At 60.3% G+C, this 56858-nt stretch carries 54 protein-coding genes and 1 riboswitch (1 of these 55 running past the window's edge); of the genes, 27 read left to right on the top strand and 27 right to left on the bottom strand.

The genetic code is table 11. The annotated features are described in order from the left end of the window. The 5 genes from BMY54_RS02695 to BMY54_RS02715 all read right to left on the bottom strand — a co-directional run. Window positions 1-879, bottom strand: partial view of a homoserine O-succinyltransferase MetX gene (locus BMY54_RS02695; RefSeq protein ID WP_093429832.1) — the 5' portion only. 261 nt of this gene lie to the left of the window's left edge; only the first 879 of its 1140 coding nucleotides appear in the window; its start codon is at window positions 877-879; its stop codon lies off the left edge, out of view. Window positions 880-1209: 330 nt separating this feature from the next. Further along, entirely contained in the window at window positions 1210-1506 is a 297-nt protein-coding gene (locus BMY54_RS02700) for a DUF167 domain-containing protein (protein ID WP_093429833.1), read from the bottom strand. Then, window positions 1503-2093 (bottom strand): YggT family protein, encoded by a 591-nt coding sequence (locus BMY54_RS02705; RefSeq protein WP_093429834.1) that lies wholly within the window; start codon window positions 2091-2093, stop codon window positions 1503-1505. Before BMY54_RS02705 ends, BMY54_RS02700 begins: the two co-directional genes overlap by 4 nt. A 10-nt stretch (window positions 2094-2103) precedes the next feature. Continuing rightward, complete coding sequence (proC, locus tag BMY54_RS02710) at window positions 2104-2922, bottom strand: pyrroline-5-carboxylate reductase (protein ID WP_093429835.1); 819 nt, start codon at window positions 2920-2922, stop codon at window positions 2104-2106. A 23-nt stretch (window positions 2923-2945) separates the two neighbouring features. Continuing rightward, window positions 2946-3632, bottom strand: coding sequence for a YggS family pyridoxal phosphate-dependent enzyme (locus tag BMY54_RS02715; RefSeq protein ID WP_093429836.1), 687 nt, complete (start codon window positions 3630-3632; stop codon window positions 2946-2948). Between the two features lie 56 nt (window positions 3633-3688). On the opposite strand from BMY54_RS02715, the gene BMY54_RS02720 reads away from it, so the two are divergent. Beyond that, on the top strand, window positions 3689-4723 hold the full coding sequence (locus BMY54_RS02720) for a type IV pilus twitching motility protein PilT (RefSeq protein ID WP_093429837.1): 1035 nt from the start codon (window positions 3689-3691) through the stop codon (window positions 4721-4723). A 151-nt stretch (window positions 4724-4874) separates the two neighbouring features. On the opposite strand, the gene BMY54_RS02725 is transcribed toward BMY54_RS02720, so the two are convergent. Next, a complete protein-coding gene (locus BMY54_RS02725) occupies window positions 4875-5498 on the bottom strand; it encodes a C40 family peptidase (protein WP_093429838.1) in 624 nt (207 codons plus the stop codon). Window positions 5499-5746: 248 nt separating this feature from the next. Here BMY54_RS02725 and BMY54_RS02730 point away from each other — a divergent pair, with 248 nt between their 5' ends. After that, window positions 5747-6178 carry an NINE protein gene (locus BMY54_RS02730; RefSeq protein WP_007913651.1) on the top strand — a complete coding sequence of 144 codons (432 nt, stop codon included), beginning with the start codon at window positions 5747-5749 and terminating at the stop codon, window positions 6176-6178. 93 nt (window positions 6179-6271) lie between these two features. On the opposite strand, the gene BMY54_RS02735 is transcribed toward BMY54_RS02730, so the two are convergent. The 7 genes from BMY54_RS02735 to gshB form a co-directional block, all read right to left on the bottom strand. Further along, window positions 6272-7543 (bottom strand): dihydroorotase, encoded by a 1272-nt coding sequence (locus tag BMY54_RS02735; RefSeq protein WP_093429839.1) that lies wholly within the window; start codon window positions 7541-7543, stop codon window positions 6272-6274. Further along, window positions 7540-8544: an aspartate carbamoyltransferase catalytic subunit gene (locus tag BMY54_RS02740; RefSeq protein ID WP_007913665.1), complete on the bottom strand. Its 1005-nt coding sequence runs from the start codon at window positions 8542-8544 to the stop codon at window positions 7540-7542. Before BMY54_RS02740 ends, BMY54_RS02735 begins: the two co-directional genes overlap by 4 nt. 27 nt (window positions 8545-8571) lie before the next feature. Next, a complete protein-coding gene (gene pyrR, locus BMY54_RS02745; RefSeq protein WP_034153653.1) occupies window positions 8572-9078 on the bottom strand; it encodes a bifunctional pyr operon transcriptional regulator/uracil phosphoribosyltransferase PyrR in 507 nt (168 codons plus the stop codon). Between the two features lie 80 nt (window positions 9079-9158). Then, window positions 9159-9596: a Holliday junction resolvase RuvX gene (ruvX, locus tag BMY54_RS02750; RefSeq protein WP_064589634.1), complete on the bottom strand. Its 438-nt coding sequence runs from the start codon at window positions 9594-9596 to the stop codon at window positions 9159-9161. Next, a complete protein-coding gene (locus BMY54_RS02755) occupies window positions 9596-10168 on the bottom strand; it encodes a YqgE/AlgH family protein (protein WP_016985971.1) in 573 nt (190 codons plus the stop codon). Before BMY54_RS02755 ends, ruvX begins: the two co-directional genes overlap by 1 nt. 172 nt (window positions 10169-10340) lie before the next feature. Next, window positions 10341-11240 (bottom strand): energy transducer TonB, encoded by a 900-nt coding sequence (locus tag BMY54_RS02760; protein ID WP_093429840.1) that lies wholly within the window; start codon window positions 11238-11240, stop codon window positions 10341-10343. A 107-nt stretch (window positions 11241-11347) separates the two neighbouring features. Next, window positions 11348-12319, bottom strand: a complete 972-nt coding sequence (gene gshB, locus BMY54_RS02765) for a glutathione synthase (RefSeq protein ID WP_093429841.1) — start codon at window positions 12317-12319, stop codon at window positions 11348-11350. 225 nt (window positions 12320-12544) lie between these two features. Here gshB and pilG point away from each other — a divergent pair, with 225 nt between their 5' ends. The 16 genes from pilG to madM all read left to right on the top strand — a co-directional run bounded on the left by pilG (window position 12545) and on the right by madM (window position 30952). Then, window positions 12545-12949, top strand: a complete 405-nt coding sequence (pilG, locus tag BMY54_RS02770) for a twitching motility response regulator PilG (protein WP_007913673.1) — start codon at window positions 12545-12547, stop codon at window positions 12947-12949. A gap of 60 nt (window positions 12950-13009) precedes the next feature. Further along, entirely contained in the window at window positions 13010-13375 is a 366-nt protein-coding gene (pilH, locus tag BMY54_RS02775; protein WP_026000666.1) for a twitching motility response regulator PilH, read from the top strand. A gap of 10 nt (window positions 13376-13385) precedes the next feature. After that, the gene (locus tag BMY54_RS02780; RefSeq protein WP_007913675.1) at window positions 13386-13925 is read left to right on the top strand and encodes a chemotaxis protein CheW; all 540 of its coding nucleotides are present in this window, start codon (window positions 13386-13388) and stop codon (window positions 13923-13925) included. Between the two features lie 154 nt (window positions 13926-14079). Beyond that, entirely contained in the window at window positions 14080-16128 is a 2049-nt protein-coding gene (locus tag BMY54_RS02785; RefSeq protein WP_093429842.1) for a methyl-accepting chemotaxis protein, read from the top strand. A gap of 11 nt (window positions 16129-16139) precedes the next feature. Next, complete coding sequence (locus BMY54_RS02790; protein ID WP_093429843.1) at window positions 16140-22037, top strand: hybrid sensor histidine kinase/response regulator; 5898 nt, start codon at window positions 16140-16142, stop codon at window positions 22035-22037. Further along, entirely contained in the window at window positions 22030-22500 is a 471-nt protein-coding gene (locus BMY54_RS02795) for a chemotaxis protein CheW (RefSeq protein ID WP_093429844.1), read from the top strand. The genes BMY54_RS02790 and BMY54_RS02795 overlap by 8 nt, the downstream gene beginning before the upstream one ends. Window positions 22501-23037: 537 nt before the next feature. Then, a complete protein-coding gene (locus tag BMY54_RS02800; protein ID WP_093429845.1) occupies window positions 23038-23403 on the top strand; it encodes a DUF6124 family protein in 366 nt (121 codons plus the stop codon). 322 nt (window positions 23404-23725) lie between these two features. Then, window positions 23726-25396, top strand: a complete 1671-nt coding sequence (gene mdcA / locus BMY54_RS02805; RefSeq protein ID WP_093429846.1) for a malonate decarboxylase subunit alpha — start codon at window positions 23726-23728, stop codon at window positions 25394-25396. Continuing rightward, window positions 25396-26268: a triphosphoribosyl-dephospho-CoA synthase gene (locus BMY54_RS02810; RefSeq protein ID WP_093429847.1), complete on the top strand. Its 873-nt coding sequence runs from the start codon at window positions 25396-25398 to the stop codon at window positions 26266-26268. Before mdcA ends, BMY54_RS02810 begins: the two co-directional genes overlap by 1 nt. Then, the gene (locus BMY54_RS02815; protein WP_007913697.1) at window positions 26268-26567 is read left to right on the top strand and encodes a malonate decarboxylase subunit delta; all 300 of its coding nucleotides are present in this window, start codon (window positions 26268-26270) and stop codon (window positions 26565-26567) included. The genes BMY54_RS02810 and BMY54_RS02815 overlap by 1 nt, the downstream gene beginning before the upstream one ends. Further along, the gene (locus BMY54_RS02820; protein ID WP_093429848.1) at window positions 26560-27411 is read left to right on the top strand and encodes a biotin-independent malonate decarboxylase subunit beta; all 852 of its coding nucleotides are present in this window, start codon (window positions 26560-26562) and stop codon (window positions 27409-27411) included. Before BMY54_RS02815 ends, BMY54_RS02820 begins: the two co-directional genes overlap by 8 nt. Continuing rightward, window positions 27408-28193: a biotin-independent malonate decarboxylase subunit gamma gene (gene mdcE, locus BMY54_RS02825; RefSeq protein ID WP_093429849.1), complete on the top strand. Its 786-nt coding sequence runs from the start codon at window positions 27408-27410 to the stop codon at window positions 28191-28193. Before BMY54_RS02820 ends, mdcE begins: the two co-directional genes overlap by 4 nt. Next, window positions 28187-28807, top strand: coding sequence for a malonate decarboxylase holo-ACP synthase (locus BMY54_RS02830; protein ID WP_016984758.1), 621 nt, complete (start codon window positions 28187-28189; stop codon window positions 28805-28807). Before mdcE ends, BMY54_RS02830 begins: the two co-directional genes overlap by 7 nt. Continuing rightward, the gene (gene mdcH, locus BMY54_RS02835; protein WP_093429850.1) at window positions 28804-29724 is read left to right on the top strand and encodes a malonate decarboxylase subunit epsilon; all 921 of its coding nucleotides are present in this window, start codon (window positions 28804-28806) and stop codon (window positions 29722-29724) included. The genes BMY54_RS02830 and mdcH overlap by 4 nt, the downstream gene beginning before the upstream one ends. Window positions 29725-29789: 65 nt before the next feature. Then, on the top strand, window positions 29790-30182 hold the full coding sequence (gene madL, locus BMY54_RS02840) for a malonate transporter subunit MadL (RefSeq protein ID WP_016984760.1): 393 nt from the start codon (window positions 29790-29792) through the stop codon (window positions 30180-30182). Between the two features lie 5 nt (window positions 30183-30187). Continuing rightward, entirely contained in the window at window positions 30188-30952 is a 765-nt protein-coding gene (madM, locus tag BMY54_RS02845) for a malonate transporter subunit MadM (RefSeq protein WP_016984761.1), read from the top strand. A 211-nt stretch (window positions 30953-31163) separates the two neighbouring features. Here the strand turns inward: madM and BMY54_RS02850 are convergent, their stop codons facing one another. Continuing rightward, window positions 31164-32084 (bottom strand): LysR family transcriptional regulator, encoded by a 921-nt coding sequence (locus tag BMY54_RS02850; protein WP_093429851.1) that lies wholly within the window; start codon window positions 32082-32084, stop codon window positions 31164-31166. Window positions 32085-32226: 142 nt separating this feature from the next. On the opposite strand from BMY54_RS02850, the gene BMY54_RS02855 reads away from it, so the two are divergent. Then, the gene (locus BMY54_RS02855) at window positions 32227-32844 is read left to right on the top strand and encodes a PAQR family membrane homeostasis protein TrhA (protein WP_007964065.1); all 618 of its coding nucleotides are present in this window, start codon (window positions 32227-32229) and stop codon (window positions 32842-32844) included. Window positions 32845-32992: 148 nt separating this feature from the next. On the opposite strand, the gene BMY54_RS02860 is transcribed toward BMY54_RS02855, so the two are convergent. Together BMY54_RS02860 and BMY54_RS02865 are read right to left on the bottom strand one after the other, a co-directional pair. Then, complete coding sequence (locus BMY54_RS02860) at window positions 32993-33712, bottom strand: 16S rRNA (uracil(1498)-N(3))-methyltransferase (RefSeq protein ID WP_093429852.1); 720 nt, start codon at window positions 33710-33712, stop codon at window positions 32993-32995. A 145-nt stretch (window positions 33713-33857) separates the two neighbouring features. Continuing rightward, window positions 33858-35264, bottom strand: a complete 1407-nt coding sequence (locus BMY54_RS02865; RefSeq protein ID WP_093429853.1) for an adenosylmethionine--8-amino-7-oxononanoate transaminase — start codon at window positions 35262-35264, stop codon at window positions 33858-33860. Between the two features lie 223 nt (window positions 35265-35487). Between BMY54_RS02865 and BMY54_RS02870 the strand changes: the two genes are divergently transcribed. Beyond that, window positions 35488-37257 carry a flavin monoamine oxidase family protein gene (locus BMY54_RS02870; RefSeq protein WP_093429854.1) on the top strand — a complete coding sequence of 590 codons (1770 nt, stop codon included), beginning with the start codon at window positions 35488-35490 and terminating at the stop codon, window positions 37255-37257. A 373-nt stretch (window positions 37258-37630) separates the two neighbouring features. Here BMY54_RS02870 and BMY54_RS02875 read toward each other — a convergent pair whose 3' ends face one another. Then, complete coding sequence (locus BMY54_RS02875) at window positions 37631-38128, bottom strand: hypothetical protein (RefSeq protein ID WP_093429976.1); 498 nt, start codon at window positions 38126-38128, stop codon at window positions 37631-37633. A gap of 321 nt (window positions 38129-38449) precedes the next feature. On the opposite strand from BMY54_RS02875, the gene BMY54_RS02880 reads away from it, so the two are divergent. Continuing rightward, entirely contained in the window at window positions 38450-39001 is a 552-nt protein-coding gene (locus BMY54_RS02880) for a cytochrome b (RefSeq protein ID WP_077574882.1), read from the top strand. Window positions 39002-39032: 31 nt separating this feature from the next. Beyond that, window positions 39033-39611 carry a YceI family protein gene (locus BMY54_RS02885; RefSeq protein ID WP_038358767.1) on the top strand — a complete coding sequence of 193 codons (579 nt, stop codon included), beginning with the start codon at window positions 39033-39035 and terminating at the stop codon, window positions 39609-39611. A gap of 259 nt (window positions 39612-39870) precedes the next feature. Here BMY54_RS02885 and BMY54_RS02890 read toward each other — a convergent pair whose 3' ends face one another. From BMY54_RS02890 to ahcY, 4 genes are all read right to left on the bottom strand, one after another. Further along, window positions 39871-41754, bottom strand: a complete 1884-nt coding sequence (locus tag BMY54_RS02890) for an RNA helicase RhlE2 (protein ID WP_093429855.1) — start codon at window positions 41752-41754, stop codon at window positions 39871-39873. A 222-nt stretch (window positions 41755-41976) separates the two neighbouring features. Next, window positions 41977-42789: a substrate-binding periplasmic protein gene (locus BMY54_RS02895; protein ID WP_093429856.1), complete on the bottom strand. Its 813-nt coding sequence runs from the start codon at window positions 42787-42789 to the stop codon at window positions 41977-41979. Window positions 42790-42934: 145 nt separating this feature from the next. Then, complete coding sequence (gene metF, locus BMY54_RS02900) at window positions 42935-43780, bottom strand: methylenetetrahydrofolate reductase [NAD(P)H] (RefSeq protein WP_093429977.1); 846 nt, start codon at window positions 43778-43780, stop codon at window positions 42935-42937. Window positions 43781-43936: 156 nt separating this feature from the next. After that, a complete protein-coding gene (gene ahcY, locus BMY54_RS02905; RefSeq protein WP_064388105.1) occupies window positions 43937-45346 on the bottom strand; it encodes an adenosylhomocysteinase in 1410 nt (469 codons plus the stop codon). 23 nt (window positions 45347-45369) lie between these two features. After that, a riboswitch (S-adenosyl-L-homocysteine riboswitch) is annotated at window positions 45370-45468 on the bottom strand. 198 nt (window positions 45469-45666) lie between these two features. Here ahcY and BMY54_RS02910 point away from each other — a divergent pair. Both BMY54_RS02910 and BMY54_RS02915 read left to right on the top strand, forming a co-directional pair. Next, window positions 45667-46074, top strand: coding sequence for an acyl-CoA thioesterase (locus tag BMY54_RS02910; protein WP_016984776.1), 408 nt, complete (start codon window positions 45667-45669; stop codon window positions 46072-46074). Window positions 46075-46248: 174 nt separating this feature from the next. Then, on the top strand, window positions 46249-47136 hold the full coding sequence (locus BMY54_RS02915; RefSeq protein WP_093429857.1) for a formate/nitrite transporter family protein: 888 nt from the start codon (window positions 46249-46251) through the stop codon (window positions 47134-47136). On the opposite strand, the gene BMY54_RS02920 is transcribed toward BMY54_RS02915, so the two are convergent. Continuing rightward, complete coding sequence (locus BMY54_RS02920) at window positions 47137-48402, bottom strand: cation:proton antiporter (protein WP_093429858.1); 1266 nt, start codon at window positions 48400-48402, stop codon at window positions 47137-47139. 267 nt (window positions 48403-48669) lie between these two features. Continuing rightward, the gene (locus BMY54_RS02925) at window positions 48670-49839 is read right to left on the bottom strand and encodes an MFS transporter (RefSeq protein ID WP_093429859.1); all 1170 of its coding nucleotides are present in this window, start codon (window positions 49837-49839) and stop codon (window positions 48670-48672) included. Between the two features lie 211 nt (window positions 49840-50050). Between BMY54_RS02925 and BMY54_RS02930 the strand changes: the two genes are divergently transcribed. Continuing rightward, a complete protein-coding gene (locus BMY54_RS02930; protein WP_093429860.1) occupies window positions 50051-50884 on the top strand; it encodes an EamA family transporter in 834 nt (277 codons plus the stop codon). A 38-nt stretch (window positions 50885-50922) separates the two neighbouring features. Beyond that, window positions 50923-51306 carry an MAPEG family protein gene (locus tag BMY54_RS02935; RefSeq protein WP_008081053.1) on the top strand — a complete coding sequence of 128 codons (384 nt, stop codon included), beginning with the start codon at window positions 50923-50925 and terminating at the stop codon, window positions 51304-51306. Window positions 51307-51427: 121 nt separating this feature from the next. Here BMY54_RS02935 and BMY54_RS02940 read toward each other — a convergent pair whose 3' ends face one another. Further along, window positions 51428-52606, bottom strand: coding sequence for a murein transglycosylase A (locus BMY54_RS02940; RefSeq protein WP_093429861.1), 1179 nt, complete (start codon window positions 52604-52606; stop codon window positions 51428-51430). Window positions 52607-52734: 128 nt separating this feature from the next. On the opposite strand from BMY54_RS02940, the gene BMY54_RS02945 reads away from it, so the two are divergent. Then, a complete protein-coding gene (locus BMY54_RS02945; protein ID WP_093429862.1) occupies window positions 52735-53184 on the top strand; it encodes a c-type cytochrome in 450 nt (149 codons plus the stop codon). Between the two features lie 78 nt (window positions 53185-53262). On the opposite strand, the gene BMY54_RS02950 is transcribed toward BMY54_RS02945, so the two are convergent. The 3 genes from BMY54_RS02950 to metK form a co-directional block, all read right to left on the bottom strand. Next, the gene (locus BMY54_RS02950; RefSeq protein WP_093429863.1) at window positions 53263-53658 is read right to left on the bottom strand and encodes a DUF1090 domain-containing protein; all 396 of its coding nucleotides are present in this window, start codon (window positions 53656-53658) and stop codon (window positions 53263-53265) included. Between the two features lie 97 nt (window positions 53659-53755). Then, a complete protein-coding gene (gene ligB / locus BMY54_RS02955; RefSeq protein ID WP_093429864.1) occupies window positions 53756-55432 on the bottom strand; it encodes an NAD-dependent DNA ligase LigB in 1677 nt (558 codons plus the stop codon). Window positions 55433-55667: 235 nt separating this feature from the next. Next, window positions 55668-56858, bottom strand: a complete 1191-nt coding sequence (gene metK, locus BMY54_RS02960; RefSeq protein WP_093429865.1) for a methionine adenosyltransferase — start codon at window positions 56856-56858, stop codon at window positions 55668-55670.

Raw genomic sequence — 56858 nt, forward strand, 5'->3', positions numbered from 1 at the left:
GTAATCCAGTGCCTTGGTCATCAACAGATAGGTGTTGGCGTCGAAACGGCCGGAGAACTCCTCACCTTGATAACGCAGGTAGCTTTCGACCTGAAACTCGACGCTGTGGAAGTCGTAGTTGAGCTTTTCGCTCTTCAGGCCACGGCCGAATTTCTCGCCCATCGAATCGTCGGACAGGTAGGTGATGTGCCCGACCATCCGCGCCAGCATTAGCCCGCGCTTGGGGATCACACCCGCTTCCTGGAATGAACCGCCGTGGAATTCCGGGTCGGTGAGGATCGCCTGACGCGCCACTTCGTTGAAGGCGATGTTCTGTGCCGACAGCTTCGGTGCCGAGGCGATGGCCAAGCAGTGACGCACACGATCCGGGTAAGTGATGGTCCATTGCAGCGCCTGCATGCCGCCGAGGCTGCCGCCAATCACCGCCGCCCACTGGCCGATGCCGAGCAGGTCGGCCAGCCGCGCCTGGCTGTGCACCCAGTCTTCCACGGTGAGCACCGGGAAATCGGCACCGAACGGTTTGCCGGTCTCCGGGTTGATGCTGCTCGGGCCGGTGGAGCCGTTGCAGCCGCCGAGGTTGTTCAGGCTGACCACGAAGAACTTGTTGGTGTCGATCGGTTTACCCGGGCCGATGCAGCTGTCCCACCAACCGGGTTTGCGGTCGTCGACGCTGTGATAGCCGGCAGCGTGGTGATGGCCGGACAAGGCATGGCAAATCAGCACGGCGTTGCTCGCCTGCGCGTTCAGCGTGCCGTAGGTTTCGTAGATCAGGTCATAGGCGGCCAGCGAGCGGCCACAGGCCAGCGCCAGCGGATCGCTGAAGTGCGCGGTTTGCGGCGTCACCAGACCAACAGAATCGGGGGGAAAGGCAGTTGGCATCGACCCTGCTCTCGTTGAAATGAGGCGTAAGTCTAAAGACCGGGGGGGTTAGCGGCAAGCGGCCCTCACCCTAGCCCTCTCCCAGAGGTAGAGGGGACTGACCGAGGTGTTCTTTTGAGCTACACCGACCTGATCTATCGAGTCGAACTCAGGCCTTGAAAACCACCAAAATCGGCTCCCTCTCCTGGAGGTAGAGGGGACTGACCGAGGTGTTCTTTTGAACTACGCCGACCTGAGCTATGGAGTCGAACTCAAGTTTTGAAAACACCATAGATCGGCTCCCTCTCCAGGGGGAGAGGGCTGGGGTGAGGGGCACAGACGCCGCCAAACTCAAGACAAGCGCCCAACCAGCCCAGGCAAATCCGGCAACTTCTTCGGCGAGCAGATCTTCACCCGCTTCTGCCGGTTCAACTCGCCGCTGAGCAAGCTGACCTGGCTCTTGGAAACCCCGAACACCTTGGCCAGAAAGCCCATCAGATAAGCATTGGCCTTACCCTCGACCGGCGGCGCAGTCAGGCGAATCTTCAAACGATCACCGTGCAGCCCGGCGAAGTCATCGCTGCGGGCTGCCGGTTGCAGGTGACACTCGAGGATCAAGTCGTCACCGTCCCAACGGAACCAGCTCACATCAGCAAGCGCAGGATTTCCGGCATCATCGTCATTGCCGCCAGATTGTTGATTACCAGCATGTCGATCAGTTTCAGCGCGAGGAAGGCGAAGATCGGCGACAGGTCCAGACCGCCAAGATTCGGCAGGAACTTGCGGAACGGCGCCAGCGCCGGCTCGCAGATCTGGTTGACCAGCTCAGCGCCGGGATTGTGGCTGCCCGGCGCAACCCACGACAGAATCACGCTGATGATCAGGGCGAAGAAGAAGATCTTCAGGAACAGTGCGGTCAGGCCGATGATCGACCAGATAAACAGTTGCAGCGGGTTGCCGGTGGTGCCGTAAGTCAGCAGCAGGGTCAACGCCATCAGCGCCAGTTGCACCAGAATCGCCAGGACCAGCGACGACATGTCGAGGCCGAACAGGCTCGGGATGATCCGGCGCAGTGGCTTGAGCAGCGGCTGGGTCGCCTTGACCACGAACTGGCACAGCGGGTTGTAGAAGTTCGCCCGCACCAGTTGCAGGACGAAGCGCAGCAGCACGATCAGCAGGTACAGACTGCCGAGGGTTTGCAGCACGTAAACCGCTGCGGTGTTCAATCCAATCATGTAAGGCTCCTTATTTGCCCAGTTGTTCGGCCATTTCGGCCGAGCGGTGCGCGGCGGCGCCGAGTGCGGTTTCGACCAGTGCTTCGAAGCCATTGGCCTGGAATGATTTGATTGCAGCTTCCGTGGTGCCGTTTGGCGAGGTCACGCGACGGCGCAGTTCAGCAGCGTCAACGTCGCTGGAGACGGCCATGTGTGCGGCGCCGAGTGCGGTCTGCAGAGTCAGTTGTTCAGCGATGTCCTTCGGCAAGCCGAGTTTGACGCCAGCAGCAGTCATGGCTTCGATCAGCAGGAAGAAGTACGCCGGGCCGGAGCCGGAGACGGCGGTGACCGCATCGAGTTGCTGCTCTTCGTTCAGCCACAGGGCAATGCCGACGGCGGACAGCAGCTCTTCGGCTTGCTGACGCTGCTCGGCGGTCACTTCGCTGGTCGCGTACAAACCGCTGACGCCCTGTCGCAGCAGTGCCGGGGTGTTGGGCATGCAGCGCACGATTGGCTGCTCGCCAAGCCAGGCGGTCATGCTGGCGCAAGTGATGCCAGCGGCAATGGAGACCACCAGTTGATTCGGTTTCAGGCTTGGGCGAATCGCCTCGCACACGGCTTTCATCGCCTGTGGCTTGACTGCCAGCACAATCACATCGACGCCGTCGATGGCCTGGGCGTTGTCGGCGAAAGTTTCGATGCCGTGTTCGGCACTGACTTTGGCGCGGGTTTCTTCACCCGGGTCGCTGGCGCGGATCTGTGCGGCTTCCAGGCCCTTGGCGCGCAGGCCGCCGATCAGGCTGGCCGCCATGTTGCCCGCACCGATAAACGCAATACGTGTGTTGCTCATGTGTGGTCCTTATCTGGAATCGTTCAAGACTGGGAATAATCTCTGGCACCAAACAGGGCCGTACCGATACGCACCCAAGTGGCGCCTTGGGCAATGGCCGACTCGAGGTCGTGGCTCATGCCCATGGACAGTGTGTCGAGCGGCAGATCGAGGCTGGCCTGCAATTTCTGCACGGCGGCGAAGGCCGCGTCTTGCTCGGCGCGATCTTCGGTCGGCTCGGGAATTGCCATCAAGCCGCGCAGTTTCAAGCGTGGCAAGGCGTTGATGGCCTCTGCCAATGCCGGCAGATCGGTCGGAGTGCAGCCGGACTTGCTGGCCTCGCCGCTGACGTTGACCTGTATGCAGATGTTCAGCGGCGGAAGTTCGGCCGGGCGCTGTTCGGACAGGCGTTGAGCGATTTTCAGGCGATCCACGGAGTGCACCCAGTCGAAATGCTCGGCGATGGCGCGAGTCTTGTTCGATTGAATGGGGCCGATGAAGTGCCAGATCAAGGGCAGGTCGGCCAGTTCGAGCTGTTTGCCCAGGGCTTCCTGCAGGTAGTTCTCGCCAAAGTCGCGCAGGCCGGCGGCATATGCTTCGCGCAGGGCCTGGGCGGGTTTGGTCTTGCTGACCGCGAGCAGCTGGACGCTGTTTTCAGCGCGGTTTGCAGCTGTTACCGCTGCCTGGATGCGCGAACTAACCAGTTGGATGTTGTCTGCTATCGTGGACATCAAGAGGCGCCAGCGGTCGGAAGGTTCGCGGCATTCTACTGGAATTGAGGAGCGCTATGGATATCACTGAACTGCTGGCCTTCAGCGCCAAACAGGGAGCTTCCGACCTGCACCTGTCGGCCGGTCTGCCGCCGATGATCCGCGTCGATGGCGACGTGCGGCGGATCAATCTGCCGGCGCTGGATCACAAGCAAGTGCACGAACTGATCTACGACATCATGAACGACACCCAGCGGGTCGACTTCGAGAAACATCTGGAAACCGACTTTTCTTTCGAAGTGCCGGGTGTGGCGCGTTTCCGCGTCAACGCTTTCAACCAGAACCGTGGCGCCGGCGCCGTATTCCGTACGATTCCGTCGAAAGTGCTGAGCATGGAAGACCTCGCCATGGGCGACGTCTTCCGCAAGATCACCGATGCGCCGCGCGGTCTGGTGTTGGTCACCGGGCCTACCGGTTCCGGCAAATCGACCACGCTGGCGGCGATGATCGATTACCTCAATACCCACCGGCATCACCACATCCTGACTATCGAAGATCCGATCGAGTTTGTTCACGAATCGCGCAAATGCCTGATCAATCAGCGTGAAGTCCACCGTGATACCCGCAGTTTCGCCACTGCGTTGCGCTCGGCACTGCGTGAAGACCCGGATGTAATTTTGGTCGGTGAGATGCGTGACCTGGAAACCATTCGCCTGGCGCTGACCGCAGCCGAAACCGGGCACTTGGTATTCGGCACGCTGCACACCACCTCGGCGGCGAAAACCATCGACCGCGTGGTCGACGTGTTCCCCGGTGACGAGAAGTCGATGGTGCGCTCGATGCTATCGGAGTCGTTGCTGGCGGTGGTTTCGCAGGCGCTGATCAAGAAGATCGGCGGCGGGCGGGTGGCGGCGCACGAGATCATGTTGGGGACGTCGGCGATCCGTAACCTGATCCGCGAGGACAAGGTCGCGCAAATGTATTCGGCGATTCAGACGGGTGGGTCGTTGGGCATGCAGACACTGGACATGTGCCTGAAGGAACTGGTGACCAAGGGCTTGATCAGTCGCGAGCATGCGCGGGAGAAGGCGCGCACGCCGGATAATTTCTGAGGGAGATTTTCGGTGTTCTAGCCGGCCCTTTCGCGAGCAAGCTCGCTCCCACAATTGATTGCATTCCTTCAATTGGAATGCTTTCACCTGTGGGAGCGAGCTTGCTCGCGAAGAGGTCAGTGCTGGCGATACCCGTTGCGGGTCAGTCAGCTCAGCGTTGAACGACGCGCATCTGCTTGCTTGCAGGCTCTTTCGGCAATACTCGCTTGGCAACTACGTAATGCTGTTCCCAATACGGCTTGTTCAACGTATCGATGCTCACCGCTTTGCCACGACGCGGAGCGTGGATGAAGCGATCGTTGCCCAGGTAGATGGCAACATGGTTGACCCGACGGCTCTTGATGTTGAAGAAAATCAGGTCGCCCGGCTTCAGATCCTTGCGCTCGACTTTCTCGCCGTGACCGCTGGCCATGGCGTTGGAGGTGCGTGGCAGGTCGAACGTGGCGTCGTTAAAAGCGTATTTCACCAGACCGCTGCAATCGAAGCCTTTACTTGGGCTGCTGCCGCCCCAACGATAAGGGGTACCGAGGACGTTCACCGCACGGCTCAGCACATTGCTGCTTTCCTTGCTCGCCATCGGTGGCACCAGCTTGCTGTGGTTTTTGCTGCTCAGCGTGGTGGTTTTGCTTTTGCTGCTTTTGCTCGAGGGAGCCGAAGCATGGGATTTAGGGGTAAAGCCGTTAACGTTAGGAAGACGTTGCTCACGATTGGTGGCGTGGGCGGCCAGTGGCATTAATAGGCAGATGGTTAGCCATGTCTTGAAAAATGGTCGCATTAGGCGTGGCTCTTTAGTGATAGCGCGCAACTTTATAACAGAGTTTTTTTTCATTCCGAGTCCGTTGGTCGATTCAGTTGGAGGCCAACGGAACCAAATAAGCGGCAAATGGACGCAATTGTCGGACAGAAGTCAGGTGCTATAAGGCTTTGACGGTAGCAACGGTAACATTTGCCGTACGTCGGCTACCTGTAAAAAAGTCACAAAGAATTCAAGAATATTTATCTATCGTGTGAATCGAGGTCTTCATGAACCCCTATCAACAATTTGTTCAGCAGCAAGATACGCACAGCAAAATCATCGGTTATCTGCTGTGGATTTTCGGTTTTACTGGTGCTCACCGCTTCTATTACGGCAAACCGGTGACCGGGACGATCTGGTTCTTCACCTTCGGTTTGCTGGGTATTGGCTGGCTGATCGACCTTTTTCTGATCCCGGCGATGGATCGCGAGGCGGATCTACGTTTTACCGCAGGGCCGATCGAGTACAACGTGGCGTGGATTCTGCTGACATTCCTTGGCGCACTCGGCGTGCACCGGATGTACCAAGGCAAGTGGATCAGCGGACTGATCTATCTGCTGACAGGCGGGTTGTTCTTTCTAGGGGTGCTGTATGACTTCTGGACGCTGAATGATCAGGTCTCGGTGCGTAACGCCGAAGGCAGAGGCGCCTTCCAGTAAGTCTTCGCGAGCAGGCTCGCTCCCACAGGGGATTTGTGTCGTTCACAGATCCAATGTGGGAGCGAGCCTGCTCGCGAATGGGGCGACGCGGTATCAAGCCTGGTGACTGATCCGCCCATCCACCAGCGTATAGCGAACCACACCCGGCAAAGTGTGCCCAATGAACGGGCAGTTCTCACCCTTCGACAACCAGCCTTCACCGGCCACCGTCGAAGCCTGCGGATCGAACAGCACGATATCCGCCGCACCACCCACCGCCAGTTTGCCCGCCGGCAGACGCAGCGCTTCAGCCGGGCCAGCGCTCAAACGCGCCAGCAAGGTAGGCAGATCCAGCAACCCATCCTCAACCAACGTCATCGCCAGCGGCAACAGCAACTCAACACTGCTGATGCCCGGCTCGGTCGCGCCGAATGGCGCCAGTTTGGCGTCGCGTTCGTGCGGCTGGTGATGGCTGGAAATCGCCGTGACCACACCGGATTTCACTGCCTCACGCAGACCATCGCGATCCGCACGGGTGCGCAGCGGCGGTTGCACGTGGTACAGGCTGCTGAAGTCGATCAGCGCTTCGTCGGTCAGAATCAGCTGATACAACGCCACGTCCGCCGTCACCTTCAGGCCACGGGCCTGAGCCTGAGCAATCAGGGCAACACCGCGAGCGCTGGTCAACTGGCTGAAGTGCGCACGTACGCCGGTCTGCTCGACCAGCAGCAGGTCACGGGCAAGGGCCACGGTTTCAGCGGTTTCCGGAATTCCCGGCAGACCAAGGAAACTGGCCACCGCGCCTTCGTGAGCCAAGCCACCTTCAGCCAAGTCGTGATCCTGCGAGTTGAATATCACCGTCAGGTCGAAGGTCGCCGCGTATTCCAGCGCCCGGCACAGGGTGCGGGTGTTGCGGAAGCTCTCCAGACCGTTGCCGAACGCCACACAACCGGCGTCGCGCAGCGCCACCAGTTCGGCCAGTTGCTCGCCGTCCAGACCTTTGCTCAAGGCGCCAATCGGGAAGACTTTGGTGTTGCCGGCCTCGCGGGCACGATCGAGGATCAGCTCGGCCACGGCGGAGGTGTCGAGCACCGGTTTGGTTTTCGGCGGGCAGCACAGGCTGGTCACGCCACCGGCGGCGGCCGCGCGGGTTTCGCTGATGATCGAGCCTTTACGGCTGTAACCCGGCTCGCGCAGGGCAACGTTGAGGTCGACGAGGCCCGGAGCAGCGACAAGGCCTTGGGCGTCGATGGTTTCTACTGCCGTGAAACCCGCTGGAGCGGCGCCGAGGGCGACGATCTTGCAGGCTTCAACGTGAATGTCGGTGACTTGATCCAGGCCGCTGCTTGGGTCGATGACGCGTGCGCCGAGAATGCTGAGCTTCACTGGGCGTTCTCCTGCTCGAATTGACGCTGCGCGGTTTGCCCGCTCATGGCCATGGACAACACGGCCATACGAATGGCGATGCCGTAGGTGACCTGGTTGAGGATCACCGAGTGCGGGCCGTCGGCCACTGCGGACTCGATCTCCACCCCCCGGTTGATCGGCCCCGGGTGCATGACGATGCAATCCGGTTTGGCCCCGGCTAGGCGCGCGGTGGTCAGGCCGAACAGGCGGTAGAACTCGCCTTCGCTCGGCAGCAGGCCGCCGGTCATGCGTTCACGCTGCAGGCGCAGCATGATCACCACGTCGACGTCTTTCAGGCCTTCGGTCATGTCGGTGTAAACCTTCACGCCGTATTGCTCGATGCCGATCGGCAGCAGGGTTTTCGGCGCGATCACGCGGATATCCGGGCAGCCGAGGGTTTTCAGCGCGAGCATGTTCGAACGTGCAACCCGCGAGTGCAGGATGTCGCCAACGATGGCCACCGAGAGGTTTTCGAAGCCGCCCTTGTGCCGACGGATGGTGAGCATGTCGAGCATGCCCTGCGTCGGGTGCGCGTGACGGCCGTCGCCGCCGTTGATGATCGCCACTTGCGGGCAAACATGCTCGGCGATGAAGTGCGCGGCGCCGGAATCACCGTGGCGCACGACAAACATGTCGGCGGCCATGGCTTCGAGGTTGCGCAGGGTGTCGAGCAGCGTTTCGCCCTTGCTTGCCGACGAGGTCGACACGTTCAGGGTGATCACGTCCGCCGACAGCCGCTGGGCCGCCAGTTCGAAGGTGGTGCGGGTGCGCGTGGAGTTTTCGAAGAACACGTTGCACACGGTCTTGCCGCGCAGCAACGGGACTTTCTTCACCGCCCGGGCACCGACTTCGAGGAACGAGTCGGCAGTGTCGAGGATTTCCGTCAGCAACTCGCGGCGCAGGCCGTCGAGCGAGAGGAAGTGGCGCAGCTGGCCCTGATCATTGAGCTGCAGCGGGCGCTTGGTATCTAGAGGCGTCATCGCGAAGGGGACTCTCAATAGGGCGGATTAAAGGTTGAAGTCTTGCAGTTCGAGCGTCAGCGGCTCGGGGCCGGACAGCTTCACCCGTTCATGTGCGGCCAGCGACAGCGTCGCGCCAACCACGTTCGGGCGGATCGGCAGCTCGCCGGCGTCGAGGTCCAGCAGGCAGACCAGGGTCACGCTGGCCGGGCGGCCGTAGTCGAACAATTCGTTCATGGCGGCGCGGATGGTACGGCCGCTCATCAATACGTCGTCGATCAGCACCAGATGCTGGCCTTCGATCTCGAAGGGCAGGGCGGACGGGCGCACTTGCGGGTGCAGGCCGTTCTGGCTGAAGTCGTCGCGGTAAAAGGACACATCCAGCGTGCCCAGTGGTGCATCGCTGCCCAGTTCCTTGAGCAAGGCCTGCGCGACCCAGATGCCGCCGGTGCGGATGCCGATGTAACGCGGTTCAGTGATTTCACGCTGGGCAAGGTGCGCCTTGAGGCGGGTCGCCATCTGGCTGATCAGATCGGCGGGATTTGGCAGGCTCATGGTTGCTCCTTGTTGGGGGCGAGTCGGATCCTTGGACGCGACTCGGTTTTTCACTCAAAAGAAAAGCGCCGAAGCGCTTGTCAGGACTCAAACAATGCAGTGTTTTCATCGAGCCAGCCCTGCAACAGCAGAGCGGCGGCGATGGCGTCCACCGGGTTGTCGCGGTAACTGCCTTTTTGACCGCCACGGGCCAGTCGCTCGCCTTTGGCTTCAAACGTGGTCAGGCGTTCGTCGTGGGTATAGAAGGGCAGATTGAAGCGGCCATTGAGGCGGCGGGCAAACTTTTCCGCGCGTACGCACATGTCGCTCGGGGTGCCGTCCATGTTCAGCGGCAGTCCGACAACAACGGCATCGGGTTTCCATTCTTTTATAAGGGCTTCGACCTGGTTCCAGTCCGGCACGCCGTTCTGTGCCTTCAAGGTGCACAGCTCACGGGCCTGGCCGGTAATCACCTGGCCGACCGCGACGCCGATCTGTTTGGTGCCGTAGTCGAAGCCGAGAATCAGGCGCAGGGCCATCAGGCGTGACCTGCCTGGCTGGTCAGCAGGCTGAGGTTGATCCCCAAGTGCCGGGCCGCCGCTTCCAGACGCAGTTCGCTGCTGGTGTTGAACAGGATGTCGGCGTCGTACGGGCAGTTCAGCCAGGCGTTGTCGGCGAGTTCGGCTTCCAGTTGCCCGGCTTCCCAACCGGCGTAACCGAGGGCAATCAGGCTTTTTGCCGGGCCGACGCCGTCAGCGATGGCGAACAGCACGTCCTGCGAGGTCGAGAGGGCCAGATCACCGTCCAATTGCGCGGTGGCCTGGAAGGTCTTGCCCGCCGGGTGCAGAACAAAACCGCGATCGGTCTGCACCGGGCCGCCAATGAAGATCGGCACATGCTGGCAGAGTGCTGGCGGGTCGATGTCCGGACGTAATTGCTCAAGGATGTCGGCCAGATTCAGCTCTTGCGGCCGGTTGACCACAATCCCCATAGCGCCATTGGCCGTGTGCTCGACGATGTAGGTCAAGGTGTGGGCAAAGTTCGGGTCGGCCATGTGTGGCATGGCGATCAGGAATTGATGCTTGAGGTAGCTGGGGCTGACGTTTTTCATGTGCGCTAGTGTGGCGTCGAAGGGGCAAACTGACAAGCTGAGGATCAGAGAACAACGCAGATCAAATGTGGGAGCGAGCTTGCTCGCGAAGGCGCCAGGTCAGGCAATATCAATGGTGCATGTGCCGGCCTCTTCGCGAGCAAGCTCGCTCCCACAAGGTTTCTGTGGTGTGTCAGTTGCTCGAGAGCTTGTCGCCCCGAGCAAATTTCCAGGTACGAATGATTTCCAGCCGATCGATATCCGACAAATCGCCGGTAAACGGCGCAAACGGTGCTGCCAACCGGACGATGCGCTGCGCCGCCTGATCCAGCAGCGGCTGGCCGGACGATTCCAGCACCAGCACTTCATACAGCGAGCCGTCGCGGTTGATCGAGACCATCAGGCGCAAATTGCCGTAGATCTGCTTGCGCCGTGCTTCTTCGGGATAATTGAGGTTGCCGATGCGCTCGACCTTCTTGCGCCAGTCGTCTTTGTACCAGGCACCCTTGTCGCGCATGGTCGACGCCGCGCTCAAACGGTGGATGCGTGGGCGTTTGGCGTACAACTGCTGTTCCTTGGCCAGTTCGGCTTCGAGGCTGGCGATGTCGCTGGACAGCTGTGAGCTGTCGAATTCTGGCGCGTCGACTGTCGGTTTGACTTCGGTTTTGGCTTCTTCTTTCTTGGTCGGCGCTTTTTTAGGTTTCGGCGCGACGGTGGTCACCGCAGCTTTGGGCGCGGCTTCCTGCACTTGCGGTTTGGCGGCCGGTGGCGGGGTGACTTTTTTGACCTGATTGTCCTGGAACGGCGCCACCTCAGTGGTCTTCGGAATCGCCTTCTTGTCCAGCGTGCCGCTGCCTTCCTGATGCTGTTGAGCGAGAAAGTCAGCCTTCTCCGGCTTCTTTTCGCTCTTGAAGGTGGCGAGGGTGATTTCCAGGGTTTTGCTGATTTGCTTGGGCTCGACCATCGTGAAGCCGACGCCGAGCAGCAGCGCCAAATGGATCAGCGCCGCAAGAAACAGGGTAAATCCGAGGCGATCGGCCGGGCGCACGCCACGGTGGGCGAGTTCTGCGGGCAGATCGGACGGGAGGGTCATGACAAGAAAACCAACATCGCGTTTTTCAGAGGCTGCGCATGATAACGCAATGTTGGTTTCACGCCTTGGGCTTCACGCTTCAAGCGACAGACTGCATGTGACGTGCATCAAGCTTGTGGCATTTTGCCGGCGGCTTGCAGCTTCTTGGCGATGGCATCCATCAACATGCCGCCGATATCGGTGCCGAAAGCATTGTCGATTTCACGGATGCAGGTCGGGCTGGTGACGTTGATTTCGGTGAGGTTTTCGCCGATCACATCGAGGCCAACGAACAGCAGGCCTTTCTCACGCAGGGTCGGGCCGACTTGGGCGGCGATCCAGCGATCCTTTTCAGTCAGCGGGCGCGCCTCACCACGACCACCGGCCGCGAGGTTGCCACGGGTTTCGCCCTGCGCTGGAATCCGGGCCAGGCAGTAATCCACCGGCTCGCCGTCGATCATCAGAATGCGTTTGTCGCCGTCCTTGATCGCCGGCAGGTAAGCCTGGCCCATGATCTGCTGGCCACCGAGGGCGGTCAGGGTTTCGAGAATCACCGACAGGTTCGGATCACCGGCACGGTGGCGGAAGATCGAAGTACCGCCCATGCCGTCCAGCGGCTTGAGGATCACGTCGCCGTGTTTCGCGGCGAACTCACGCAGCACGTCGGCGCGGCGGCTGACGATGGTTGGCGGCGTGCACTGCGGGAACAGCGTGGCGAACAGTTTTTCATTGCAGTCGCGCAGGCTCTGCGGTTTGTTCACCACCAGCACGCCAGCGGTTTCAGCCTGTTCGAGCAGGTAGGTGGAGTAAACGAACTCCATGTCGAACGGTGGATCCTTGCGCATCAGGATCACGTCGAGATCGCTCAGCAGGTTGTCCTGCTCGGCGTCCAGTTCGAACCATTTTTCCGGGTTGGCGAAGACTTTCAGCGGCTTCATGCGCGCCCGGGCCTGACCTTCACCCTGATACAGGTCGCGCTGTTCCATATAGAACAGTTCCCAGCCACGCTTCTGCGCGGCCAGCAGCATGGCCAGCGAGCTATCCTTTTTATAGGAGATGCTGGCGATAGGGTCCATGACAATCCCGACGCGAACGCTCATTGGGTTTTCCTCGAAAATTGGCTACCGGATCGGTATTGAAAAAGTGCCGCCAGAGTGGCGCCGGGCGGGTTTTCGGTCAAGGAAAAACCCGTCGATAGATTGCATCTGGAGACTGTGCTAAAAAGGCTGCCAAGCAGTGCTGGCCCTTGAACATCAAGGGTTTCCGGCCATCAGTCATCGCAAAACGGACAAATTGATTCGCAAAGGCGACGGTAGAGCCCTCTTATGGAACAGCAGTCCAGCGCCTTGAAGGTCATGGTGATCGACGACTCGAAAACGATTCGTCGCACCGCCGAAACATTGTTGAAGAATGTCGGTTGCGAAGTGATCACGGCGATCGACGGTTTCGACGCTCTGGCGAAGATCGCCGACAACCATCCTGGGATCATTTTTGTCGACATCATGATGCCGCGTCTGGATGGTTATCAGACCTGCGCTTTAATCAAGAACAACAGCGCGTTCAAGGCGACGCCGGTGATCATGCTGTCATCGCGCGACGGGCTGTTCGACAAGGCCAAGGGGCGGATTGTCGGTTCTGATCAATTTTTGACCAAGCCTTTCAGCAAGGAAGAACTGCTCAACGCGATTCAGGCCCATGTTCCGGGCTTCGCCGCCGTTTTGCCGCAGTAAGACACGTACAGTGACGCTCGGCCAGCGGGCCGCGCGTCGACAAGAAAAATGGGGAAAACCATGGCACGCATCCTGATCGTTGATGATTCGCCGACTGAAATGTACAAACTCACCGGCATGCTCGAAAAGCACGGCCATGAAGTGCTGAAGGCCGAAAACGGCGCCGACGGCGTGGCCCTTGCCCGTCAGGAAAAACCTGACGCGGTATTGATGGACATCGTCATGCCCGGCCTCAATGGTTTTCAGGCAACCCGTCAGTTGACCAAAGACCCGGAAACCGGACATATCCCGGTGATCATCATCACCACCAAGGATCAGGAAACCGACAAGGTCTGGGGCACCCGTCAGGGCGCCAAGGACTACCTGACCAAACCGGTCGACGAAGACACCCTGATCAAAACCCTGAACAACGTGCTCAAAGGCTGATCGCGCAACCATGAGCGAATCGCTGACCGCGTTCGAACTGCTCTGGCAAATCGACCAGCGCTGCCGCTTGCTGGCGGCGGATCTGCCGTCGCAACCGGCGCGTCAGGATCGCTGGAGCGGCATCGGCTTTCGCCTCGGCGAGCATTGGTATGTGGCGCCGATGGGCGAAGTCAGCGAAGTGCTGCACGAACCGCGCTTCACTCAATTGCCCGGGGTCAAGCCGTGGGTCAAAGGTGTGGCTAACCTGCGCGGGCGGCTGTTGCCGATCATGGATTTGTGCGGATTTTTCGGTCATGAACTGTCGCCGCTGCGTAAACAGCGGCGGGTCCTGGTGGTCGAGCATGGCGATGTGTTTGCCGGGTTGATGGTCGATGAGGTGATTGGTCTGCAGCATTTCGAGCAGGACAGCTTCGAACCGATCTCGATCAGCAAACGCCAGGGCTCCAAGGCCGAGTTCGTCAAAGGCTATTTCCGCCGTGAGCAGAACTGGCGGGTGTTCAGCCTGTTTGCGCTGGCCAAATCCCCGGTGTTCATGAGTGTCGCGATATAACAGATTCAACACCGTCCCCTGTGGGAGCGAGCCTGCTCGCGAAGAGGGCGTGTCAGGCAAGATAAATATTGGCTGACCCAGCGCTTTCGCGAGCAAGCTCGCTCCCACAGGGATTGCAGCAGGCCTCAAAGGTGTGGGTTAAGGGCGAGGACCGATGACAAAAGCAAAAACAGGCAAGCCGGCGGAAGGCTCGCGCAGTCGCTCGCAGATCATCGTGCTGTTCATCGCACTGATCGTATTCATCATGCTGCTGTTCGCCAACTTCGCTTACCTCAACACCCAGGCGAACTACGACAAACAGTACATCGGCCACGCCGGTGAACTGCGCGTGCTCTCGCAACGCATCGCCAAGAACGCCACCGAAGCCGCCGCCGGCAAGGCTGCCGCGTTCAAGTTGCTCAGCGATGCGCGCAACGATTTCGCCCAGCGCTGGGGTTACCTGAAGAAGGGCGATCCGGCCACCGGCCTGCCTCCCGCCCCGGCTACTGTGCGCCCGGAAATGCGCGCCGTGCAGCTCGACTGGGAACGCCTGCTGAAAAACACCGACGCGATTCTTTCCAGCGAACAGACCGTGCTGTCGCTGCATCAGGTCGCCGCAACGCTGGCCGAAACCGTGCCGCAGTTGCAGATTGAATACGAAAAAGTCGTCGAAATCCTCCTCCAGCGCGGTGCCCCGGCCGCGCAAGTGGCGATGGCCCAACGTCAATCGCTGCTCGCCGAACGCATCCTCGGCGCGGTCAACACGGTGCTCGCTGGCGACGAAAACTCGCAGCAAGCCGCCGACGCCTTTGGCCGCGATGCCACGCGCTTCGGCCAAGTGCTCAACGGCATGCTGCAAGGCAACCCGACGCTGAAAATCAGCCAGGTCGAAGATCGCGACGCCCGTGCTCGTTTGAGCGAAATCTCCGAGCTGTTCCAGTTTGTCTCCGGCTCCGTCGATGAAATCCTCGAAACCTCGCCGGAGCTGTTCAAGGTTCGTGAATCGGCGAGCAATATCTTCAGCCTCTCGCAAACCCTGCTCGACGAAGCCTCGCACTTGGCCACTCGCTTCGAGAACCTTGCCGGTGGGCGCAACACTGACACCATCGGCGGCTACGTCCTCGGTTTGCTGGCGCTGGCCTCGATCATCCTCATCGGCATGGTCATGGTCCGCGAAACCAATCGCCAGTTGCGTGAAACCGCCGAGAAGAACGAGCGCAACCAGAACGCGATCATGCGCCTGCTCGACGAAATCGAAGACCTCGCCGACGGCGACCTCACCGTGACCGCTTCGGTGACCGAAGACTTCACCGGCACCATCGCCGACTCGATCAACTACTCCGTCGACCAATTGCGCGATCTGGTCGCGACGATCAACCTCACCGCCGGCCAGGTTGCCGCCGCCGTGCAGGAAACCCAGGCCACCGCCATGCACCTGGCCCAGGCCTCGGAGCATCAGGCTCAGCAGATTTCCGAAGCCTCGACGGCGATCAGCGACATGGCCGAATCCATCGACCAGGTTTCGGCCAACGCCGCTGAGTCTTCAGCGGTAGCCGAGCGGTCCGTGGAGATCGCCAACAAGGGCAACGAGGTGGTGCACAACACCATCCACGGCATGGACAACATCCGCGAGCAGATTCAGGACACCGCCAAACGCATCAAGCGTCTGGGCGAGTCGTCGCAGGAAATCGGCGACATCGTCAGCCTGATCGACGACATTGCCGACCAGACCAACATCCTCGCCCTCAATGCGGCGATTCAGGCGTCGATGGCTGGTGATGCCGGGCGCGGGTTTGCCGTGGTCGCCGATGAAGTGCAGCGACTGGCTGAACGCTCGTCCGCCGCGACCCGGCAGATCGAAACCCTGGTGCGGGCGATTCAGACCGACACCAACGAAGCGGTCATCTCGATGGAGCAAACCACCACCGAAGTGGTGCGCGGCGCGCGACTGGCGCAGGATGCCGGTGTGGCCCTGGAAGAAATCGAAGGCGTGTCGAAGACCCTTGCGGCGCTGATTCAAAGCATCTCCAACGCAGCGCAGCAGCAGACGACTTCGGCCGGGCAGATCTCGCTGACGATGAACGTGATCCAGCAGATCACCTCGCAGACCTCGTCCGGCTCCACGGCCACCGCCGAGAGCATCGGCAACCTGACGAAAATGGCCAGTCAGCTACGGCGTTCGGTGTCCGGCTTCACCTTGCCGGCGGCGACAGATAAAGCGTGAGTGGAGTGGTTATGGGTGATCGGCACGACTACGTGGCCCTCGAATGGGTCAAAGGCGAAATTGCCGAAACGCTGAAACAGGCGCATCAAGCAATTGAAGCCGTGCTCGACGACCCGCAAGCGTTTCCCGGACTGGAGGAGTGCCTGGATTACATCCATCAGGTCCACGGCAGTCTGCAGATGGTCGAGTTCTACGGCGCAGCCTTGCTCGCTGAAGAAATGGAACATCTGGTCGAAGCCTTGCAACACGAGCGCGTCAGCCATCGCGACGAAGCCCTGCACCTGTTGCTGCAGGCCCTTGGGCAATTGCCGATTTACCTCGACCGCGTGCAGAGCGCCCGGAGAGATTTGCCGTTGGTGGTGCTGCCGCTGATCAACGATCTGCGCAGCGCCCGTGGCGAAAGCCTGTTGTCTGAAACCAGCCTGTTCAGCCCGCAATTGCCCGAACTGGCACCGCTAAACGCAGAAGCGTTGGCACTGCTGGAGCCGGCAGAACTGCCGAACGTGCTGCGCAAATTGCGCCAGATGCTGCAAATGGCTTTGGTCGGTTTGCTGCGCGAGCAGGATGACCAGACCCACCTCGGTTATCTGGCCAAAGTATTCACTCGCCTCGAAGCGCTGAGCGGTGATTCGCCGCTGAGCCCGCTGTGGCAAGTCGCCTCGGCGCTGGTCGAGGGCATGCGCGCAGGCGTCATCGCCAACAGCCCGGCGCTGCGCAGCCTGTTCAAGGATGCCGACAAAGAGCTCAAGCGTCTGCTCGAGCAAGGTATGTCCGGCCTCAATCAGCCGCCTCCGGCTGAGCTGCTGAAAAGCCTGTTGTTCTATATTGCCAAAGCCGAACATCCCACCGGGCAGATGCTGACCATGAAAGATCGCTACTCCCTGGACGACGCGTTGCCCGACAGCGCGATGGTCGACGAAGAACGCGCGCGCCTGGCCGGCCCCGATCGCGATGCGATGCGCTCGGTGCTGGCGGCGTTGTGTGAAGAACTGGTGCGGGTCAAGGAGCGCCTCGACCTGTTCGTGCGCAGCGACCGCCAGCACACCTCGGATCTGGAAAACCTGCTCGCACCCCTGCGGCAGATTGCCGACACCCTCGCGGTGCTCGGTTTCGGCCAGCCGCGCAAAGTGATCATTGATCAATTGGCCGTGGTGCTCAGCCTCGCTCAGGGCCAGCGCGAACCGAACGACGCGATCCTGATGGACGTTGCCGGCGCGCTGCTCTACGTCGAAGCGACGCTGGCCGGAATGGTCGGTACCGTCGAGCCGGAAAGCCCGGAAGATACGCGCCTGCCGACCACCGACCTGACGCAGATCCATCAGATCGTCATCAAGGAAGCGCGCATCTGCCTGCAACAGGCCAAGGACATGATCGTCGACTACATCGACGCCGATTGGGATCGCCAGCACCTGCAACCGTTGCCGGCGCTGCTGACTCAGGTGCGCGGGGCACTGGCGATGATTCCGTTGAACCGCGCGGCAAGTCTGGTCGAGGCGTGCAACGGGTTTATCCGCGAACATCTGTTGCTTGATCCGCACGAGCCGGGTTGGGAAGAGCTGGATCATCTGGCCGATGTCATCAGCAGCCTCGAGTATTACCTCGAACGTCTGAGCGACGACCCGCAGGCGCCGAGCGAGCAGTTGCTGGATGTCGCGCAGAAGTCCCTTGCGAGTCTGGGGTTCTTTCCAAATGAGCCGCATGTGCCCGTGCTCGACGACGTGCTCAGCCCCAGCGAAGCGCTGGTGATGCAGGACATGCAAGCGCTTGATGACCCGGAAACCGTGCAGTCGCTGGCCGACGTTCTGGCCAGCCCGGTTTCAGCGCTCAACCCGCCGGCATTGATCACGCCGGGCAGCTTGATGCCGCCGCCAGCCGATGAAGAACCGGTCGACGATGAACTGCGCGAAGTGTTCCTCGAAGAGACCGACGAGGTCCTCGAAGTCCTCCACGAATACCTGCCGCGCTGGATTGCCAATCCGCAGGACCGCGATGCGCTGACCGAACTGCGTCGCGCCTTCCACACGCTCAAGGGCAGCGGGCGCATGGTCCGCGCGCTGATTCTCGGTGAGCTGGCGTGGTCGGTGGAAAACCTGCTCAACCGCGTGCTCGAACAAAGTGTCGAACCGGGCTCGGTGGTGCAGCAAGTGCTGACCGACACCGTGCTGTTGCTGCCCGAGTTGATCAGCGAATTCGCCACTAGTAACCAGCGCCAGCGCGGCGATGTCGATCAGCTCGCGGCCCGTGCTCACGCCTTGGCCAAAGGTGACGAGCCATTGGCCGCCGAAGACGTCGACGATGTCGCGGCGCTCGATCCGCTGTTGCTGGAAATCTTCCGCAAAGAGGCCGAGACCCACCTCGCCAGCCTCAACCGCTTTCTCGATCAAGCCGCCGAGCATGTGCCGCTACAGGCCAGCGATGAATTGCAGCGCGCCCTGCACACGCTCAAGGGCAGTGCTTCGATGGCCGGTGTGCTGCCGATTGCCGAACTCGCTGCGCCGCTCGATCAACTGGCCCGCGAGTTCAAGGCGCATCAGTTGCCGCTGGACCTCGACGAAGTGGAGTTGCTGCTGGAAGCCGAGGGCCTGTTCCGCGTCGGCCTGCGTCAACTCAAGCATGATCCGCTGGCGCCGATTGTGGGTGCACAGTCGCTGATCAAACGCTCGGAAACCCTGCTCGCCGAGCGCTTGGAATCGATCCTCGATGCGCCGCACACCGGCCTGCGGATCAAGCGTGATCCGCAACTGATCAACAACTTCCTCGCTCAGGGCATGGACATCCTGCTCGACGCCGAAAGCCTGTTGCAGCGCTGGCAACAACACCCCGGCGAGCGTCAGGAACTCAGCGCCTTGCTGGATGAGCTGACCACCCTCGGCGAAGGCGCACATCTGGCGGATCTGCTGCCGGTGGATGTGCTGTGCGAAGCCTTGCTCGACCTGTATGGCGCGGTGGAAGAAAGCAGTCTGGCGGTCAGCGAACAGTTTTTCCGCGAAGCGCAGAACGCTCACGAAGCGCTGATCAACATGCTCGACGAACTGGCCGCCGGGCAGGAAGTCACGCCACAACCGGCGCGGATCCGGGCGTTGCATGATCTGCTCGATCAGAGCCTCGACCCATCGTCCATGGGCCTGATTCGCAGCGATGGCAGCCGTACCCTGAGCATCCGTGAACTGGGCAGCGCCACCGCCGAGTTGCAGCAAAAGGCAACGGCGCTTGAACCCGATGACGAGATCGTCGAGATTTTCCTTGAAGAAGCGGTCGACATTCTCGATAGCTCAGGCCAAGCCTTGCAGCGCTGGTTGAGCGACCCGGACAACGCTGCACCACTGTCCTCGCTGCAACGCGATCTGCACACCCTCAAGGGTGGCGCGCGGATGGCCGAAGTCGAGGCCATTGGCGATCTGGCTCAGGAGCTGGAAAGCTTTTACGAAGGCTTGGTGGATCGTCGCTACCACTACAGCGAAAGCCTGGGGCGCTTGCTGCTCAAGAGTCATGAGCGTTTGGCATTGTTGCTTGATCAACTGCAAAGCCATCAGCCGCTGATCCCGGCGCAGGATCTGATCGACACGATTCGTCAGGTACGTCAGGGCCACAGCGTCGCCGAAGCGCCGTCAGCAACAACCGAGCACGACAGCGCTGGCCACGATCCCGAACTGCTGGAAATCTTCCTCGAAGAAGGTTTCGACATCATCGAAAACTCCGGCGCCGCGCTGCTGCGCTGGCAAGCCGAGCCGGGCAATCGCCAGGAAGTGGAAACCCTGCTGCGCGATCTGCACACCCTCAAGGGTGGCGCGCGGATGGTCGAGATCGGGCCGATCGGCGACCTCGCCCATGAGCTGGAATACCTTTACGAAAGTCTTTCCAGCGGCGCTTTGCAGCCGTCGGCGGAGCTGTTTGCGCTGGTGCAGCGCGGGCATGATCGCTTGGCGCAAATGCTCGATGGCGTGCGCGCCGGGCAACCGTGTCCACCGGCCGATCGGCTGATCAACGCGATCCAGAATTTCAGCCATCCGGTGACGATAGAAACGCCGCCAGTGCTACCCGCTCCGGTCAAGACTGACGCGGCGCCGCCGGCTGCTGACGCTGGCGCGGACATGGTCAAAGTCTCCGCCGAACTGCTCGATGAGCTGGTCAATCTGGCCGGGGAAACCTCGATCTTCCGTGGTCGCATCGAGCAGCAGGTCAACGACGCACAGATCGCCCTGAACGAGATGGAAACCACCATCGAACGCATGCGCGATCAGTTGCGTCGTCTCGATACCGAAACCCAGGGGCGGATTCTCAGCCGCCAGCAGGTCGATGCCGAACGTCTCGGCTACGAAGAATTCGATCCGCTGGAAATGGACCGCCATTCGCAGTTGCAGCAACTGTCTCGCGCGCTGTTCGAATCGGCTTCCGACTTGCTCGACCTCAAGGAAACCCTCGACCGCCGTAATCACGACGCCGAGAACCTGTTGCAGCAACAGGGCCGCATCAACACCGAATTGCAGGAAGGCTTGATGCGTACGCGCATGGTGCCGTTCGAACGGATGTTGCCGCGCCTGAAACGCATCGTCCGCCAGGTCGCCGAAGAGCTGAACAAAGACGTCGCCTTCGTCGTCGGCAACGCTGAAGGCGAGATGGATCGCAATGTGCTGGAGCGCATGGCTGCGCCGCTGGAGCACATGCTGCGCAACGCCGTCGACCATGGTCTGGAGTCCGCCGAGGTGCGGCTGGCAGCGGGTAAACCGGCGCAAGGGCAGATCAGCCTGGACCTGTCCCGCGAGGGCGGCGACATCGTTTTCGACATTCGCGATGACGGCGCCGGCGTGCCGCTAGAAGCCGTGCGGCGCAAGGCGATCAAGCGCGGCATGCTCGCGCCGGAGGCCGAAATCAGCGACCGCGACGTGTTGCAGTTCATCCTCCAGCCGGGGTTTTCCACGGCGGAAAAGATCACGCAGATTTCCGGACGCGGCGTCGGCATGGACGTGGTGCACGAAGAAGTGCGGCAACTCGGCGGCAGCATGAGCATCGACTCGGTGCCGGGGCAGGGCGTGCATTTCCGTATTCGTTTGCCATTCACCGTGTCGGTCAACCGCGCATTGATGGTGCAGTGTGGCGAGGATCAATATGCGATTCCGCTGAACACCATCGAAGGCATCGTCCGCGTGTTGCCGAATGATCTGGAAGGGCACTTCCGCCAGGATCCACCGCGCTACCACTACGGCGGCCAGACCTATGAACTGTGCTACCTCGGCGAACTGCTGAAAACCGCACCACGGCCGAAACTGCTCGGCCAGAACCTGCCGTTACCGGTGCTGCTGGTGCACTACAACGACCGGCGCATCGCGGTGCTGGTCGATACCATGGCCGGCACCCGCGAGATTGTGGTGAAGAGTCTTGGCGCGCAGTTTGCGGCGGTGCAGGGCGTGTCTGGCGCGACGATTCTTGGCGATGGTCGAGTGGTGCTGATTCTCGATCTGCTTGCTCCGATCCGCGCGATGCAAGCACGGGTTGTGCAGCCGCCAACGCTGCCGGAGATCGACAGCGAACCGCAGAAACCACTGCTGGTGATGGTGGTCGACGACTCGGTCACCGTACGCAAGGTCACCAGCCGCTTGCTCGAACGCCACGGCATGAACGTGCTGACCGCCAAGGACGGTGTCGACGCCATGCTACTGCTCGAAGAACACATGCCCGACCTGATGCTGCTCGACATCGAAATGCCGCGCATGGACGGCTTCGAAGTCGCCACGCAAGTGCGCAACGACGAACGCCTGCAACACCTGCCGATCATCATGATCACCTCACGTACCGGGCAGAAACACCGCGACCGTGCCATGGCGATTGGCGTCAACGACTACCTCGGCAAGCCGTATCAAGAGTCGGTGCTGCTTGAAAGCATTGCCCAATGGAGCAAGAAACATGCATGAGCGCCGGCATAATCAGCGCAGCAGCCAACTCACCGGGTTGCTGCTGCCGTTGGCGGATCGCAATTTGATCCTGCCTAACGTCGCTGTCGCAGAGCTGATCGATTACCAGGCCAGCGCCTTCGATCTGGATACGCCGCCGTGGTATCTCGGCAAGGTTACGTGGCGTGAGCGGCAGATTCCGTTGCTGAGTTTTGAATCGGCGTGCGGGCAGAAAATCGTCATTGGCGAGCGCGCGCGGATCGTGATTTTGAATGCGCTGGGCGGGTTGCCGGAGTTGAAATTCATTGCGCTGCTGGTGCAGGGGATTCCGCGCTCTTACAAGCTCGACAGTCAGTTGAGCTATGTCGATGTGCCGTTGTGTGCGCTGGAGCAGGCGGCGGTGCAGGTCGGGGAGCAGGTGGCGAAGGTGCCTGACTTGCTTGGGCTGGAGAAGTTGTTGGTGGATGCGGGTCTCGTCCACTGATCCTGAGTTTGCGGTGATCTTGCTGGCCTCTTCGCGAGCAAGCTCGCTCCCACAGTGGGCTTATGTCGTCCACAAAATCTGCATTCACTGAAGATCCCCTGTGGGAGCGAGCTTGCTCGCGAAAGCGTCGTTCGCCACACCTTAAATCCGACAGACAAATCCTCAATCTTTGTGCGCAATAAACACCCTTTATCTCAGCTGTTTAAATACACCCGATGTTACGGCTCCCTAGCCTACAAATCCTTGCGCCGCTGCCTACGCATGCACCAGAATCCGCCGGCTTGTGCGCCGTGGGCTGGCTGCGTAACGTGGATTGGGTCACTGATTTCCAGTGATCGGGTTTAGCAGCCCGGCTTTGTCCTTACCTCGGTTGTACAAGTCTCATCCAGTCAGGCATTCGCCTGCGCTTGATGGTGGCTGTGCGCATGGCACCTTCGGGTGCGCCGGGTTGGGGTTTGACCGGTCTGCTAACTTGCGCATAGCCGCCACCCTACCGTTTAGCAGCGAGATGGTGAGGCCTAATAGAGGTTCATCCCCATGTTCAAAGTAACGCCAAACCCGCCGGTCACCGACCCGGCATCCCCCTACGAATCCCCCGATTCGAAGAAATTCCACGAAGCCGCCGAGCGCGCCCTCGATCATTACCTTGGCCCGACCAACGCCGACCTGATGGCCACGCCCTACACCCCGAACACGCTGTACATGGCCAACCCGAATGCCGACACCGAATCCCTGCTGGCGGACGCCAGTGAAACCCTCGGGTCGGCCACGGTGATGCTCAACAACCATGCGGCAATGGTGGAAGGTACGCACCGCAAGACTGTGCAAGGTATTGCGCAGGTGGTGATGGTGGCGGAGATGGCCGTCAACCGTTTGTTGGATAGGTTGGTGCCGACGGAGTAGCGAAAAAGCTGACCCTCACCCCAGCCCTCTCCCGGAGGGAGAGGGGGCCGACCGAGGTGTCTTGCGCTATACATCGACCTGAAAAGCCAAGTCGATTATGGGTTTGGTAAAGCGAGTCGATTATGGATTCGGTAAAGCACGATCAGGTCGGCGCAATTCCCGAATATCCCCCAATCAGTCCCCTCTCCCTCCGGGAGAGGGCTAGGGTGAGGGCGGCTCTTGATCGTTACCCTGAGCGTAATGATTCACCACCGCGCTTGATTGATGCCCCCACCCCACACGCCTACCTTAGCTCCACGACAGCGAACCCCGTGGAGTGAGCATGACAACAACAATTTCCCCCGACTCGCGCTGGACGCGGCGGCGCGATGAGAAGCAGCGCCGGCTCGACAAGGTGCGCGGGCTGGCCGACGGTGTGGTGTTGCCCACCGACAAGATCGTCGCCGCGCTCGAAGCGCTGATCCACCCCGGTGACCGTGTGGTGCTGGAGGGTAACAACCAGAAGCAGGCGGATTTCCTTTCGCGCTCGCTGGCCAAAGCCGACCCGGAAAAGCTCCACGACCTGCACATGATCATGCCCAGCGTCGGCCGCTCCGAGCACCTCGACCTGTTCGAACGCGGCATCGCCCGCAAGCTTGATTTCTCCTTCGCCGGAACCCAGAGCCTGCGCATCAGCCAGTTGCTGGAAGACGGCCTGCTGGAAATCGGCGCGATTCACACCTACATCGAACTCTACGCCCGGCTGGTGGTGGACCTGATCCCCAACGTCGTGCTCTCGGCCGGGTTCATGGCCGACCGCGCCGGCAACATCTACACCGGCCCGAGCACCGAAGACACTCCGGCACTGATCGAACCGGCCGCCTTCAGCGACGGCATCGTCATCGTCCAGGTCAACCAATTGGTCGACGACGTCAGCGAACTGCCGCGCGTGGACATCCCCGCCTCATGGGTCGACTTCGTGGTGGTGGCCGACAAGCCGTTCTACATCGAACCGCTGTTCACCCGCGACCCACGCCATATCAAGCCTGTGCACGTGCTGATGGCGATGATGGCGATCCGTGGCATCTACGAAAAACACAACGTGCAGTCGCTCAACCACGGCATCGGTTTCAACACCGCCGCCATCGAATTGATCCTGCCGACCTACGGTGAATCCCTCGGCCTCAAAGGCAAGATCTGTCGCAACTGGACGCTCAACCCGCACCCAACTTTGATCCCGGCAATCGAGAGCGGTTGGGTCGAAAGCGTGCATTGCTTCGGCACCGAACTGGGCATGGAAAACTACATCGCCGCGCGCCCCGACGTGTTCTTCACCGGCCGCGACGGCTCGCTGCGTTCCAACCGGATGTTCTGCCAACTGGCCGGGCAATACGCGGTGGATCTATTTATCGGCGCGACGTTGCAGGTCGATGGCGATGGCCATTCCTCGACCGTGACCCGTGGTCGCCTCGCCGGTTTCGGTGGCGCGCCGAACATGGGCCACGACCCGCGCGGCCGCCGTCACGGCACCCCGGCGTGGCTGGACATGCGCCACGACGACTCGCAGCAACCGATGCTCGAACGCGGCAAGAAACTCGTGGTGCAAATGGTCGAGACGTTCCAGGAGGGCGGCAAACCGACCTTCGTCGAAACCCTCGATGCGGTGGAAGTGGCGAAGAAAAGCGGCATGCCGCTGGCGCCGATCATGATCTACGGCGACGACGTCACCCACCTGCTCACCGAAGAAGGCATCGCCTACCTGTACAAGGCGCGCTCGCTGGAAGAGCGCCAGGCGATGATCGCTGCGGTCGCCGGCGTCACCGCCATCGGCCTGCGCCACAACCCGAAAGACACCGAACGCATGCGCCGCGAAGGCCTGATCGCCTTGCCCGAAGACCTCGGCATCCGTCGCACCGACGCCACCCGCGAATTGCTCGCGGCGAAAAGTGTGGCCGATCTGGTCGAGTGGTCCGGCGGCCTGTACAACCCGCCCGCGAAATTCAGGAGCTGGTAATGCACGCATTTAACCTGCAAGCGAAACCGCTTTCTCTGGCTGATCGATTGGCCGATCTGGCGGTGGACGCGCTGATCGACGAAGCCGATCTGTCGCCGAAACCGGCACTGGTCGACCGTCGCGGCAATGGCGCGCACACCGATCTGCACCTGGGCTTGATGCACGCTTCGGCGCTGTCGTTGTGGCCGGCGTTCAAGGAGATGGCTGAAGCGGCGGTTGCAATCGGTGAAGTCGATTCAACGTTACGCGAAGCGATTGGCCGGATCGGTCGTGAAGGCGAGCAAGCGATGCTCACGACCACCAACGGCGTGAACACGCATCGCGGCGCCATTTGGGCGCTGGGATTATTGGTGACCGCCGCTGCGCTGGAACCGCAATCCTCCAGCGCCAATGCCGTGACCCTGCGCGCCGCACGTCTCGCCCTGCTGGATGACCGCTACGCACCAAAACCTTTGAGCCACGGCGCCCAAGTCGCCCTGCGTTACGGCGCACGCGGCGCTCGTGAAGAAGCGCAACTCGGCTTCCCCTCGGTGTTGCAACGTGGCCTGCCGCAACTCAAACGCAGCCGCGCCAATGGCCACGGCGAACAGAACGCCCGGCTCGACGCCTTGCTCGCAATCATGACCAACCTCGCCGACACCTGCGTGCTCTACCGCGCCGGCGAAGAGGGTCTGCACGCCATGCAGTCCGGCGCGCAAGCGGTGCTCGACGCCGGTGGCAGCGCCAGCCTCAGCGGTCGCCGTCGCCTGCACGATCTCGATCAACAACTCATCGCATTGAATGCCTCGCCCGGTGGCGCCGCCGACTTGCTCGCCGCCACACTGCTGCTCGATCGCATCGAGCGCGACGGCATCCTTCAGGGAGCGTTTTGATGGAAACCCTATCGTTTGAATTCCCCGCCGGGCAGCCGCCACGCGGCCGTGCGCTGGTCGGTTGTGTCGGCTCGGGTGATCTGGAAGTGCTGATCGAACCGGGTCTGGCCGGCAAACTGACAATCAATGTGCAGACCTCGGTCAACGGCGCGCAGTTGCGTTGGCAGCACCTGTTTGCGCGGATGTTCGACGGCACCACGCCGCCGGCGATGGCCATCGATATCCACGATTTCGGCGCGACGCCGGGGGTGGTGCGCTTGCGTCTGGAACAAGGTTTCGAGGAGATCGGCCATGACTGACAGCGCAGCGTTGCTCAACAAACACAGCTTCGTCGAGCTCGGCGCGCGGCAACGGGCGAAAGCCTTGCTCGATGCCGGCAGCTTTCGTGAATTGCTCGACCCGTTTCAACGGGTGATGTCGCCGTGGCTTGAACGTCAGGGCGTGGTGCCGCAGGCCGATGACGGCGTGGTGATCGCCAAGGGCAGCCTCGACGGTTTGCCAGTGGTCATTGCCGCAATTGAAGGCGCGTTTCAGGGCGGCAGCCTTGGCGAAGTCGGCGGGGCGAAGATTGCCGGCGCGCTGGAACTGGCGGCTGAAGACAACCGCAAAGGCATTCCGACCCGCGCGGTGTTGCTGCTGGAAACCGGTGGCGTGCGCTTGCAGGAAGCCAATCTCGGGCTGGCGGCGATTGCCGATATTCATGCGGCGATTGTCGATTTGCAGCAGTACCAACCGGTGGTCGGTGTGGTCGCGGGCAGCGTCGGGTGTTTCGGCGGCATGTCGATTGCGGCGGCGCTGTGCAGCTATCTATTGGTGACTCAGGAAGCGCGCCTTGGTTTGAACGGCCCGCAGGTCATCGAACAGGAAGCGGGCATCGAAGAATACGACTCCCGCGACCGACCCTTCATTTGGAGCCTGACCGGTGGCGAGCAGCGTTTCGACACTGGTCTGGTGGATCGTTATGTCGCCGATGATGTGGCGAAGATTCGTCAGCAGGTCGGCGAATTGCTGCAGCAAGGTTTGCCAAAACAACCACGCAGGCAACGCGCCGAATGGTTTCTGCAACGCCTGAGCAGTCTGAACACTGACCCGCAAATCGAACCGTCGGTGGTTCGCGATCTGTATCAAGGAGAGCGCTCATGAGCGGTTATTCACTGCGCGGTTTGAACTGGTTCGACGCCTTGAGCGCCGGGGCGAAAGCCGTTGAGGGTTTGCCGCCATCGCTGCGGGTTGCCGATGGTGAACTTGGGCGTTTTATCGCCGTGGTCGCTGATCCGGACAATCGTTTTCCGCGTGCGCGCAACGGCGAAGTCGGTTTGCTTGAAGGCTGGGGTTTGGCCAAGACTGTGGATGACGCGATCACTGCTGATCGTGACAAAGCGCAGAAACGCCCGATCATCGCCATCGTCGATGTGCCGAGCCAGGCTTATGGTCGGCGCGAAGAAGCCCTCGGCATTCATCAGGCGCTGGCCGGTGCGGCGGACAGTTATGCCCGTGCGCGGTTGGCCGGGCATCCGGTGATTGCATTACTGGTCGGTAAGGCAATGTCCGGGGCGTTTCTCGCTCATGGTTATCAGGCCAACCGTTTGATTGCGCTGCGCGATCCGGGCGTGATGGTGCATGCGATGGGCAAGGCGTCGGCGGCGCGGGTGACGTTGCGCAGTGTTGAAGAGCTCGAAGCGCTGGCCGCCACTGTGCCGCCGATGGCTTATGACATCGACAGCTATGCCAGCCTCGGATTGCTCTGGGAAACCCTGTCGGTGCAGCAGACTGAGCAGCCGACGGCGGAGGATCTATCGAGAGTTAACGAGTGCCTGAAGCAAGCCATCGGCGATGTCGTCAGCACTGATCTGAGCAATCGCCTCGGCGCGAAGAATCGTGCGGCCTCCAGCAAGGTGCGCGAGCTGTTGAGGGCGCAGTGGTGAGCACGCCTCTGGCCCACGATCTGCTCTGGGGCATGACCCCGGCGCAGTTGCCGGCGGATGCGCCGCTGTGGGCCGTCGAGTCATTAGCCGCCGGGCAACCGGTGGTAGTGCGACGGGCGTTGAGTGCTGAGGGTTTTGTCGCGGTCGGCGTGCGCGGTGTGTTGCGCGAGCAGCGCTGGGCGGCATTTATGGCCGTCGATTCGATTGCCTGTCGGGTCAGTCCAGAGGCGCTGTGTCACGTCGACAGTGAGCGCAATCTGCCAGTCATGCACGCGCTCCAACAGCTGCGGCCGATGCTCGACGATTGCGGTTGGGTCTGGGGTGTCAGCGGCAGTGTCGGGTTTGAATTGGCCAGCGGTTTTACCGCGATGCACGCGGCCAGTGATCTCGATTTGATTCTGCGTACACCGCAACTGATCACGCGTAATCAGGCACGCAAACTTGTCGCGGTTTTTGATCAGGCTGTGTGCCGGGTGGATATGCAATTGCAGACGCCGTTTGGTGCTGTGGCTTTGCGTGAATGGGCTAGCGGTTCGGCGCGGGTGCTGCTGAAAAATGCTCATCAGGCTTGCCTGGTGATTGATCCGTGGAATCCGCAGGAGCAGGCAGCGTGAGCAGTCTGCTGGTGTTCCCCGGCCAGGGCGCGCAGCAGGCGGGCATGTTTCAGCGCTTGCCTCGGGAAACCTTGGTCGAAGCCAGTGATGTACTTGGCGAAGATGTTTTGCTGCTCGATTCTGCTCAAGCATTGCGCACGACGAGGGCGGTTCAGCTGTGCCTGCTGATCGCCGGCGTCGCGGCTTCACGACAGTTATTGCAGGACGGACTCACGGCGGATTACGTCGCCGGCTTGTCCATCGGCGCTTACCCGGCAGCGGTGGTCGCTGGAGCGTTGAGCTTCAGCGATGCGCTGCATCTGGTCAGCCTGCGCGGTGAGTTGATGCAGCAGGCTTATCCACAGGGCTACGGCATGACCGCGATCATCGGCCTGCAATTATCCACAGTCGAAACACTGCTCGCACAGGTGCACAGTGAAGATTCGCCGGTGTACCTGGCCAACATCAATGCCGATAACCAGGTGGTGATCGCCGGCAGTGACGAGGCCATGCAAGCCGTGGCCGAACTGGCGCGCAGTCGTGGCGCTGGTCTGGCGAAACGCCTGGCGGTGAGTGTGCCGTCGCACTGTCCGCTGCTGGAGGCACCTGCACAAACCCTCGCCGAGGCCTTCGCCAAAGTTGAACTGAAAACTCCGAAAATCGCTTACCTGAGCGGCAGCCGCGCGCGTCCTGTGACCAAAATCGAAGCGCTGCGCGATGACCTCGCCTTCAACATGTGCCGCGTGGTGGATTGGCGCGGCACCGTACAAAGCGCCTACGAGCGCGGCGTGCGTTTACAGATCGAACTGCCGCCCGGTGCGGTGCTGACCGGGCTGGCGCGCCGGGTGTTCGAACAGGGCACGGTCACTGCCTTCGACAGTGCGCGTCTCGACACCTTGCAGGCGCTGTTGCGTGAGGAGGGTGGCCGCCAACTCTAAAACCGCCGACTCAAGCTTCGAACAACAAAAACAACATTCGACGATGCACTTTGAGGACTACAACAATGATTATTTACGGTGTGGCGTTTCTCGCCTTTTGTACGCTGGTGGGTATCTGGGTCGGTGAACTGCTCGGCAAGCTGATCGGCGTGCCGGCCAACGTCGGCGGCGTCGGCATTGCGATGCTGCTGTTGATCGGCCTCGGCAGTTATCTGAACAAAAGCGGCTGGCTCAAGGGCAAGACCGAGCAGGGTGTCGAGTTCTGGAGCGCTATCTACATTCCGATCGTCGTGGCGATGGCAGCGCAGCAGAACGTGTACGGCGCGCTCAAGGGCGGGCCAATGGCGATCCTCGCCGGGACGCTTGCCGTGGTGATCGCTTTTGCCCTGGTGCCCGTGCTGACGCGCATGGGCAACAAGGAGCAGACCCCGATAGCTCCAGCCAAGACTGCGGGGTAATCGCCATGTACGAATCAATGATGAAAGTGATCACCGGTTACGGTTTGATCAGCGGGTTTCTGATTGTCGGGCTGACCATGTGGGTGTCCTACTGGATGTCCAATACCTTCACCAAAGGTCGTTTGCACGGCTCGGCCATCGCCATTTTGCTGGGGCTGGTGCTGTCGTATGTCGGCGGTGCGCTGACCGGTGGGCAGAAGGGCGTAGTGGATATTCCGTTGCTGTCGGGCATCGGTTTGCTCGGTGGTGCGATGCTGCGCGATTTTGCGATTGTGGCCACGGCGTTTGGCGTGAGTGTCGATGAGCTGAAACGGGCAGGGTTCGTCGGGGTGCTGGCGCTGTTTGTCGGCGTAGGCACGTCGTTCGTGGCGGGTGTTGGTGTGGCGATGGCGTTCGGTTATACCGATGCCGTTAGCCTGACCACTATTGGTGCCGGCGCGGTGACCTACATCGTCGGCCCGGTGACCGGCGCGGCGATTGGCGCCAGTTCCGAGGTCATGGCGCTGTCGATTGCAGCGGGGTTGATCAAGGCGATTCTGGTGATGGTGATGACGCCGTTCGTGGCGCCGATGATTGGCCTGAACAATCCACGCAGCGCGGTGATTTTCGGCGGGCTGATGGGCACGTCCAGTGGTGTGGCCGGCGGGTTGGCGGCGACGGATCCGAAGCTGGTGCCTTATGGGTGTCTGACGGCGGCGTTTTATACCGCGCTTGGGTGTTTGCTTGGGCCTTCGCTGTTGTTTTTGGCGATGCGCGGGTTGGTGGGATAACAGCTAAGAGCTGCCCTCACCCTAGCCCTCCCGAAACGTCGGACCGCCCGTAGGGAGAGGGGACTGACCGAGCTGAATGTTGGAAGTACGCCGACCTGAAATTTCCGAGTCGAACTCAGGTTTTGAAAGGCCCCCGGTCTGCTCCCTTCCCCCTCGCCCCCTTGGGGGAGAGGGCCGGGGTGAGGGGGTAGCTCTTGATCTTGATTTTGCTCTAAATCCCAGCCTGTCGATTGGCATACATCCGACACTCCGCCAACAACGCCAGCAAATTCGGATCCCTCTCCTTGGCCTTCAAAAACACCACGCCAATGTGCTGCTGCAACCGGTACTTCTCCTGCAACGGAATCAACTTCACCCGATTCTCATACACCACCGCAATCCTTCCCGGCAGCAATGCATAACCCACTCCCGAACTGACCATGCTCAACAGCGTGAAGATGTCATTCACCTGCATCGCCACTTTCGGCTCGAACCCCGCCTGCTTGAATACCCGGTTACCGTCCTGATGCGTGGCAAAACCCTGGGTCAAGGTGATAAAAGTTTCATCCCGGACTTCCGCCAGATCCACTTCACTGCGCTGGGCAAACTTTGAATCCGCCGGTGTGGCGAGGAAGATGTCGTCAGAAAACAGCGCGATCTGCTCGCAATCCGGGTCGTTGATGCTGTCATCCAGCGACACCAGGATCGCGTCGACTTCCATGTTCTTCAGCTTGTAGAGCAGGTCGATGTTCGAGCCGAGGATCAGGTCGATATTGAGTTCGCTGCGGCGGATCTTCAGGCCCATGATCAGTTGCGGTACGGTTTTCACTGTCAGCGAATACAGCGAGCCGAGTTTGAAGCGTTCGGCGGAGAACCCGGCGGCTTCGCGGGTCAAGCGTACGCTTTCGACGACGTCGTTGATCAGCTTCTGCGCCCGTTCTTCGAGCACATAAGCGCTTTCCAGCGGCGTCAGGTTGCGCCCTTCGTGTTTGAACAGCGGGCAGCGCAGGGCGCTTTCCAGCGAGTGGATCGCGCGGTGCACGCTGACGTTGCTGGTCTGTAACTCGGCAGCGGCGCGCGCGAGGTTGCCGGTACGCATGAAAGCGAGGAACACCTCGAGTTTTTTCAGGGTCAATTCTTCGTCGATCAGCATGGCGCGGACTCTTTTTGGAATGCTTCGATTGTGCCCAATTACCGTGGCGTGCGCAGGTCCGCGTTGAACAGAAACATTGCGCTTTTACGCTTAAGGCCCGAGCCTTGCGCGCTGCGGTAACGAATATTGAGGTGAGCGATACATGTATCACGGAGAAAAACTCAACGCCTGGACGCATTTGGTCGGGGCAGTGGCAGCGTTTATCGGCGGCGTCTGGATGCTGGTGATCGCCAGCCTCGACGGCAGCCCGTGGAAGATTGTCAGTGTGGCGATCTACGCTTTCACCTTGCTGGTGCTCTACAGCGCCTCGACCGTGTACCACAGCGTGCGCGGGCGCAAGAAAGCGATCATGAAGAAGGTCGATCATTTTTCGATCTATTTACTGATTGCCGGTAGCTACACGCCATTCTGTCTGGTCACCCTGCGTGGGCCGTGGGGCTGGACGTTGTTCGGAATTGTCTGGGGGCTGGCGCTGATCGGCATTCTGCAAGAGATCAAACCGCGTTCGGAGGCGCGGATTCTGTCGATCGTGATTTATGCGGTGATGGGCTGGATTGTGTTGGTGGCGGTGAAGCCTTTGATTGCGGCGCTGGGTACGGCCGGGTTTGCCTGGCTGGCGTCGGGCGGGGTTTTGTACACGGTGGGGATTATCTTTTTTGCCTTGGATCACCGGCTGCGGCATGCGCATGGGATCTGGCATTTGTTCGTGATTGCCGGGAGTTTGCTGCACTTTGTCGCGATTCTGTTTTATGTCCTGTAGCCCGGCTGACTGATCGTTCCCACGCTCTGCGTGGTAACGCCTCCTGTGACGCTCTGCGTCACGCCGTTTGGGACGCGGAGCGTCCCGGGCTGCATTCCCACGCAGAGCGTGGGAACGATCAATCAGGGGGACGTATTCCAATTTTGGATTAGAAGTCACCCCAAAGCTGTTGAGCCACCGCCAGTGCCACCACTGGCGCCGTCTCGGTACGCAATACGCGCGGTCCAAGGCGGGCGGCGTGGAAGCCGTTGCTCTTGGCCTGCTCGACTTCGGCATCTGTCAAACCGCCTTCCGGCCCGATCAGGAACGCCAGCGTCGCCGGTTTGGCATGACTCACCAACGGCTCCGCCACTGGATGCAGCACCAGTTTCAACGCGGCTTCGGTCTGCTTGATCCAGTCCGCCAACAACACCGGCGGATGAATCACCGGCACCCGCGAGCGTCCACATTGCTCACACGCGCTGATCGCCACCTGACGCCAATGCAGCAGGCGTTTGTCGGCGCGTTCGTCCTTGAGGCGGACTTCACAGCGATCACTGAAGATTGGGGTGATTTCATTCACGCCCAGTTCGGTGGCTTTCTGAATCGCCCAGTCCATTCGCTCGCCACGGGACAGGCCCTGGCCGAGGTGAATGTGCAGCGGCGATTCGACCTGGCCGGCGAATTGCTCATCGATCTGCACGGTCACGCGCTTCTTGCCGACTTCCAGCAGGGCGCCGCGAAATTCATGGCCGGAACCGTCGAACAACTGCACCGCATCGCCCTCGGCCATGCGCAGTACGCGGCTGATGTAATGCGCCTGGGCTTCCGGCAATTCGTGTTCGCCGGTGCTCAGCGGGGAGTCGATAAAGAAGCGGGACAGTCTCATTTCGGGTCTCTGGAAAGATGTGAATCAGGTGGATCGGTGTCGACTTCATTCGCGAGCAAGCTCGCTCCCACATTTGGAATGCATTCCCCTGTGGGAGCGAGCTTGCTCGCGAAAGCGGCAGTTCAGGCGCCACAAATTTTTTGAATCAGCCTGGATCGCGGAACCCCGGGTGGAAGTCTTTTGGCACGGCGACGCTGACGCTGTCACGCGTAGCTATATCGATGCCTTCGCTGGCCACTTCGGCGAGGAAGTCGATCTGCTCCGGGGTGATCACGTACGGCGGCAGGAAATACACCACGCTACCGAGCGGGCGCAGCAACGCGCCACGTTCCAGTGCATGCTGGAACACTTTCAAACCGCGACGTTCCTGCCAAGGGTAGGCCTCTTTCGTGGCTTTATCCTTGACCATCTCGATGGCCAGGACCATGCCGGTCTGGCGTACTTCGGAGACGTTCGGGTGATCGACCAGATGCGCCGTCGCCGACGCCATGCGCTGAGCCAGCGCCTTGTTGTTCTCGATGACGTTGTCCTGCTCGAAGATATCCAGCGTTGCCAGTGCCGCCGCGCACGCCAGCGGGTTGCCGGTGTAGCTGTGCGAGTGGAGGAAGGCGCGCAGGGTTGGATAGTCGTCGTAGAACGCGCTGTAGACCTCATCGGTGGTCAGGCACGCCGCCAGCGGCAGATAGCCGCCGGTCAGCGCCTTCGACAAGCAGAGAAAGTCCGGGCGAATGCCGGCCTGTTCACAGGCAAACATGGTTCCGGTGCGACCAAAGCCGACGGCGATTTCGTCGAGAATCAGGTGCACGCCGTAGCGGTCGCAGGCCTCGCGCAGCAACGTCAGATACACCGGGTGATACATGCGCATGCCGCCGGCGCCCTGAATCAGCGGCTCGACGATCACTGCCGCGACGCTGTCATGATTTTCTGCCAAGGTCTGTTCCATGGCGGCGAACATGTTGCGCGAATGGTCTTCCCAGCTCATGCCTTCGGGGCGTCCGTAGCAATCCGGGCTCGGCACCTTGATGGTGTCCATCAGCAGCGCTTTGTAGGTTTCGGTGAACAGCGGCACGTCACCGACCGCCATCGCTGCCATGGTTTCACCGTGGTAGCTGTTGGTCAGGGTGACAAAGCGTTTCTTGTTTGGCTGGCCGCGATTGAGCCAATAGTGAAAGCTCATTTTCAGCGCGACTTCGATGCAGGACGAACCGTTATCGGCGTAGAACACCCGGCTCAGGCCTTCCGGGGTCATCTTCACCAGACGCTCGGACAGCTCGATCACCGGTTGATGGCTGAAACCGGCCAGAATCACGTGTTCCAGTTGATCGACCTGATCTTTGATGCGCTGGTTGATGCGCGGGTTGGCGTGGCCAAACACGTTGACCCACCACGAGCTGACGGCGTCGAGGTAGCGCTTGCCTTCGAAGTCTTCGAGCCAGACGCCTTCGCCGCGCTTGATCGGGATCAGCGGCAGCTGTTCGTGGTCTTTCATCTGGGTACAGGGATGCCACAACACCGCGAGGTCGCGTTGCATCCACTGGTTATTCAGGCCCATTTACAGTCTCCTCGAGGCGGCTCGCGTCAGGCGCGGGCAAACAATCGCGCAAGCCTATGCAATGCATCGCGCGGGGACAACCCATTGTGTCGATTGAGCTACTTTGTATGAGCCGATAGACGTCGCTGGCGGCGTTTTGATGGCTAACGTATTCTTCGCGGTTCTTTGGGTCGTCTGACCCGCAAAACTGCTTTTTCCTACGTGTATTTCCGGAGTTCGCTGAATGTCTGTCGGTTGGCTGCGCGCCTGTGCGCTGGTGATGTTGGGGCTGTTCAGCGTTACAGCGCTGGCCAAGGATAAAACTGCAATCGTGATCGGCGGTGGCCTGTCGGGCCTGACCGCCGCTTATGAGCTGCAAAACAAAGGCTGGCAGGTCACCCTGCTGGAAGCCAAACCGAGCCTGGGTGGTCGCTCGGGTATGGCCACCAGCGAGTGGATCGGCAACGACAAGACCCAGCCAGTGCTGAACAAGTACGTTTCGACGTTCAAGCTGGGCACCACGCCGGCGCCGGAATTCGTGCGGACCCCGGGCTACCTGATCGACGGCGAGTATTTCTCTGCCGCCGATCTGGCGACCAAGCAGCCGGCCACCGCCGATGCCTTGAAGCGCTACCAGAAAACCCTCGATGATCTGGCGCGTTCGATCGACGACCCGCAGAACCCGGCGGCAACCAGCACCCTGCACGCGCTGGACCAGATCACCGTGTCGAGCTGGCTCGACAAGCAGAACCTGCCGGCCACCGCACGTCAGTTGATCAACCAGGACATCCGCACCCACTACGACGAGCCTTCGCGTCTGTCGCTGCTGTATTTCGCTCAGCAGAACCGCGTGTATCGCGGCATCTCCGACCGTGACCTGCGCGCTTCGCGTCTGGTCGGCGGCAGCCAAGTGCTGGCGCAGGCGTTCGTCAAACAGATCAAAACCATCAAGACCAACTCGCCGGTGTCCGCGATCACTCAGGACAAGGACGGCGTGACCGTCAAGGTCGGCAGTGTTGGCTATCAGGCTGACTACGTTGTGCTGGCTGTGCCGCTGCGTGCACTGAACAAGATTGCCCTGACGCCGGCGCTGGACGCTCAGCATCTGGCTGCGATCAAGGGCACCAACTACGGCTGGCGCGACCAGATCATGCTGAAGTTCAAGACGCCGGTGTGGGAAAGCAAGGCGCGCATGTCCGGCGAGATCTACAGCAATACCGGTCTCGGCATGCTTTGGATCGAACCTGCCCTGAAGGGCGGCGCCAACGTGGTGATCAACCTGTCCGGCGACAACGCTCGTGTGATGCAGGCGTTTGGCGACAAGCAAATGGTCGATCAGGTGCTAATTCGTCTGCACGCGTTTTATCCACAGGCTCGTGGCTCGTTCACCGGTTATGAAATCCGTCGCTACAGCACCGACCCGTCGATGGGCGGCGCCTACCTGGCTTACGGCCCGGGGCAGATCAGCAAGTTCTGGCGTCTGTGGGAACGTCCGCTGCAACGCGTGACGTTCGCCGGCGAACACACCGACACCTTGTACCCGGGCACCCTGGAAGGCGCGCTGCGCACCGGTCAGCGGGCGGCGAGTCAGGTTGAAGATCTGGCGGCAGGCAAATCGTTTGAGCCAGCCAAAGTAGTGCCGGCTGCAGCAGCGGCAGGCGCGGCGGGTGCCGTGGCGGCGAAGAAGGGCAACTTCTTCACTAATCTGTTCGGCGGTTCGGATGACGAGAAGAAGCCAGAGCCTGTGAAGGCGCCAGAACCGGCTCCTGCTCCGGTTGCTCCAGCGCCTGCGCCGACTCCAGCACCTGCGCCAGCTCCGGTGGAAGCACCGAAGCCAGCGACCCCGGTGAAAGCTGAACCGGCGAAGAAAGCGGCGGCCAAGCCAGCGGTGAAGAAGCCAGCGGCTAAAACCGAGGCGAAAAAGCCTGCGGCCAAACCGGCAGCGAAGAAGGCTGAGCCGGCGAAGAAGCCAGCGGCCAAGCCTGCGGCAACGACCGAGACCAAGGCGCAGTAGGCCTTTGCTTCAATAAAAAAACGCGGCCACACGGGCCGCGTTTTTTTTTGCCAGAAGCGCGCACTTCGATCCTTCCCGGTGCAGTCTCAAGGCTTACCTTTGCGCAGGACACTTCCCACAAAACAATCGGAACGAAATGATAGCGGGTGCCTTAGCTGCAACTTTATGCTTGAAGAAATTGGAGGCGCTCGATGAAAAGACTTACGGTAATACTTCTGTTGATGACACTTTCCGGTTGTGCCAATGGGCGTTTCTTTCCAGGTGGATATAACGCAGAACTTGTGCATCAATGCAAGATTGATCCCTACAGTGCCGATTGCTTGCAGCCGCCGCCAGTTTTCACCAACTAATCAATCAAAAGAGCGGTGGCTTGTTAAAAGTCCCATTTATAGAACTCGGTGCCGTTCGGTAACTTTCTGAGCCAGCGCTGCTTGGGTTTTCGAATCCGCCCGGGGATAAAACCGAAACGAGCCCAACGCAGGTTGCCGTTGCGCTGATCGTAAATGACCAGATTGCCATCGTCCTGCATCGTCAGGTAAGTGTTGTACCACAGCGACTTTTCGAGGCTGTGGGTACTTTCGGCAATCCATAGTCGCCGTCTGGAAGGGTCGAAGAGAAATCCGTTATTACTGACGACAAATTGTAGTGGTTCACGCATCTTCTTTGGATGCAGAGTTGCACTGTAAGGCTGATTGTTGTCGGCAATCCAGACTACTGCTTCACCTTCTTTTATCACCAGATTGCCATCGCTCTGCAATAACAACCGATATCGACCGTTCTCGGATTGCAGGTATTGGCCCGGAGACATTGTCTGGTTTGGTGGTAACTCGGAAGTGCCACTTGCTTGAAAGGGGGTATAACGAAGTGCCATGTTTTTCACCTTTTCAATGAATGATTGAGTCATCATTTGATCAGGGGCAAGCGGCCAACTAGCGATACATAGTTATTAAATGAATTTTCTTTTTCTGCGAATTTTTTTGTGATCACTGCCTGCTCCGCGGCGCGCCGGAGCAGAAGGAGAATCGCGCCCCGTGGTCCGAGCGCTGCGCGGTAGAATCGCCTTTAATCTTTCCTTAACACGCCACTTTCAGACTCTTGATCGTATTTCTCGATATTTCAAAGCGAAATTTTCCGCTTTAATTCGATAGATAACTCGCTAGTCTTGGTTCGCAGTTCTCACAGGATTTGGGCAATGCAGCTACGTAACTCTTCTTCGCGCTATGGTTGGGTCAGCATCTTCATGCACTGGGGCGTGGCGCTGGTGGTCTTCGGGCTGTTCGCGCTGGGCCTGTGGATGGTCGGGCTGGATTACTACAGCAGCTGGCGCAAAGAGGCGCCGGATCTGCACAAAAGCATCGGTCTGGTGCTGTTGGGTGTGATGGTGTTGCGGGTGCTGTGGCGCTTTATCAGCCCGCCGCCGCCGACGCTGCAAAGCTACAGCCGGATGACCCGTATCGGCGCCAAGTTCGGCCATGGGTTTCTGTATCTGGCGCTGTTCGCTGTGATGCTTGCCGGTTACCTGATTTCCACCGCAGACGGTGTCGGGATTCCGGTGTTTGGCCTGTTTGAAGTTCCTGCACTGGTTTCCGGGTTACCGGATCAGGCAGATACCGCTGGGGTGATTCATCTCTGGCTCGCGTGGGCACTGGTAATTTTTTCCGGCCTCCATGCGTTGGCAGCATTGAAGCACCACTTTATCGATCGTGATGCGACCCTGACGCGAATGCTCGGTCGCAAAGCCTGAAATTCAACCTCGACTCAAAGGAAAAGAAAGCATGTTGAAAAAGACTCTGGCCGCTCTGGCAATCGGTTCTGCACTGCTCTCGGCTGGTCAGGCCATGGCTGCGGACTACAAAATCGACAAGGAAGGTCAGCACGCCTTCGTTGACTGGAAAATCAGCCACCTGGGCTACAGCTTCATTCACGGTACTTTCAAGGATTTCGACGGTACATTCTCGTGGGATTCGGCCAAGCCTGAAGCCAGCAAGATCTCGGTTGATGTGAAAACCGCCAGCCTGTGGTCGAACCACGCTGAACGTGACAAGCACATCGCCAGCAAAGACTTCCTGGATGTTGGCAAGTTTGCTGATGCCAAGTTCGTCTCCACCGCCGTTAAATCGACCGGTGAAAAGACTGCAGACGTGACTGGCGACCTGACCCTGCACGGTGTGACCAAGCCTGTGACCTTCAAGGCTACGTTCAACGGCGAAGGCAAGGATCCATGGGGCGGCGAGCGCGCTGGCTTCAATGCCAAGACCACCCTCAACCTGAACGATTTCGGGATCAAGGGCCCAGGTCCTACCTCGCAAACTGCGGATCTGGACATCTCGCTGGAAGGCGTGAAAGTTAAATAACTTTCCTCCCGCCACACAAAAACGCCCCCGGTCGAAAGATCGGGGGCGTTTTTTATTGCCTACGACACACACGCATCCCCTGTGGGAGCGAGCCTGCTCGCGAAGGCGGCGGGTCAGTCAGCAATGATGTTGGCGAATGACCGCTTTCGCGAGCAGGCTCGCTCCCACAGGGGATATGCGGTGATTCAGGGGGATTCGTGGCGGCAAAAAAAATGCCCCGGCTCTTGCGAGTCGGGGCATTTTATATGGCGGCGTTAACTCAGCGATTGCGGGTCAGCAATGCTGGTTTTTCGCCACGCGGGCGGCTTGGCAGTTGATCGAGCTGCTCAGGCGTCGGGAAGCGGTCGGCTTTCGATTCCTTGTGCATGATCTTCGGGCCGTTGCTGCGCGGGTTCTGCACGGCTGGCTCGCTGCGTGGCTGATCGTCACGGGCCGGACGACGATTGCGCGAGGACGAGGAGGATTCGTCGCGACGACCCGACTGACCATCACGCGGTGCGCCGTTGCGCGGGCCGCTACGCTTGGCTGGCGGGGTGCCGGTGCTCGAACCGTTGCTGTTGCGCGGACCGTTCTGACGACCCTGCGACTGACCGCCACGTGGTGCACCCGAACCTGCGCCTGCACCTTGAGCCGGTGCGCCTGGACGACGGCCACGGCCGCCGGCAGGGGCTGGTTTTGGTACGTAATCAACACGGTTACCGAAGTTATCGATATCGTCGTCGAGGAACTCGTCCGGTGCACGATCAGCCGCCGCACGTGGCGGTTGGCTCGGACGCTGTTCGCGGCTCGGAGTGCCTTCGCGCGGTTTCTGCTGACGAGCAGGGCGCTCGCCACGTTCGCCGGCCGGTTTTTCCTTGCCCTTGTCTTTGCCTTTGTCTTTACGACCGCCGCCACCGCCGCCGCCATTCGGGCCGTCGCCGCGTGGGCCACGTGGATTGCGTGGGTTACGCACGTCCGGACGCTCACGCACTTCCGGCTTCTCGGCTTCAATGGTGCTCGAATCGAAGCCCATCAGGTCGCCGTCGGCGATTTTCTGCTTGGTCATGCGTTCGATGCTTTTCAGCAGTTTCTCTTCGTCCGGGGCAACCAGCGAGATCGCCTCGCCCGAACGACCGGCACGGCCAGTACGGCCGATACGGTGCACGTAGTCTTCATCGACGTTCGGCAGTTCGAAGTTGACCACGTGTGGCAACTGATCGATGTCCAGACCGCGTGCGGCGATGTCGGTCGCAACCAGGATGCGTACCTGGTTGGCCTTGAAGTCGGCCAGCGCTTTGGTGCGCGCGTTCTGGCTCTTGTTACCGTGGATCGCTACAGCCGGCAGGCCGTGCTTGTCCAGGTACTCGGCCAGACGGTTGGCGCCGTGCTTGGTGCGGGTGAACACCAGCACCTGTTCCCACGCGCCGGCGGTGATCAGGTGCGCCAGCAGCGCACGCTTGTGGCTGGCCGGCAGACGGAACACGCGTTGTTCGATGCGCTCGACCGTGGTGTTCGGCGGCGTCACTTCGATGCGTTCCGGGTTGTGCAGCAGCTTGCCGGCGAGGTCGGTGATGTCTTTGGAGAAGGTCGCCGAGAACAGCAGGTTCTGACGCTTGGACGGCAGGCGCGCGAGGACTTTCTTCACGTCGTGCACGAAACCCATGTCGAGCATGCGGTCGGCTTCGTCGAGGACGAGGATTTCCACGTGGGACAGGTCAACGCTGCCCTGGCCGCAGAGGTCGAGCAAGCGACCCGGGCAGGCAACGAGTACGTCGACGCCGCGGGACATGGCCTGAACCTGTGGGTTCATGCCGACGCCGCCGAAGATGCAGGCGCTGACGAATTTCAGGTCACGGGCGTAGATCTTGAAGCTCTCGTGAACCTGGGCCGCGAGTTCGCGGGTCGGGGTCAGGACCAGTACGCGCGGTTGGCGCGGGCCATGACGCTGGGATTTGTCCGGGTGACCGTTGGGGAACAACCGCTCCAGGATCGGAAGGGCGAAACCGCCGGTTTTACCGGTACCTGTCTGTGCCGCAACCATCAGGTCGCGACCTTGCAACACGGCGGGAATGGCCCGCTGTTGCACCGGAGTAGGCTCGGTATAGCCCGCATCTTCGATGGCGCGGACTAAAGCCTCGGAGAGACCGAGGGAAGCAAAGGACATGAGTAATCCTGTTTTAGTTAGGGCTTGGCCCAATGGGAGTCTTGCCTGGCGCGAATCACGTTTAAGAGGACGCAATCCCGTCCGGTCCTGCTGCGGTTCCGAAGGCACGTCTGGAGTGCTCGCGCGGGCTGCAAAGCTGCGCTGTAGCGGGTCGAGAGGCCTGTTACGGTTCCGGGCGTCCGGGCGTGAGCCTGGCGGGAACGCCGGAGTATAACAGAGCAATCACTGCGCGCTGCTTTCCTGCTGCTCAACGGTTTTGCCGCTGGCCGTGGCATTGCCCAGCGGCGCAGCCATGGCGGGAGCCGCGCCGTAGCGTGCGCTCAGCTCGGCGTAAGCCGGTTCGCGCTTGAATCGCTTGAGCTCGGCGCCAAATCGCTGCACCAGCAAATCCATGCCGGCATTGCGTCTAACCGCGAGAAACTGGCTCTGGCGGCTAATGACAGTGGGGTTTTCGGTGATCTGATCGCGAATATCCAGCTCATCGAGCAAGTGCTGACCGACACGGCGATCGGTGATCAGCAAGTCGATGCGGCCGCGCACCAGTTTGCCGAAGTTGGCTTCGTGGGTCGGTGCCGGTTCGCGGGTAAACAGTGTTGATTCGCTGAAATCGGGGCTGTACAGATAACCCGGCGAGGTGCCGATGGTCAGGCCTTTGAGCTCTTCGAGTTTGCTGAACGGGTGCGGCCGGTCGTTGGCGTAGAACAGGACGAACTCGACGTCCGACAGCGGCTCGCTCGGGTAAAGCAGGGTGGCGTCGCGCTCGTCGCTGTGAAAAATGTCCAGCGCGCCATCGGCCTGACCGGTCTCAAGCATCGACAGGCAGCGCTTCCACGGCAAGAACTGCCATTCGACTTCGATGCCCAGACGTTTGAAGACAATGGCCGTGGTTTCGTAATCCAGCCCGAGGTTTTTACCGTTCTCTTCGTAGACATAGGGCGCCCACGGCTCGGTGACAATACGCAACTTCTCGCCTCGAGCGGCGAAGCTCAGGCAAGCAAAAACCAGCACGGCGAATAACTGCGTGATCAAAGGCATGGCTTGAGATTACGACGAGAAACGCGAAAGAGCCAGAAAGTGCCTGCACAAGCTCTGTTTCGGGCCTTTAAAAGCAAAAAATCGCAGCTGCGACACCCCTGTAGGAGCTGCCGAAGGTTGCGATCTTTTGATCTTTCTATGAGGCTTAACGCGGCAACTTCAGGTTATTCCAGATCGCCAGGCTAGGCTCAGCCTGGTTCATGGAATAGAAGTGCAGACCCGGCGCGCCACCTTGCAGCAGGCGTTCGCACATCTCGCTGACGACTTGCTCACCAAAGCGCTGAATGCTTTGCGTGTCATCGCCGTAGGCTTCCAGTTGCTTGCGGATCCAGCGCGGGATTTCCGCACCGCAGGCATCAGAGAAGCGCGCGAGTTTGCTGTAGTTGGTGATCGGCATGATCCCCGGAACGATCGGCAGATCCACACCCTGCGCCTGCAAACGCTCGACGAAATAGAAGTAGCTGTCGGCGTTGAAGAAGTACTGGGTGATTGCGCTGTCGGCGCCGGCACGGGCCTTGCGGATGAAATTGGCCAGATCGTCTTCGTAGTTGCGTGCTTGCGGATGCATCTCCGGGTAAGCGGCAACTTCGATGTGGAAATGATCACCGGTTTCTTCACGAATGAATTCAACCAGTTCATTGGCGTGACGCAGCTCACCGCTGGTCATGCCCATGCCGGATGGCAGGTCGCCACGCAGCGCGACGATACGCTTGATGCCGGCAGCCTTGTACTCGTTCAGCAGGCCGCGCAGGTCGTCCTTGCTGTCGCCGACGCACGACAGGTGCGGTGCGGCCGGTACTTTGACTTCGCTTTCCAGTTGCAGAACGGTGTTGAGGGTGCGATCACGGGTCGAACCACCAGCTCCATAGGTGCAGGAGAAGAAATCGGGATTGTACGTTGCCAACTGACGGGCAACGTTGAGCAGCTTTTCATGCCCAGCATCGGTCTTGGTCGGGAAGAACTCGAAGCTGTAGCGACGGTCTTGGGACATGGTCATACCCTTGGAAACAAGAACCTTCGAGGCGCTGCAATCCCGTGTGGGAGCGAGCCTGCTCGCGAAAGCGTCGGGTCAGACAACACGGATGCTGAATGATAAACCGCCTTCGCGAGCAGGCTCGCTCCCACAGGGAGAGCGAGCAAGCACCTGTTAGTAGCGGTAAGCGTGCGGCTTGAACGGGCCTTCGACGGTCACGCCGATGTAGTCAGCCTGTTGCTTGGTCAGTTGGGTGACCACGCCGCCGAAGCCGCGAACCATTTCCAGGGCCACTTCTTCGTCGAGTTTCTTCGGCAGTACTTCAACGGTCAGGCGCTCGGCTTTCTGGGCTGGCGACAGGTCGGCGTACTTCTGGCCGAACAGGAAGATCTGCGCCAGAACCTGGTTGGCGAACGAACCGTCCATGATGCGGCTTGGGTGACCCGTGGCGTTGCCCAGGTTCACCAGGCGGCCTTCGGCCAGCAGGATCAGGTAGTCGTCGTTCTGCGCGTCGAAAGCGCCCGGGCCGGTACGGTGGATCTTGTGTACCTGTGGCTTCACTTCTTCCCATGCCCAGTTCTTGCGCATGAAAGCGGTGTCGATTTCGTTGTCGAAGTGACCGATGTTGCAGACAACAGCGCGCTTCTTCAGGGCTTTGAGCATGTTCGCGTCGCAAACATTGACGTTACCGGTGGTGGTCACGATCAGGTCGATCTTGCCCAGCAGCGCTTTGTCGATGCTCGCTTCGGAACCGTCGTTGATACCGTCGATGAACGGCGAAACCAGTTCGAAACCGTCCATGCATGCTTGCATGGCGCAGATCGGGTCAACTTCGGAGACTTTAACGATCATGCCTTCCTGACGCAGCGACTGAGCCGAACCCTTGCCCACGTCACCGTAACCGATGACCAGCGCTTGCTTGCCGGACAGCAGGTGGTCGGTACCACGCTTGATCGCGTCGTTCAGGCTGTGACGGCAGCCGTACTTGTTGTCGTTCTTGGACTTGGTCACCGAGTCGTTGACGTTGATGGCCGGGATTTTCAGCTCGCCTTTGGCCAGCATGTCCAGCAGACGGTGTACGCCGGTGGTGGTTTCTTCGGTCACGCCGTGAACGCGATCCAGTACTTGTGGGTACTTATCGTGCAGCAGCTGAGTCAGGTCGCCGCCGTCGTCGAGGATCATGTTGGCGTCCCATGGCTGGCCATCCTTCAGGATGGTCTGCTCCAGGCACCACTCGTACTCTTCTTCAGTTTCGCCTTTCCAGGCGAAAACCGGGATACCGGCAGCAGCGATAGCGGCAGCAGCCTGATCCTGAGTCGAGAAAATGTTGCAGGACGACCAGCGTACTTCGGCACCCAGGGCAACCAGGGTTTCGATCAGCACGGCAGTCTGAATGGTCATGTGGATGCAGCCGAGGATCTTGGCGCCTTTCAACGGCTGTTCGCCGGAGTACTTGCGACGCAGACCCATCAGGGCCGGCATTTCCGATTCGGCGATGATGGTTTCGCGACGGCCCCAGGCAGCCAGGGACATGTCGGCAACTTTGTAATCGTTAAAATCTGCAGGCGTGATAACAGCGCTCATGAAGAGCCTCCATTCGTAATGTATGCGAATGGGCGCCGTTGTGCGTTTAGTGTCCGGCCTGAGCCAGTCAACGCCCCATCCGAGCCTGACAGGTTGAACCTGCTGCAGCGCCCCTCGGACAGGTGGCGGGAAAACGGTAGCAAGTGAACGTTACCGTTTTGAAACGGGGGCGATTATAGCCGTCTAGACTGATCTTCCAAAGGGTTTCTGTCGGCCAGATGAAGATCGTTAATGACGACCATAGTCGAAGCCGCATGGAGCCTGACCGCTCAGTCTGCCAAGATACCGTCCATCGTTCGGCAAGACACTCAGGAGTGAAGATGAATTTCCACACCCGCAAATGGGTAAAACCCGAAGACCTTAACCCCAACGGCACCCTGTTCGGTGGCAGCCTGTTGCGCTGGATCGACGAAGAAGCGGCGATTTACGCGATCGTCCAGTTGGGCAATCAGCGCGTGGTGACCAAGTACATTTCCGAAATCAACTTCGTCAGCGCCTCGCGCCAGGGCGACATCATCGAACTGGGCATCACCGCCACCGAGTTCGGCCGCACCTCAATCACCCTGACCTGCGAAGTGCGCAACAAAATCACCCGCAAAAGCATTCTGACGGTTGAGAAGATGGTGTTTGTGAACCTCGGTGAAGACGGTTTGCCGGCTCCGCACGGGCGCACTGAAATCAAATATGTGAAAGATCAGTTCCAGGAAGATGAATTGGTCACCAAATAACATCGGCGGTGCTTTCTTCGCGAGCAAGCTCGCTCCCACAAGGATTACGCTTTACCTGTGGGAGCGAGCTTGCTCGCGAAAGCGGTTGTCCTGTTACCGAAGATTGCTCAGGCCACTGAACAGCCATGAACCGCCGGGGTCGTAGGTAAACACCACCCCCACGGTTGCCACGCCATGACCACCCCCACCGACGGCAAGACCCCCGATCTCTCGGCCGATGAGCAACACGAAGTCGAGAAAAGCCAGCCGCCCCGCGCGGCCGTTCTGCATGAAATCATCCGCACCCAAGGCGATCAGGAACTGGAACGCAGCATCGCCGCGCTCTGGTGGTCGGCGTTGGCGGCGGGGTTGACCATGGGCCTGTCATTGATGGGCATGGGCCTGCTCAATTCGCGTCTGCCCGAAGGTGACGAGTTCAAGGTAATCGCCAGTTTCGGCTACTGCGCAGGCTTCCTCGCGGTGATCCTCGCCCGCCAGCAACTGTTTACCGAAAACACCCTGACCGCCGTATTGCCGGTCATGACCAAACCGACCTTGAAAAACTTCGGCCGGCTGATCCGCCTGTGGACAGTGGTTTTGGTCGGTAATCTGTGCGGGACGATTCTGGTTGCGTACGTGATGCTCGAACTGCCGATCTTCGACACCAAGACTGACCACGCCTTCCTCGAAATTGGCCGCAAGGTGATGGAGAACCACGCCAGTCAGATGTTCGCCAAAGGCATTGTCTCCGGCTGGATGATCGCCACCATGGTCTGGATGATCCCGTCCATGGAGAGCGCGAAGATGTGGATCATCATCCTCATCACCTATCTGATGGCGCTCGGCGATTTCACCCATATTGTGGTGGGTTCAGCGGAAGTGTCGTATCTGGTGTTTGCCGGCGAGTTGCCGTGGAGCGATTTCTGGATGGTCTTCGCAGGTCCCACGTTGGCGGGGAATATCATTGGTGGCAGCTTTATCTTTGCGCTGATCAGCCATGCGCAGATTCGCAGCGAGAGCGGTGCGCCTAAGGAGCCTGCGGATCAGGCCGGGAAACCTGAACCGCAGGAGATCAAAAAATGATCAGTGGTGAGCGGCTTCGCTGATGGTCACGGGCTCGTTGCGAGTTGCGTACTTGACCAGTTTGCCGATGGTCAGACCCTGCAACAGGATCGATGACAGCACCACGATGTAAGTGATGCTCAGCAGCAGATCGCGCTCCGGGCCCAACGGCAGGGCCAGCGCCAGTGCCACCGAAACACCGCCGCGCAAACCGCCCCAGGTCAGAATCCGGATGGTGCCGGCCGGCACCGTCCGCCAGCGGCGCAGCAGCAGAATCGCCGGGGCCACAGTGAGCAGGCGCGACAGCAGAATCGCCACCGCCAACAAACCTGCCGCGGCCATGTGCAACCAGTTGAATGGCAGCAGCAACAGCTCCATGCCGATCAGCGCGAACAGCAGCGCGTTGAGCATGTCATCGAGCAATTCCCAGAAACCGTCCAGATAACGACGGGTCATGTCATTCATCGCCAGATTGCGCCCGACGTTACCGATGATCAGACCTGCGACCACCATCGCAATCGGTGCGGAAACGTGAATCTCGGTAGACATCGCCGAACCACCAATGACCAGCGCCAGCGTCAGCATCACGGTGATTTGATGCTGCTCGACGCTTTTGATCATTCGATAAACCAGATAACCGATCAGGCCGCCAAACAGCACGCCGCCAATCGCTTCGTGAACGAACAACATCGCGGTGGCGCTGATGGTCGGGGTTTCGCCGAGTTGGGCGATGCCCAGCAACACGGTGAACACCACCACGGCTGTGCCGTCGTTGAACAGCGACTCGCCGACGATGGTGGTTTTCAGCGGTTTTGAGGCATTGGCGGTACGCAGCACGCCGAGCACCGCGATGGGGTCGGTCGGCGAAATCAACGCGCCGAACAGCAAGCAATACAAGAAGCTCACGTGCCAGCCGAACAGGGCGAAAATGTAATAGGCGAGGCTGCCGATCACCGTGGTGGCAATCAATACGCCGAAGGTCGCCAGCAGGCCGATGGGCCAGCGGTAGCTGCGCAGGTCGTTGAGGTTGACGTGCAGGGCGCCGGCGAACAGCAGGAACGAGAGCATCCAGTTCATCAGCAGATCGCCGAAGTCGATCTGGCCAATCAGTTGCTGCACGCGTTCTTCGAGACCGGGGTAACCGAGCACGCTCAGGCCTTGCAGGATCAGCGAGAACAGTAGCGCGGTGACCATCACGCCGATGGTCGGCGGCAGGCCGATGAAGCGGAAATTGACGAAGGTGAGGAGGGTGGTGAGGCAGATGAAAGCGGCGACAAGTTCAAGCATCCGGGGTCCTTTGGATGAGGGGTGAGTGGAGCGCGCCCGATGTTTGGGCGCAAGGGTTTGATGGGCTGAGAGCGACAGAGGGCACAAGCTTCCCTCACCCCAGCCCTCTCCCGGAGGGAGAGGGAGCCGACCTTATTGTCTTGTGGCATGCATCGACCTGAATAACCGAGTCGATTATGGATTCGGCAATGCGCGTTCAGGTCGGCGTACTTCTGAAGCATCCCCCATTCAGTCCCCTCTCCCTCTGGGAGAGGGTTAGGGTGAGGGCTAGCCGGACACATTGACCGCAGCCGCTTCGCGACGTTGCAGATAGATGAAAAACAGCGCCGTCAGCACCGTCAATACACCGACCAGCGCACCCGTCCACGGCAAGTCCGCCAGATCCGCACCACTGGCCACCACCAGTCCGCCGATCCACGCACCCGCTGCGTTGCCAAGGTTGAATGCGCTCTGGTTCAACGTCGAGCCCAGGTTCGGTGCTTCATGCGCCTGATCGATGATCAGCAGTTGCAGAATCGGGCACAGCGCAAAAGCGAAAATCCCCCACAGCACCAGCGTGATTGCCGCTGGCACCACCGAGCGACTGGTCTGACTGAACGCCGCCAGAATCACCACCACCGCCAAGGCCACACCAACCAGCGACGGCAGCAAACGGCTATCAGCCAGACGCCCGCCGAGCATGCTGCCACCGGTCAAACCGACGCCGAACAACAGCAACATCACCGTCACGCCATGCGGGCTGACGCCGGTGATGTCCTGGAGGATCGGCGCGATATAGGTAAACACGCTGAACAGACTGGTCGACGCGAGCACACTCATGCCCAGCGCCAGCAACACGTTGACCTTGCCCAGTACCTTGAATTCGCTGGCGAGGTTGGCCTTGTCCATGGGGATGTGTTTTGGCAGCCACAACCATTGCGCGAGCGCCGCAATCACACCGATCACCGACACCGCCCAGAACGTCGAACGCCAGCCGGCGTACTGCCCGAGCGCCGTGCCCAGCGGCACGCCGAGAACGTTGGCCAAGGTCAGGCCGGTGAACATCATTGCAATCGCCTGCGCGCGTTTGTTCGGTGCGACCAGCCCGGCGGCAACCACCGAGCCAATGCCGAAGAACGCGCCGTGACAGAGGGCTGTGACCACACGAGCGGCCATCAGCGTCGCGTAGTTCGGCGCGAGTGCGCAGAGGATGTTGCCGAGGATGAACATCAGCGTCATGCCCAGCAACGTTGCTTTGCGCGGCATGTTTGCGGTGCCGATCGCCAGGATCGGGGCGCCGAAGACCACGCCCAGGGCGTAGCCGGTAATCAGCAGGCCCGCATGGGGAATGCTCACGGAGAGGTCCCGGGCGACATCGGGCAGCAGGCCCATGATGACGAATTCAGTGGTGCCGATGCCGAACGCGGCAACAGCGAGTGCAAGCAAGGCGAGTGGCATGCGCAAGGTCTCTGTCGATAGTCTTGACGCTTTGATCAGGCATACGCAGGCCGACGACCGCTCTCGAAGGAGGGCGGTACAGGCAGGAATTATTGGTTTTTTCTGTGCGCAACTGAGTGCGGCGTGGTCGCTTGCAGTATAAACAGCTGCTGACACATCGCGAATCAATAATCTGACTAATTGGCTCGCTAACAACAATAAGGAGTGGAACGTGCTGGCGACAGCTTTGGTATTGATGGCGGCGCTGTTGCATGCGACGTGGAATACGTTAATCAAGTTTAGCGCCGAGCGACTGTTGGTAGTGGCGTGCATGGACACCGTGGCGCTGCTGGTCGTTGCCATCGCGTTTCCATTCGTGAGCTTGCCGCCCATGGAAATCTGGCCGTGGATTCTCGCTTCGGCAGCCTTTGAACTGCTTTATCGCTATCTGCTGATTCAAGCCTACCGGGTCGGCGATCTCGGGCTGGTATATCCGCTGATGCGTGGATTATCGCCTTTGGTGGTGCTCGCGCTGACCCTGATCTTCGCGGGAGAGGTGCTCACCACGCAGCAAATCTTCGGCATCATGCTGATCCCGTTCGGCATGGTTTGTCTGCTATGGCAGGGTGGCGGTGGCAAGCATTTGCCATGGTCGATGCTGCCGGTGGTGGCGCTGATCGGCCTGTGCATCGGCTGCTACACCTACATTGATGGCCAGGCGTTGCGGCGCTGGTCCCATCCTTTGGATTATCTGGTCTGGGTCACGCTGCTCAGCGCCTGGCCGTTTCCGCTGTTGGCATGGGTCGCCAAGCGTCCGGCGTTCATGTTGTTCTGGCGTGAGCAATGGAAGCTGGGGTTGGCGGTGGGCTTCTGCGTATTGGCCAGCTACGCTCTGGTGCTGTGGGCGATGCAGTTGGGTTCGATTGCGGAAGCGGCGGCATTGCGCGAGATCAGCGTGATTCTGGTAGTGCTGTTCGGTATGCGTTACCTCAAAGAACCTTTTGGCCGGCCGCGGCTCTTAGCCTGTGGGCTGGTACTGATCGGCATGCTGGTAATGAAGTTCTGACCGCTCGCGAACTCTAAAACTCGAAAAAGGACGGCGTTATGACGGTGGCTCTGTGGTGTGTGTTGATTGCGATTTTCCTGCCGTATATCTGCACTGGCGTAGCGAAAGCCGTGGGCGGCTACCGGCTGAGTGACAACCACGATCCGCGCGACTTTCTCGAAAGTCTCAACGGTGTGGCGAGGCGTGCCCATGCCGCGCAGATGAACAGCTTTGAAGTGACGCCGGCATTTGCGGCGGCAGTGATTGTTGCGCACCTGGTGGGGACGGCGGAGCTGGTGACGGTCAATGTGCTGGCGGTGCTGTTTATCACCAGTCGCCTGCTCTACATCATTTGCTACCTGGCGGACTGGGCGATCCTGCGCTCGCTGGTGTGGTTTGTGGGGATGGGGTTGATTGCTTCGTTCTTCTTTGTGTCTGTTTGATTATCGGTGTTGCTGATGGCCTCATCGCGAGCAGGCTTACTCCTACATTTTGGAATGCGTTCCCCTGTAGGAGTGAGCCTGCTTGCGATAGCTATCTGATTACCTCAGCAGATTCCAAGGGTTACTTCTTCTCTGTATCAGCCACCTGCGGCACTTGCGGCAGCGCTGCGCCTTTGGGCCAAAGCATCCAGATCTGCCCCTGCTGTTTCATGTCCCCGGCCAGTTGCCCGGCCGCATCACCGGTGCCCCAGAACAGATCCGCACGCACCTCGCCGGCAATCGCGCCGCCGGTATCCTGTGCCGCCACCGGGCGAACCAGTGCCGTGCCATCCGGTTTTGTCGTCGACAGCCACAGCAGGCTGCCCAACGGAATCACCTTGCGATCCACTGCCGCGCTATAACCGGCAGTCAACGGCACGTTCAGCGAACCGCGCGGGCCTTCGTTGCTGTCCGGGTTGCGCGTGAAGAACACGTAGCTCGGGTTGCTGCCCAGCAGTTCCGGAATGCGCGAAGGATTGGCCTTGGCCCAGTTGCTGATCGCGCTCATGGTCACGTCTTCTTTCTTCAGCTCGCCTTGCTCGACCAGCCAGCGCCCGATTGGGCGATACGGATGGCCGTTCTGATCGGCGTAAGCGATGCGCAACTGTTTGCCGTCCTCGGTCTGAATTCGCCCGGAACCCTGGATCTGCAGGAATTGCAGATTCATCGGGTCGGTCAGGTAGGCAACCACCGGGGCTTTCACACCTTTGGATTCAATGGTGGCGGCATCGTCGTAAGGCTTGAGCACGCGACCTTCGAGGCGGCCGCGCAGGCGTTTGCCTTTCAGCTCCGGGTAAATGCTGTCCAGCGAGACAATGATCATGTCTTCGGGCACGCCGTACACCGGCACATTGGCCGTGTCGGTGGGCGTCAGGCTGCCGGGGTAGACCGGTTCGTAGTAACCGGTGATCAACCCGTTCGGGTTGTCGTTTTCAGCGCGCAGGCCGTAAACGTCGAGGTTTTGCTTAAGGAAGGCGCGAATCTCGCCAGCACTTTGTGGCACGTTGGCCGCAGCGGCGCAGGTGGAGCCCCATACGGCATCAGCTTTGAGTCGGGTGCAGGCGCTACGCCACGAACCGAAACCGGCGACCAGATCGCTATCGGATACTGCCGGCAGTGCTTCCCAGGTGGCGCTGGAATAAGTGGCCAGTGCGTGGGTTTTTGGTTTGGCGCTATCACCGCCGGTGCAGCCAGCGAGAATCGCCATTAGAGGCAGGGATGCGATCAGCGGGTGACGCCAGGCCTTGAAAGGGCTGTTCATGGAGTAATTCCTGTGCCGGTTGACCGAGTGCTCCATGCGCTCGAGCAACCCGTATTTTTAATAGGGCTATTGGTGTTTGGCGGTGACGCGAGGATACTGGCCGCCGAATTCCGTGACCTGAAGCCACCATGACTCTTAAAAGCATTTCTGTTGTATTGCTGGCCTGTCTGACCTTGTCCGCCTGTGGCGGTGTCGATCCGAATTCTCCACTGGGCCAACGCAAGGCGATCTTCAAACAGATGCTCAAGACCGGTGAAGATCTGGGAGGCATGTTGCGTGGGCGCATTCCGTTCGACGGGCCGAAATTCGCCGAGGGCGCGGTCAAGCTTGATGCGTTGTCCCATGAGCCGTGGAAGCACTTCCCGCAGGTTCGCGAAGAAGATCACACCAGCGCCAAGGACGATGTCTGGAAACAACAGGCACGTTTTCAGGAAATGGCCCGCAACCTTGAAGCCGCCACCGGTGAATTGGTGATTGCCAGCCAGGTGCAGCCGTACAAGGCCAGCAATCTCGGGCCTGCGGTGCAGAAAGTTGAAGATGCCTGCAGCGCTTGTCATAAACAGTTTCGCGATCATTGATATTTAAAAGATCGCAGCCTGCGGCAGCTCCTACCCTGATCAATGTAGGAGCTGCCGCAGGCTGCGATCTTTTGATTTTTACTTATCGATTTCGTCCAGCGCGTCCTGAAGTTCTTTGCGCGATTCGGCGAGTTTGTCTTTGCGCTTGTTGATCTTCTCTGGATCGCCTTTCTTCATCGCCTTGTCGAGATCAGCCTGGCGCTTGCTCACTTCGTGCTTGGCGTCGAGCACCTTGTTTTCGCGTTCTTTCTTCAGGCCCGCGTCGGTGCAGTGTTCGGTCACCTCACGCAGGGCAGTTTCCAGGCCTGCCTGCTGATCAGCGTTGCCACGCGACTTGGCCTGTTCGATCTGGTTCATGATGCCTTGCTTCTTGGCCGCGCAACCGGTCAGGCCCGGGGCGTCTTCGTCGGCCATGACAGGGGCGGCCATCACGCCACAAAGGGTCAGCATGGCGAGCGGTGCGAGAAATTTCATAAAAGCTCCATGTGCAAAGGCAATCGGGTCGGGGCGGCACTGCGCTGTTGGAGCGCCTCGGTGGTGGTTGGGTTCCCGGGGTACCGGGATTGCGTGTTCAGAAACCGTCGATGCCGGCGTTCCGCAAGGTATCGCTCAAGGCTAACACCTGCGGGTCGCGGAAGAAGGCGCTCAATTGCGCTGCGCGACCGGGGCCGATACCGGGTTCTGCCTGCCATTGTTCGGTGTCTCGTTGTGCCAGCGCCTGCCATGAATCGGGGAGTTGTGCCTCACCGCTTGGCGGCAAGCCCAAAGCCTTGAGCCACTGAGCGAAGGGCCGTTGGCGGGCGCTGTGAAAACTGTGCATCAGGCGGGCGCTGCTGCGTTCGCCAAAGCCGGCAATGTTAGCAAGCTCCGGCTCATCAAGGGTCAACCAATCCAGCAGGTTATTCAGGCGGCCTGTTTCGAAAAGTTTCTCCCAGGTGCCGCGACCGACATGCTGCATCGCCAGTCCCTGCTTGCCACTGAGCCAGGTCAAGCGGGCGAGAAACTGGCTTTCGCAACCAGGGGTAGGTTGCCAGCAACTCAAGGTATGGAAGTCGTCGGCGTTGGGGAGGTTGATCTCTGCCCGCTCGGCGGTTCGCAGCACGACGCCGTCGAGCCGGGGAATGGTCAGGCCGGCGAGGCTGATGGCGACCTGATCACCAGGACGAATATCCAGTGCCTGCCAGCGTTTTAGCGAACTGGCGCTGACCCGTTTTATCTCTCGGTCATCGAGCCTGACCGGGTTCAGCTCGATCACCGGGGTGATGCGCCCGGTGCGCCCGATCTTGAAATTGACCTTGCTGACTTCGGCCAGTACCTGCGCGAATGGGTATTTCCAAGCGATGGCCCAGTAGGGAGCACGTGCCTGCCAGCGTTCGGCGGGTGGGCGCTGACCCTGACGCAGAACCACGCCGTCGGTTGCGAAGGGAAGGGGTGAGCGATACCAGTGATCGCGCCATTTCTGCGCCTCTGCGAGTTCGCTGACCGGTTGGCTGTAAGGTTCCGTCGTGGCGAAACCCAGCGTCGCCAATCTGGTTATTCGCTTGGGCAAGTCCAGGGGGCTTTGCGGCCAGTCCCAGGCGAAGAATCCGATTCCGGCGGCTTGTTCTGTATTCAGGAATTTACGCCCCATCAATCCGGCGACGGTGGCGCGAGCGTTGACGCTGCCGGATTTGGCTTGCACGTGTTCGTTCAAGCGCCAATAAAGTTCGCCTTGTACCAGCAGGTCCAGCGGTTGCGTCAGGCGTTGCGGAATGGCGGCGATCTTTTGCGCTGATGGCGTCCAGTCCTGGCCCCGAATCCCGTCACCACGACTGATGGCCTGATGCAGAACGCCTGCGCGGTAAATCAGCGTCACCGCGACGCCGTCGATCTTGGGTTGTACCCAGACATCCCGGCGGTCGCGTAGCCACGCTTCCACGGCGGCTGCTTCGTGTAATTTATCCAGGCCGGTATGGGCGATGGGGTGGGTGACTGAACCTGAGGCGGTGCGCAGTGGCACAGGTGCGGGTGGCAGATCGAAGCAGCGCTGCCACTCACTTAAGCGCAGACGTGACTGATCGTAGAGTTCGTCGGCAATCAGCGAGCGGCCTTCGCGGTGATAGGCGTCGTCCCATTGGTTGATCTGTTTTTGCAGGGCGGTGATTTCGCTTTTTGCTTGAGTAGCTGGCCATTTCGGGCAATCGGCGTGGGCGTTGAGGGCCGTACAGGCCACGAGGAAAACAAACAGCAGGCGCAGCGTGACAAGCATGGTGAGCGTCCTTGCTCAGGGGGAATGCTTGAAGGTTAGAAGACAATCTGGAGCGTGGTAGACGGGGTGTTTTGCGGGGTGTGTCTGGCCGGAAATTGATGTCGGTTCGGCTGGCCCCTTCGCGAGCAAGCTCGCTCCCACAGGGGGGGGGGGCGAGTTCAAAACTGTATTTCAGGCATGAAAAAGCCCCGCACGGGGCGAACCGTGCGGGGCTTTTTTGTACCGCCAGGGAGTCTTACAGACCAGCAGCAGAGCGCAGGGCGTCGGCGCGGTCGGTTTTTTCCCAGGTGAACGTGGTGAAGGTGTCTTCGCCAACGGTCTTGGTCTCTGACGCGCGACCGAAGTGGCCGTACGCTGCAGTTTCCTGGTACATCGGGTGCAGCAGGTCGAGCATAGTGGTGATTGCGTATGGACGCAGGTCGAACACTTCGCGGACCAGTTTGACGATCTTGTCATCGCTGATCTTGCCGGTGCCGAAGGTGTTCAGCGAGATCGAGGTAGGCTGAGCCACACCGATCGCGTAGGAAACCTGAATCTCGCAACGCTCGGCCAGGCCGGCCGCGACGATGTTCTTGGCCACGTAACGGCCAGCGTAGGCCGCCGAACGGTCAACCTTCGATGGATCTTTACCGGAGAACGCGCCGCCGCCGTGACGGGCCATGCCGCCGTAGCTGTCGACGATGATCTTGCGACCGGTCAGACCGCAGTCACCTACCGGGCCGCCAATGATGAACTGGCCGGTCGGGTTGATGTGGAACTGGGTGTCTTTGCTCAGCAGTTCGGCAGGCAGCACGTGCTTGACGATCAGCTCCATCACGCCTTCGCGCAGGTCTTTGTACGACACTTCAGGGTTGTGCTGGGTCGACAGAACAACCGCGTCGATACCGACAACCTTGCCGCCTTCGTAACGGCAAGTCACTTGCGACTTGGCGTCCGGGCGCAGCCAAGGCAGCAGACCCGATTTACGGGCTTCGGCCTGGCGCTGCACCAACTGGTGCGAGAAGGTGATCGGCGCTGGCATCAGCACGTCGGTTTCGTTGCTGGCGTAGCCGAACATCAGGCCCTGGTCGCCGGCGCCCTGATCTTCAGGCTTGGCACGGTCAACACCTTGGTTGATGTCTGGGGACTGCTTGCCGATGATGTTCATCACGCCGCACGTCGCGCCGTCGAAGCCGACTTCGGAGCTGGTGTAGCCGATGTCGCAGATGACGTCACGAACGATCTGCTCCAGGTCGACCCAGGCGCTGGTGGTCACTTCACCGGCAACGATGGCCACGCCGGTCTTGACCAGGGTTTCCACGGCAACGCGTGCGTGTTTGTCCTGGGCAATAATGGCGTCCAGCACCGCATCGGAAATCTGGTCGGCGATTTTGTCCGGATGTCCTTCGGACACGGACTCGGAGGTGAAGAGGGAGTATTCGCTCAT

Origin of the sequence: Pseudomonas sp. ok266 (assembly GCF_900110195.1) — a bacterium.
In the GTDB taxonomy this organism is placed as follows: domain Bacteria; phylum Pseudomonadota; class Gammaproteobacteria; order Pseudomonadales; family Pseudomonadaceae; genus Aquipseudomonas; species Aquipseudomonas neuropathica.

Excerpts from the sequence above, each read along its gene's own strand:
- BMY54_RS02705 (WP_093429834.1), bottom strand. The coding sequence starts at position 2,093 with ATGATTGGATTGAACACCGCAGCGGTTTACGTGCTGCAAACCCTCGGC.
- proC (WP_093429835.1), bottom strand. The coding sequence starts at position 2,922 with ATGAGCAACACACGTATTGCGTTTATCGGTGCGGGCAACATGGCGGCC.
- BMY54_RS02715 (WP_093429836.1), bottom strand. The coding sequence starts at position 3,632 with ATGTCCACGATAGCAGACAACATCCAACTGGTTAGTTCGCGCATCCAG.
- BMY54_RS02720 (WP_093429837.1), top strand. The coding sequence starts at position 3,689 with ATGGATATCACTGAACTGCTGGCCTTCAGCGCCAAACAGGGAGCTTCC.
- BMY54_RS02725 (WP_093429838.1), bottom strand. The coding sequence starts at position 5,498 with ATGCGACCATTTTTCAAGACATGGCTAACCATCTGCCTATTAATGCCA.
- BMY54_RS02730 (WP_007913651.1), top strand. The coding sequence starts at position 5,747 with ATGAACCCCTATCAACAATTTGTTCAGCAGCAAGATACGCACAGCAAA.
- BMY54_RS02740 (WP_007913665.1), bottom strand. The coding sequence starts at position 8,544 with ATGACGCCTCTAGATACCAAGCGCCCGCTGCAGCTCAATGATCAGGGC.
- pyrR (WP_034153653.1), bottom strand. The coding sequence starts at position 9,078 with ATGAGCCTGCCAAATCCCGCCGATCTGATCAGCCAGATGGCGACCCGC.
- ruvX (WP_064589634.1), bottom strand. The coding sequence starts at position 9,596 with ATGGCCCTGCGCCTGATTCTCGGCTTCGACTACGGCACCAAACAGATC.
- BMY54_RS02755 (WP_016985971.1), bottom strand. The coding sequence starts at position 10,168 with ATGAAAAACGTCAGCCCCAGCTACCTCAAGCATCAATTCCTGATCGCC.
- BMY54_RS02760 (WP_093429840.1), bottom strand. The coding sequence starts at position 11,240 with ATGACCCTCCCGTCCGATCTGCCCGCAGAACTCGCCCACCGTGGCGTG.
- gshB (WP_093429841.1), bottom strand. The coding sequence starts at position 12,319 with ATGAGCGTTCGCGTCGGGATTGTCATGGACCCTATCGCCAGCATCTCC.
- pilG (WP_007913673.1), top strand. The coding sequence starts at position 12,545 with ATGGAACAGCAGTCCAGCGCCTTGAAGGTCATGGTGATCGACGACTCG.
- pilH (WP_026000666.1), top strand. The coding sequence starts at position 13,010 with ATGGCACGCATCCTGATCGTTGATGATTCGCCGACTGAAATGTACAAA.
- BMY54_RS02780 (WP_007913675.1), top strand. The coding sequence starts at position 13,386 with ATGAGCGAATCGCTGACCGCGTTCGAACTGCTCTGGCAAATCGACCAG.
- BMY54_RS02785 (WP_093429842.1), top strand. The coding sequence starts at position 14,080 with ATGACAAAAGCAAAAACAGGCAAGCCGGCGGAAGGCTCGCGCAGTCGC.
- BMY54_RS02790 (WP_093429843.1), top strand. The coding sequence starts at position 16,140 with ATGGGTGATCGGCACGACTACGTGGCCCTCGAATGGGTCAAAGGCGAA.
- BMY54_RS02795 (WP_093429844.1), top strand. The coding sequence starts at position 22,030 with ATGCATGAGCGCCGGCATAATCAGCGCAGCAGCCAACTCACCGGGTTG.
- BMY54_RS02800 (WP_093429845.1), top strand. The coding sequence starts at position 23,038 with ATGTTCAAAGTAACGCCAAACCCGCCGGTCACCGACCCGGCATCCCCC.
- mdcA (WP_093429846.1), top strand. The coding sequence starts at position 23,726 with ATGACAACAACAATTTCCCCCGACTCGCGCTGGACGCGGCGGCGCGAT.
- BMY54_RS02810 (WP_093429847.1), top strand. The coding sequence starts at position 25,396 with ATGCACGCATTTAACCTGCAAGCGAAACCGCTTTCTCTGGCTGATCGA.
- BMY54_RS02815 (WP_007913697.1), top strand. The coding sequence starts at position 26,268 with ATGGAAACCCTATCGTTTGAATTCCCCGCCGGGCAGCCGCCACGCGGC.
- BMY54_RS02820 (WP_093429848.1), top strand. The coding sequence starts at position 26,560 with ATGACTGACAGCGCAGCGTTGCTCAACAAACACAGCTTCGTCGAGCTC.
- mdcE (WP_093429849.1), top strand. The coding sequence starts at position 27,408 with ATGAGCGGTTATTCACTGCGCGGTTTGAACTGGTTCGACGCCTTGAGC.
- madL (WP_016984760.1), top strand. The coding sequence starts at position 29,790 with ATGATTATTTACGGTGTGGCGTTTCTCGCCTTTTGTACGCTGGTGGGT.
- madM (WP_016984761.1), top strand. The coding sequence starts at position 30,188 with ATGTACGAATCAATGATGAAAGTGATCACCGGTTACGGTTTGATCAGC.
- BMY54_RS02850 (WP_093429851.1), bottom strand. The coding sequence starts at position 32,084 with ATGCTGATCGACGAAGAATTGACCCTGAAAAAACTCGAGGTGTTCCTC.
- BMY54_RS02855 (WP_007964065.1), top strand. The coding sequence starts at position 32,227 with ATGTATCACGGAGAAAAACTCAACGCCTGGACGCATTTGGTCGGGGCA.
- BMY54_RS02860 (WP_093429852.1), bottom strand. The coding sequence starts at position 33,712 with ATGAGACTGTCCCGCTTCTTTATCGACTCCCCGCTGAGCACCGGCGAA.
- BMY54_RS02865 (WP_093429853.1), bottom strand. The coding sequence starts at position 35,264 with ATGGGCCTGAATAACCAGTGGATGCAACGCGACCTCGCGGTGTTGTGG.
- BMY54_RS02870 (WP_093429854.1), top strand. The coding sequence starts at position 35,488 with ATGTCTGTCGGTTGGCTGCGCGCCTGTGCGCTGGTGATGTTGGGGCTG.
- BMY54_RS02875 (WP_093429976.1), bottom strand. The coding sequence starts at position 38,128 with ATGGCACTTCGTTATACCCCCTTTCAAGCAAGTGGCACTTCCGAGTTA.
- BMY54_RS02880 (WP_077574882.1), top strand. The coding sequence starts at position 38,450 with ATGCAGCTACGTAACTCTTCTTCGCGCTATGGTTGGGTCAGCATCTTC.
- BMY54_RS02885 (WP_038358767.1), top strand. The coding sequence starts at position 39,033 with ATGTTGAAAAAGACTCTGGCCGCTCTGGCAATCGGTTCTGCACTGCTC.
- BMY54_RS02890 (WP_093429855.1), bottom strand. The coding sequence starts at position 41,754 with ATGTCCTTTGCTTCCCTCGGTCTCTCCGAGGCTTTAGTCCGCGCCATC.
- BMY54_RS02895 (WP_093429856.1), bottom strand. The coding sequence starts at position 42,789 with ATGCCTTTGATCACGCAGTTATTCGCCGTGCTGGTTTTTGCTTGCCTG.
- metF (WP_093429977.1), bottom strand. The coding sequence starts at position 43,780 with ATGTCCCAAGACCGTCGCTACAGCTTCGAGTTCTTCCCGACCAAGACC.
- ahcY (WP_064388105.1), bottom strand. The coding sequence starts at position 45,346 with ATGAGCGCTGTTATCACGCCTGCAGATTTTAACGATTACAAAGTTGCC.
- BMY54_RS02910 (WP_016984776.1), top strand. The coding sequence starts at position 45,667 with ATGAATTTCCACACCCGCAAATGGGTAAAACCCGAAGACCTTAACCCC.
- BMY54_RS02915 (WP_093429857.1), top strand. The coding sequence starts at position 46,249 with ATGACCACCCCCACCGACGGCAAGACCCCCGATCTCTCGGCCGATGAG.
- BMY54_RS02920 (WP_093429858.1), bottom strand. The coding sequence starts at position 48,402 with ATGCTTGAACTTGTCGCCGCTTTCATCTGCCTCACCACCCTCCTCACC.
- BMY54_RS02925 (WP_093429859.1), bottom strand. The coding sequence starts at position 49,839 with ATGCCACTCGCCTTGCTTGCACTCGCTGTTGCCGCGTTCGGCATCGGC.
- BMY54_RS02935 (WP_008081053.1), top strand. The coding sequence starts at position 50,923 with ATGACGGTGGCTCTGTGGTGTGTGTTGATTGCGATTTTCCTGCCGTAT.
- BMY54_RS02940 (WP_093429861.1), bottom strand. The coding sequence starts at position 52,606 with ATGAACAGCCCTTTCAAGGCCTGGCGTCACCCGCTGATCGCATCCCTG.
- BMY54_RS02945 (WP_093429862.1), top strand. The coding sequence starts at position 52,735 with ATGACTCTTAAAAGCATTTCTGTTGTATTGCTGGCCTGTCTGACCTTG.
- BMY54_RS02950 (WP_093429863.1), bottom strand. The coding sequence starts at position 53,658 with ATGAAATTTCTCGCACCGCTCGCCATGCTGACCCTTTGTGGCGTGATG.
- ligB (WP_093429864.1), bottom strand. The coding sequence starts at position 55,432 with ATGCTTGTCACGCTGCGCCTGCTGTTTGTTTTCCTCGTGGCCTGTACG.
- metK (WP_093429865.1), bottom strand. The coding sequence starts at position 56,858 with ATGAGCGAATACTCCCTCTTCACCTCCGAGTCCGTGTCCGAAGGACAT.